The organism is Arthrobacter sp. Y3221160, assembly GCF_059092585.1.
Window position 1 is genome coordinate 1592988 of the sequence record NZ_JBNHHU010000001.1, and the last position, 56396, is coordinate 1649383.

General features: G+C 68.9%; 53 protein-coding genes. 16 read left to right on the forward strand and 37 right to left on the reverse strand.

Annotation, left to right across the window (positions count from 1 at the left end; genetic code table 11):
- Nucleotides 1–15 precede the first annotated feature (15 nt).
- On the forward strand, nt 16–897 hold the full coding sequence (locus AC5RWG_RS07385; RefSeq protein WP_494000622.1) for a 1,4-dihydroxy-2-naphthoate polyprenyltransferase: 882 nt from the start codon (nt 16–18) through the stop codon (nt 895–897).
- Between the two features lie 46 nt (nt 898–943).
- On the opposite strand, the gene AC5RWG_RS07390 is transcribed toward AC5RWG_RS07385, so the two are convergent.
- Entirely contained in the window at nt 944–1291 is a 348-nt protein-coding gene (locus tag AC5RWG_RS07390) for a DUF4229 domain-containing protein (protein WP_494128798.1), read from the reverse strand.
- Between the two features lie 86 nt (nt 1292–1377).
- Between AC5RWG_RS07390 and AC5RWG_RS07395 the strand changes: the two genes are divergently transcribed.
- Nucleotides 1378–1794 (forward strand): PLD nuclease N-terminal domain-containing protein, encoded by a 417-nt coding sequence (locus tag AC5RWG_RS07395; protein WP_494012825.1) that lies wholly within the window; start codon nt 1378–1380, stop codon nt 1792–1794.
- Between the two features lie 171 nt (nt 1795–1965).
- Here AC5RWG_RS07395 and ccsB read toward each other — a convergent pair whose 3' ends face one another.
- The 5 genes from ccsB to AC5RWG_RS07420 all read right to left on the reverse strand — a co-directional run bounded on the left by ccsB (nt 1966) and on the right by AC5RWG_RS07420 (nt 6912).
- Nucleotides 1966–3018, reverse strand: a complete 1053-nt coding sequence (gene ccsB, locus AC5RWG_RS07400; protein ID WP_494000625.1) for a c-type cytochrome biogenesis protein CcsB — start codon at nt 3016–3018, stop codon at nt 1966–1968.
- 14 nt (nt 3019–3032) lie between these two features.
- Complete coding sequence (gene resB / locus AC5RWG_RS07405; protein WP_494025766.1) at nt 3033–4616, reverse strand: cytochrome c biogenesis protein ResB; 1584 nt, start codon at nt 4614–4616, stop codon at nt 3033–3035.
- 173 nt (nt 4617–4789) lie between these two features.
- Nucleotides 4790–5578, reverse strand: a complete 789-nt coding sequence (locus tag AC5RWG_RS07410; RefSeq protein ID WP_494000626.1) for a cytochrome c biogenesis CcdA family protein — start codon at nt 5576–5578, stop codon at nt 4790–4792.
- A gap of 2 nt (nt 5579–5580) precedes the next feature.
- Nucleotides 5581–6195: a TlpA family protein disulfide reductase gene (locus AC5RWG_RS07415; RefSeq protein WP_494166691.1), complete on the reverse strand. Its 615-nt coding sequence runs from the start codon at nt 6193–6195 to the stop codon at nt 5581–5583.
- Between the two features lie 54 nt (nt 6196–6249).
- Entirely contained in the window at nt 6250–6912 is a 663-nt protein-coding gene (locus AC5RWG_RS07420; protein ID WP_494012827.1) for a histidine phosphatase family protein, read from the reverse strand.
- 236 nt (nt 6913–7148) lie between these two features.
- Here AC5RWG_RS07420 and AC5RWG_RS07425 point away from each other — a divergent pair, with 236 nt between their 5' ends.
- On the forward strand, nt 7149–7973 hold the full coding sequence (locus AC5RWG_RS07425) for a hypothetical protein (RefSeq protein WP_494025362.1): 825 nt from the start codon (nt 7149–7151) through the stop codon (nt 7971–7973).
- Between the two features lie 55 nt (nt 7974–8028).
- Here AC5RWG_RS07425 and AC5RWG_RS07430 read toward each other — a convergent pair whose 3' ends face one another.
- Nucleotides 8029–8706: a redox-sensing transcriptional repressor Rex gene (locus AC5RWG_RS07430; RefSeq protein ID WP_494025361.1), complete on the reverse strand. Its 678-nt coding sequence runs from the start codon at nt 8704–8706 to the stop codon at nt 8029–8031.
- A 166-nt stretch (nt 8707–8872) separates the two neighbouring features.
- Nucleotides 8873–9133 (reverse strand): glutaredoxin family protein, encoded by a 261-nt coding sequence (locus tag AC5RWG_RS07435; protein ID WP_494012828.1) that lies wholly within the window; start codon nt 9131–9133, stop codon nt 8873–8875.
- A 65-nt stretch (nt 9134–9198) separates the two neighbouring features.
- Here AC5RWG_RS07435 and AC5RWG_RS07440 point away from each other — a divergent pair, with 65 nt between their 5' ends.
- Complete coding sequence (locus AC5RWG_RS07440; protein WP_494000632.1) at nt 9199–10017, forward strand: HAD family hydrolase; 819 nt, start codon at nt 9199–9201, stop codon at nt 10015–10017.
- Nucleotides 10018–10116: 99 nt separating this feature from the next.
- Here the strand turns inward: AC5RWG_RS07440 and AC5RWG_RS07445 are convergent, their stop codons facing one another.
- The 7 genes from AC5RWG_RS07445 to AC5RWG_RS07475 form a co-directional block, all read right to left on the reverse strand.
- On the reverse strand, nt 10117–10215 hold the full coding sequence (locus AC5RWG_RS07445) for a 30S ribosomal protein bS22 (protein ID WP_003792170.1): 99 nt from the start codon (nt 10213–10215) through the stop codon (nt 10117–10119).
- 159 nt (nt 10216–10374) lie between these two features.
- Nucleotides 10375–10587, reverse strand: a complete 213-nt coding sequence (locus AC5RWG_RS07450; protein ID WP_493978048.1) for a helix-turn-helix domain-containing protein — start codon at nt 10585–10587, stop codon at nt 10375–10377.
- A gap of 153 nt (nt 10588–10740) precedes the next feature.
- Nucleotides 10741–11895, reverse strand: a complete 1155-nt coding sequence (locus tag AC5RWG_RS07455) for a 3-deoxy-7-phosphoheptulonate synthase (RefSeq protein ID WP_494074027.1) — start codon at nt 11893–11895, stop codon at nt 10741–10743.
- A 296-nt stretch (nt 11896–12191) separates the two neighbouring features.
- Nucleotides 12192–13073 carry an N-acetylglucosamine kinase gene (locus AC5RWG_RS07460; protein WP_494166692.1) on the reverse strand — a complete coding sequence of 294 codons (882 nt, stop codon included), beginning with the start codon at nt 13071–13073 and terminating at the stop codon, nt 12192–12194.
- A 157-nt stretch (nt 13074–13230) separates the two neighbouring features.
- On the reverse strand, nt 13231–14571 hold the full coding sequence (gdhA, locus tag AC5RWG_RS07465) for an NADP-specific glutamate dehydrogenase (protein ID WP_494000635.1): 1341 nt from the start codon (nt 14569–14571) through the stop codon (nt 13231–13233).
- Between the two features lie 433 nt (nt 14572–15004).
- Nucleotides 15005–15484, reverse strand: a complete 480-nt coding sequence (locus AC5RWG_RS07470; protein ID WP_494012833.1) for an ArsR/SmtB family transcription factor — start codon at nt 15482–15484, stop codon at nt 15005–15007.
- Between the two features lie 169 nt (nt 15485–15653).
- Nucleotides 15654–16856 carry an acetoin utilization protein AcuC gene (locus tag AC5RWG_RS07475; RefSeq protein WP_494025358.1) on the reverse strand — a complete coding sequence of 401 codons (1203 nt, stop codon included), beginning with the start codon at nt 16854–16856 and terminating at the stop codon, nt 15654–15656.
- A 124-nt stretch (nt 16857–16980) separates the two neighbouring features.
- On the opposite strand from AC5RWG_RS07475, the gene AC5RWG_RS07480 reads away from it, so the two are divergent.
- Both AC5RWG_RS07480 and AC5RWG_RS07485 read left to right on the forward strand, forming a co-directional pair.
- Entirely contained in the window at nt 16981–18393 is a 1413-nt protein-coding gene (locus tag AC5RWG_RS07480) for a TrkH family potassium uptake protein (RefSeq protein WP_494000638.1), read from the forward strand.
- 40 nt (nt 18394–18433) lie between these two features.
- A complete protein-coding gene (locus tag AC5RWG_RS07485; RefSeq protein ID WP_494001300.1) occupies nt 18434–19072 on the forward strand; it encodes a potassium channel family protein in 639 nt (212 codons plus the stop codon).
- A 58-nt stretch (nt 19073–19130) separates the two neighbouring features.
- Here the strand turns inward: AC5RWG_RS07485 and proC are convergent, their stop codons facing one another.
- The 5 genes from proC to AC5RWG_RS07510 form a co-directional block, all read right to left on the reverse strand.
- Nucleotides 19131–19991: a pyrroline-5-carboxylate reductase gene (proC, locus tag AC5RWG_RS07490; RefSeq protein WP_494025357.1), complete on the reverse strand. Its 861-nt coding sequence runs from the start codon at nt 19989–19991 to the stop codon at nt 19131–19133.
- Nucleotides 19992–20299: 308 nt separating this feature from the next.
- Nucleotides 20300–21316, reverse strand: a complete 1017-nt coding sequence (locus AC5RWG_RS07495; RefSeq protein ID WP_494166693.1) for a Ppx/GppA phosphatase family protein — start codon at nt 21314–21316, stop codon at nt 20300–20302.
- An 88-nt stretch (nt 21317–21404) separates the two neighbouring features.
- Nucleotides 21405–24125: a type I DNA topoisomerase gene (gene topA / locus AC5RWG_RS07500; protein ID WP_494166694.1), complete on the reverse strand. Its 2721-nt coding sequence runs from the start codon at nt 24123–24125 to the stop codon at nt 21405–21407.
- Nucleotides 24126–24303: 178 nt separating this feature from the next.
- Nucleotides 24304–24957: an ArsR/SmtB family transcription factor gene (locus tag AC5RWG_RS07505; protein WP_494166695.1), complete on the reverse strand. Its 654-nt coding sequence runs from the start codon at nt 24955–24957 to the stop codon at nt 24304–24306.
- Between the two features lie 79 nt (nt 24958–25036).
- Entirely contained in the window at nt 25037–26647 is a 1611-nt protein-coding gene (locus tag AC5RWG_RS07510) for a DUF7059 domain-containing protein (RefSeq protein ID WP_494166696.1), read from the reverse strand.
- 129 nt (nt 26648–26776) lie between these two features.
- On the opposite strand from AC5RWG_RS07510, the gene AC5RWG_RS07515 reads away from it, so the two are divergent.
- A complete protein-coding gene (locus AC5RWG_RS07515; protein ID WP_494000644.1) occupies nt 26777–27355 on the forward strand; it encodes a GNAT family N-acetyltransferase in 579 nt (192 codons plus the stop codon).
- A 141-nt stretch (nt 27356–27496) separates the two neighbouring features.
- Here AC5RWG_RS07515 and trhO read toward each other — a convergent pair whose 3' ends face one another.
- A complete protein-coding gene (gene trhO, locus AC5RWG_RS07520; RefSeq protein ID WP_494166697.1) occupies nt 27497–28402 on the reverse strand; it encodes an oxygen-dependent tRNA uridine(34) hydroxylase TrhO in 906 nt (301 codons plus the stop codon).
- A 97-nt stretch (nt 28403–28499) separates the two neighbouring features.
- On the opposite strand from trhO, the gene AC5RWG_RS07525 reads away from it, so the two are divergent.
- Both AC5RWG_RS07525 and AC5RWG_RS07530 read left to right on the forward strand, forming a co-directional pair.
- Nucleotides 28500–29174 carry a GNAT family N-acetyltransferase gene (locus AC5RWG_RS07525; protein WP_494000646.1) on the forward strand — a complete coding sequence of 225 codons (675 nt, stop codon included), beginning with the start codon at nt 28500–28502 and terminating at the stop codon, nt 29172–29174.
- Between the two features lie 209 nt (nt 29175–29383).
- Nucleotides 29384–31738 carry a DEAD/DEAH box helicase gene (locus AC5RWG_RS07530; RefSeq protein WP_494022386.1) on the forward strand — a complete coding sequence of 785 codons (2355 nt, stop codon included), beginning with the start codon at nt 29384–29386 and terminating at the stop codon, nt 31736–31738.
- Nucleotides 31739–31859: 121 nt separating this feature from the next.
- Here the strand turns inward: AC5RWG_RS07530 and AC5RWG_RS07535 are convergent, their stop codons facing one another.
- From AC5RWG_RS07535 to ssd, 7 genes are all read right to left on the reverse strand, one after another.
- Nucleotides 31860–32360 (reverse strand): Rv3654c family TadE-like protein, encoded by a 501-nt coding sequence (locus AC5RWG_RS07535; protein ID WP_494022385.1) that lies wholly within the window; start codon nt 32358–32360, stop codon nt 31860–31862.
- Nucleotides 32347–32787: a TadE family type IV pilus minor pilin gene (locus AC5RWG_RS07540; protein ID WP_494022384.1), complete on the reverse strand. Its 441-nt coding sequence runs from the start codon at nt 32785–32787 to the stop codon at nt 32347–32349. The genes AC5RWG_RS07535 and AC5RWG_RS07540 overlap by 14 nt, the downstream gene beginning before the upstream one ends.
- Nucleotides 32788–32790: 3 nt before the next feature.
- The gene (locus AC5RWG_RS07545) at nt 32791–33351 is read right to left on the reverse strand and encodes a DUF4244 domain-containing protein (RefSeq protein ID WP_494022383.1); all 561 of its coding nucleotides are present in this window, start codon (nt 33349–33351) and stop codon (nt 32791–32793) included.
- A gap of 126 nt (nt 33352–33477) precedes the next feature.
- A complete protein-coding gene (locus tag AC5RWG_RS07550) occupies nt 33478–34041 on the reverse strand; it encodes a type II secretion system F family protein (RefSeq protein ID WP_494022382.1) in 564 nt (187 codons plus the stop codon).
- A complete protein-coding gene (locus AC5RWG_RS07555; RefSeq protein WP_494166698.1) occupies nt 34038–34388 on the reverse strand; it encodes a hypothetical protein in 351 nt (116 codons plus the stop codon). Before AC5RWG_RS07555 ends, AC5RWG_RS07550 begins: the two co-directional genes overlap by 4 nt.
- Nucleotides 34389–34840: 452 nt before the next feature.
- Nucleotides 34841–36004 (reverse strand): TadA family conjugal transfer-associated ATPase, encoded by a 1164-nt coding sequence (locus AC5RWG_RS07560; RefSeq protein ID WP_494022380.1) that lies wholly within the window; start codon nt 36002–36004, stop codon nt 34841–34843.
- A complete protein-coding gene (gene ssd / locus AC5RWG_RS07565) occupies nt 36001–37119 on the reverse strand; it encodes a septum site-determining protein Ssd (protein ID WP_494022379.1) in 1119 nt (372 codons plus the stop codon). The genes AC5RWG_RS07560 and ssd overlap by 4 nt, the downstream gene beginning before the upstream one ends.
- Nucleotides 37120–37235: 116 nt before the next feature.
- On the opposite strand from ssd, the gene AC5RWG_RS07570 reads away from it, so the two are divergent.
- On the forward strand, nt 37236–38936 hold the full coding sequence (locus AC5RWG_RS07570; RefSeq protein ID WP_494167106.1) for a bifunctional 3'-5' exonuclease/DNA polymerase: 1701 nt from the start codon (nt 37236–37238) through the stop codon (nt 38934–38936).
- A 102-nt stretch (nt 38937–39038) separates the two neighbouring features.
- Here AC5RWG_RS07570 and AC5RWG_RS07575 read toward each other — a convergent pair whose 3' ends face one another.
- The 3 genes from AC5RWG_RS07575 to AC5RWG_RS07585 are packed head-to-tail and all read right to left on the reverse strand — an operon-like array spanning nt 39039 to nt 42200.
- Nucleotides 39039–39743, reverse strand: coding sequence for an NUDIX hydrolase (locus AC5RWG_RS07575; RefSeq protein WP_494025346.1), 705 nt, complete (start codon nt 39741–39743; stop codon nt 39039–39041).
- A 2-nt stretch (nt 39744–39745) separates the two neighbouring features.
- Entirely contained in the window at nt 39746–40561 is an 816-nt protein-coding gene (gene nth / locus AC5RWG_RS07580; protein ID WP_494022377.1) for an endonuclease III, read from the reverse strand.
- A complete protein-coding gene (locus tag AC5RWG_RS07585) occupies nt 40554–42200 on the reverse strand; it encodes a hypothetical protein (RefSeq protein WP_494166699.1) in 1647 nt (548 codons plus the stop codon). The genes nth and AC5RWG_RS07585 overlap by 8 nt, the downstream gene beginning before the upstream one ends.
- A gap of 325 nt (nt 42201–42525) precedes the next feature.
- Between AC5RWG_RS07585 and acs the strand changes: the two genes are divergently transcribed.
- From acs to AC5RWG_RS07600, 3 genes are all read left to right on the forward strand, one after another.
- The gene (gene acs / locus AC5RWG_RS07590) at nt 42526–44517 is read left to right on the forward strand and encodes an acetate--CoA ligase (RefSeq protein WP_494166700.1); all 1992 of its coding nucleotides are present in this window, start codon (nt 42526–42528) and stop codon (nt 44515–44517) included.
- Between the two features lie 135 nt (nt 44518–44652).
- Nucleotides 44653–45105, forward strand: a complete 453-nt coding sequence (aroQ, locus tag AC5RWG_RS07595; RefSeq protein ID WP_494166701.1) for a type II 3-dehydroquinate dehydratase — start codon at nt 44653–44655, stop codon at nt 45103–45105.
- Between the two features lie 19 nt (nt 45106–45124).
- The gene (locus AC5RWG_RS07600) at nt 45125–46270 is read left to right on the forward strand and encodes a DUF2332 domain-containing protein (RefSeq protein WP_494166702.1); all 1146 of its coding nucleotides are present in this window, start codon (nt 45125–45127) and stop codon (nt 46268–46270) included.
- Here AC5RWG_RS07600 and AC5RWG_RS07605 read toward each other — a convergent pair.
- A complete protein-coding gene (locus AC5RWG_RS07605) occupies nt 46267–47451 on the reverse strand; it encodes a MarP family serine protease (protein ID WP_494001302.1) in 1185 nt (394 codons plus the stop codon). The two genes, AC5RWG_RS07600 and AC5RWG_RS07605, sit on opposite strands and share 4 nt — an antisense overlap.
- 248 nt (nt 47452–47699) lie before the next feature.
- Here AC5RWG_RS07605 and AC5RWG_RS07610 point away from each other — a divergent pair, with 248 nt between their 5' ends.
- On the forward strand, nt 47700–48377 hold the full coding sequence (locus AC5RWG_RS07610; protein ID WP_493966729.1) for a Crp/Fnr family transcriptional regulator: 678 nt from the start codon (nt 47700–47702) through the stop codon (nt 48375–48377).
- 133 nt (nt 48378–48510) lie between these two features.
- Here AC5RWG_RS07610 and AC5RWG_RS07615 read toward each other — a convergent pair whose 3' ends face one another.
- From AC5RWG_RS07615 to sp36, 3 genes are read right to left on the reverse strand one after another with little or no spacing between them, the layout of a single operon-like run.
- On the reverse strand, nt 48511–49443 hold the full coding sequence (locus AC5RWG_RS07615; protein ID WP_494166703.1) for an NUDIX hydrolase: 933 nt from the start codon (nt 49441–49443) through the stop codon (nt 48511–48513).
- Nucleotides 49427–49921, reverse strand: a complete 495-nt coding sequence (locus AC5RWG_RS07620; RefSeq protein WP_494000662.1) for a RidA family protein — start codon at nt 49919–49921, stop codon at nt 49427–49429. Before AC5RWG_RS07620 ends, AC5RWG_RS07615 begins: the two co-directional genes overlap by 17 nt.
- A 2-nt stretch (nt 49922–49923) precedes the next feature.
- A complete protein-coding gene (gene sp36 / locus AC5RWG_RS07625) occupies nt 49924–50079 on the reverse strand; it encodes a Sp36 family protein (protein WP_493978079.1) in 156 nt (51 codons plus the stop codon).
- A 37-nt stretch (nt 50080–50116) separates the two neighbouring features.
- Between sp36 and AC5RWG_RS07630 the strand changes: the two genes are divergently transcribed.
- Nucleotides 50117–52414 carry a transglycosylase domain-containing protein gene (locus tag AC5RWG_RS07630; protein WP_494166704.1) on the forward strand — a complete coding sequence of 766 codons (2298 nt, stop codon included), beginning with the start codon at nt 50117–50119 and terminating at the stop codon, nt 52412–52414.
- A gap of 2 nt (nt 52415–52416) precedes the next feature.
- Entirely contained in the window at nt 52417–53415 is a 999-nt protein-coding gene (locus AC5RWG_RS07635) for a metallophosphoesterase (RefSeq protein WP_494000664.1), read from the forward strand.
- 187 nt (nt 53416–53602) lie between these two features.
- On the opposite strand, the gene AC5RWG_RS07640 is transcribed toward AC5RWG_RS07635, so the two are convergent.
- Both AC5RWG_RS07640 and AC5RWG_RS07645 read right to left on the reverse strand, forming a co-directional pair.
- A complete protein-coding gene (locus AC5RWG_RS07640) occupies nt 53603–55456 on the reverse strand; it encodes an HNH endonuclease signature motif containing protein (RefSeq protein ID WP_494166705.1) in 1854 nt (617 codons plus the stop codon).
- A gap of 141 nt (nt 55457–55597) precedes the next feature.
- Entirely contained in the window at nt 55598–56254 is a 657-nt protein-coding gene (locus tag AC5RWG_RS07645) for a hypothetical protein (protein ID WP_494166706.1), read from the reverse strand.
- Between the last annotated feature and the right edge of the window lie 142 nt (nt 56255–56396).

The window sequence follows — 56396 nt, forward strand, 5'->3', positions numbered from 1 at the left end:
TAAGGACTCTCCACAGTGGCTACAGCCGGGCAATGGTTCGAAGGGGCACGGCCCCGCACCCTCCCGATGGCGGTCGCTCCGGTGATCATCGGCAGCGCGGCCGCCTACGACCTGGGTTCCTTCCGGCCGCTGCATGCCCTCCTCGCGGCGCTCATCGCTGTCCTGTTCCAGGTGGGCGTGAACTACGCGAACGACTACTCGGACGGCGTCCGCGGCACCGATGACGTGCGGGTGGGCCCGCTGCGGTTGACCGGGTCCGGGCTGGCCAAGCCGAAAGCGGTGAAGGCCGCCGCGTTCGCCAGCTTTGGGCTGGCCATGGTGGCCGGGCTCGCCCTGATCATCCTGTCGCAGACCTGGCCGCTGCTGCTGGTGGGCGTCGGCTGCGTGATCGCCGCCTGGGGATACACCGGCGGCAACAACCCCTACGGCTACCGGGGGCTCGGCGAAGTGTACGTGTTCCTGTTCTTCGGCATTGTGGCCACCATGGGGACCACCTACACGCAGGCCCTGCAGGTCAGCTGGCCGTCCTTCCTCGGCGCGGTCGGGACCGGCCTGATCGCCACGGCCCTGCTGATGGCCAACAACGTCCGCGACATCCCGACGGACCGCGAGGTGGGGAAACTGACGCTGGCCGTCCGGATGGGCGACGAGGCGGCGCGCGTCAGCTACGTCATGATGCTCGCGGTGGCGCTCCTGCTGCCGCTCATCATGGTCTACGACTTCCCGTGGATCCTGCTGGTGCTGCTGCTGGTGCCGGCGTGCCTGACGCCGAGCTGGCTGATGCTCAAGGGCAAGAAGCGCGAAAGCCTCATCCCGGTACTCAAGCAGACCGGGATGATTAACCTCGGGTTCGCCACCGCCTTCGCGCTCGGCGTGGTGCTGAGCCGGCTGTCGTAGCCGCCTCCCGGCCGGTAGCCGCGGCGGCGGCTCGCCCGAAGCCGGGTCAGCCCCGGTCCACGGGCCGGGTGCCGTCCGGCTTCTGCCCGGAGTCCCGGGTCCTGCGGTAGGAATCCACGTTCAGTTCGCCGTGCTGATCGACGGCGGCGTCCTCGGCCAGCGCGTCCGAAATCTCCGTCGAGGTCCTCGGTGCCTTGGCGCCGGCGGAGAACCGGCGCGCCAGTGCCGCCCCCGCTTCGTCCCTCATCTTGCGGAAGAACAGGTACGTGATGCACCAGCCCATGATCGCTGCGGCGAGGGCCGAGTAGACGACACCCAGCCTCAAAAACAGGCAGATGACAAAGATGACGGCCATGATGCCGAGACGCAGGGCGCTGAATTTCCAAAAAGCCACGCCTCAAGTTTACGCTGCCCGCGAGATCGTCCGGCCGGTCCGAAGATTCATCAGCCCCCGGCTTAACGCTCACCTACAATTGACTCATGGTCCGTCTCTATGTCCTGCTCGCGGTACTGGCCCTCGCGGTGGTGATCTATGCCCTCATCGAGTGCATCCGGTCGCGGCCGCACGAGGTGCGCAGTATCTCAAAACCGGGATGGATCCTCACAATCATCCTGGTGCCCCTGATCGGAGCCCTGATGTGGTTCGTGTGGGGCCGCCCCAGGACGGGCGGCCGGCAGGCCCAGCAGGCTCCCCGCCCGGTGGCCCCGGACGATGACATCGCCTTCCTGCGCACGCTCGATGCGCAGCGCCGCGCCAAACAACGTGAAGAGGAACTGAACCGCAAGGAGCAGGAGCTCAAGAAGCGCGAGGACCCCAAGCACGGCGGCGAGGACAAGCCCGCGGCCCATGACGACCGCCAGTTGAGCGAAGACGACCCGGAGAACGGCCCCCGCTGACCTGACGCCGGCGTCCGGCTCCCCCCGGTCCCCGGACCCGAAGAAGGCCCGCCGCCCCGATGGGGCTGCGGGCCTTCTGTTGATTCGGAGGCGCGGGCCTCCTGTTGATTCGGGGCCGCGGCCTTCGGTCGATTCGGGGCCGCGACCTTCGGCCGATCCCGGCGGCTTGTCCTAGACCCCGGCGTAGCTGTGCAGGCCGGCGAAGAAGACGTTCACGATCGTGAAGTTGAAGACCACGCACAGGTAACCGACGATGGACAGCCAGGCGGCGCGGGTACCGGTCCAGCCGCGGGTGGCGCGGGCGTGCAGGTAACCGGCGTAGACCACCCAGATGACGAAGGTCCACACTTCCTTGGTGTCCCACCCCCAGTAACGGCCCCAGGCCTGTTCGGCCCAGATCGCGCCGAGCACCAGCGTGAAGGTCCAGAACACGAAGCCGACGGCGTTGAGCCGGTAGGCGGCGTTCTCCAGTGTCAGTGCCGAGGGAGCCAGCCGCATGAAGGCCAGCTTGTCCGCCTTGCCGGCGCGGCCGCGGGCCTCGCGTTTCGCCTGCACGAGCTGCAGCACGGACATGGCGAACGTCAACGTGAACAGCGCCGAGGCCAGCACGGCGACCGAGACGTGGATGATCAGCCAGTAGCTCTGCAGGGCGGGCACGAGGTGGGCCACCGGCGTCGGGAAACCGATGGACGCGGCGATCAGCATGACGACCACAAGGCCGATCACGAACGAGCCGAGGAAGCGAAGGTCCTTGCGGGTCAGCGCAATCAGGTAGACCACTGCCACCATCAGCGCACCCGTGGTGCAGAACTCGTACATGTTGCCCCACGGCACGCGGTGGGCGGCCAGGCCGCGGGCCACCACGCCGGCGGCCAGGATGACGGTAGCCAGCACGCTCAGGGCCACGCCGATCCGGGCGGCGGCACGCCGTTCCTTGCCGTAGTTCATCGAGTCCGCGGCCATCTCGACGCCGGCGCCGGCGCCGGCGCCCGCGCCGGCCGCCCTCGCGCCTGCAGCTGTCGACGCCGCACCGGCGGCGCCGACGAGCACGCCCTGCTCGGCCGCGTCGTGCCCGGCGGCCAGCCGGTCTTCCACAGCCTTGATGGTCTTGCTGGATGTCACCAAATCCCAGCAAAAGGCGATAAAGGCGACGGTGAATGCCATCGCACCGAGCAGGATGAACAGCTCGCTGTACTGGGCCATGGTCTGGTCAATCGTGGGCATGGGAAGAGATGTCCTTAGTGGTTGTCAACGCCGGCGGCGCTCTTGCTATTGTGCGCCCCGGGGGCGGCATCCGTCAGCCACTGGGTGCGGAAGAGTTTGCTGAGGGCGACCGCTTCCGGGGCCAGCCGGTGGTCCTCGCCCCGGGCCAGCAGGCCCCATTCGACCATGGTGCGGCCGTCCTCGTGGGTGCCGGCCCGCACCCAGACGCGGCGGCGGCCGATGAACAGGGAGGCACCCAGGCCGGCCAGGGCCAGCGAGGAGAACACAAGGGCACCGACCTTGCCGGGATCGTGGTGGATGTCCAGCGCTGCATAGCGGACGAGGCCGTCGAACGTGACGCTGCCCATCCCGTTGGGCAGTTCCGCCGTTTCGTAGGCGGCGAGTTCGATGCCCCCGTCCTCCTGGTTGCGGTCGTTGAGGACGGTCAGCTCGGTCGTGTCCAGGACGTAGACGTTCTTGGGGTCGCCGTTGTCCAGGCCCAGGTCCCCGTAATAGGAGTTCAGGTATAACCGAGGGTTCATGGGATCGGGGTCGCTGCCGTAGGCCACCCCGTCTTCGCCCTCCATCGCGGTCGGCAGGAAGAACCCCACGAAGCCCAGCTGTTCCGGCTGCGCGTCCGGCGCCTTGATCACCAGCGTGGAGGTGTAGGCGCCGTCGTTCGGGATGGCGATGACGGGGCCCTGGTGGGCGATGTTGCCCTCGCCGTCCCGGATGGTCACGACCGGCGCGTAGCCGTTGCCCATGAGGTACACGTTCGTTCCGCCGAGGGTCAGCGGGTGGTTGATTTTCAGCACCTGCTGCTCCTCGGGCGCCCCCGGCTCGCCGCGCACGGTCAGGGTGGCGGTGAAGTCGAGAGGCTGGCCGTAGTGGGTTTGTGATTCCCGGTCGAAGACCACATCGAACTCGTCGAGGCGCATGGAGAACGGCTCCAGCCGGTCCTCGGTGAACCCGGTTCCCGGATTGAAGGTGTCGTAGCCGATGAGCGAATTCACGAACGTTTCGCCCTCGACCAGGATCCGCTGGCCCGTGTAGCCGAACTGCCCGCCGATGGCGACGGACACCAGCACGCCGATCAGCGAGGTATGGAAGACCAGGTTGCCGATCTCCTTGGCGAAGCCGCGCTCCGCTCCCACGGAGGGCCGCTCGGTGTCCGCGTCGCGCACATCCACCCGGTAACCTCGGCGCTTCAGCAAGCGGGCGGCGTCCTCGACGGCGGAGCGGGCGGAAACGCCGGCGTCCGCGGGGACCGCCATGGAGCCGTACTCGGGCAGCCGGGACAACCGGCGGGGAGTCCGGGGCGGCTGCGACCGCATGGCCTTGTAGTGCTGGATGGCGCGCGGGATGACGCAGCCGATCAGCGACAGGAAGAGCAGCAGGTAGATGGCGGAGAACCACACCGAGGAGTAGACGTCGAAGAGCTGGAAGCGGTCCAGCCACGGCCCGACCGCGGGGTTGTCCGCAATGTACTGGGTCACGACGGCGGGATTGGCGGGGCGCTGCGGGAACAGCGAGCCGGGCACCGCGGCCACGGCCAGCAGCAGCAGCAGGAACAGCGCGGTGCGCATGCTGGTCAGCTGGGTCCAGGCCCAGCGCAGCATGCCGGCGAAACCCAGCGCGGGGATGGCAACGTCGTCCCGGCCGCGGTTGCGTTTCCGGTCGTCGGCGGGCCTGCGGTCCTTCACGGTCCGGCCGCCGCGATCCGTCCCCGGTCCGGCCGCTGCGGGGGCATCGGCTTGGTCGTGGCGTCCAGCGCCTTCGGGTGTCTGACTCATCAGATCGGGAGCCTCACTTCATTTGCAAACCAGTCCTGCAATTGCGTCACCCAGTCTCCCCATAACCCGCTGGCCATCAGCAGGCCCAAAACCACCAGCATGGCGCCGCCGGCCCGCTGCAGGAACAACCGGTGCCGGCGGAAGAACGCCATGGCGCCCATCCCCCGCCGCACGCCGAGCGCGATCAGCAGGAACGGAACCCCCAGTCCCAGGCAGTACACGAAGGCCAGGAACGCACCCTTGGCCGCATCCGCGCCTCCCGAGTAGGCCAGCGCCTGCACGGCCGAGAAGGTGGGGCCGATACAGGGCGCCCAGCCCAGCCCGAACGTCATGCCGAGGACCGGCGCCCCCCACAGCCCGGCCGGCGGCCGCGACTGGATCTTGCGGTCCCGCTGGAAGTAGGACAGCCCGCCCATGAAGATGATGCCCATGGCGACGACGACGACGCCCAGCACCTGGGTGACCCAGCCGGCTTCGCTTCCCTTCAACCAGGCCCCGAGCTGGCCGAAGATCGCCCCGATGATCACGAAGACGATGGAAAAGCCCAACACGAACAAACCGATGCCGGCGAACATCCGGCCGCGGCGCTGGCGTTCAAGATCCACGCCGGTCAGGCCGGTGACGTAGCCCAGGTAGCCGGGCACCAGCGGCAGCACGCACGGGGACAGGAAGGAGACCAGCCCGGCCAGCATGGCCACGGGGATTGCCAGCAGCACGGAGCCGTTGAGCACCGTGTCGCCGAAGGCGCCGCCCACAGTCATCGGCAGCGCGGCCGTCGCCCACCCCATTGCTAGGCGGCCACTGCGTCTTTAATCAGGGCCCGGAGCGTGCCCTTGTCCGCCACGCCCAGAATCCGGGCGGCGACGCGGCCCTCCTTGTCCAGCACCAGCGTGGTGGGGACGGCCTGCGGGGGCACGTAGGCGGTCATCGCCAGCAGGACGTCGCCGTTCTTGTCCATGAAGCTGGGGTACGTCACCCCGAAGTTGCGCTCGAAGGCCTCTGCCGTGGGGCGCTCGTCCCGGATGTTGACGCCGTAAAACCGGGCGCCGTCGGCGAATTCCTCGCTCAGCGCCTGCAGGTCCGGAGCTTCCAACCGGCAGGGCGCGCAGGAGGCGTACCAGAAGTTAAGGACGGTCACCCGGCCGGCCCAGTCGGCCGCATCGACGGTGGTGCCGTCGAAGAGCTTGGCGGTCAGCTGGACGGGTTCGCCGCGCGAGTCGGGCGCATACTCGGTCACCGAGCCGTCGCCGGCGATGTAGTTCTTGTTGTCGCCGGCGTTGGCCTGCTGGGCCAACGGATCCTCGACGGAACAGGCGGCGAGCGACAGGGCGCCCAGCAGCCCCGCACCGACTTTGAACGCGGTACGGCGATTGAACGAACGGGGGTTATCGGCAGTCACAGTCACACTTTTCTTCGTGGGGTTGGGGGTGTCCCACTTCTACAACGCGTAGTAATTCTATTATGCTCCGGGCAGGTTCGCCGCACCGGGCAGGAGGTGGGCGCACGGCTCGGCGTAGCGCACCCCGGCGAGGCGGCCGCCGTCGAACTCCAGGGAAGTCACCGAGGCCAGCGTGCACTGGCGGCGGCGGGGATCATGCCAGAGCCGTTTGCCCTCGGCGGCCAGCCGGGTCACCCAGATGGGGAGCTGGTGGCTGACCAGGACCGCCTCGGCGCCCTCCCCGCCGCGTTCCACGGCTATCCGGCGGGCGTCGTCGATGGCCTCGCGCATCCGGGCGGCCTGCGCCGCGTACGGCTCCCCCCAGGACGGCCGGAAGGGATTGTAGAGGTGCGGCCAGTGCCGGGGCTGGTTCAGGTGCGAGCGGATGTCCGCCAGCCCCTCGAAGTGGTTTTCGGCTTCGATGATCCGCTCGTCGGTGACGATCTCGAGGCCGAGCGCCTTGGCGGTCGGGGCCGCGGTCTCCTGGGCCCGGTCCAACGGCGAGGCCACCAGGTAGCTGATCCTGGCGCCGTCGTCGCGGCGTTCGGAAAAGTAGCCCGCGGCACACTCGGCCATTTCCTGGCCCAGCGCGGACAGCCTGAAGCTCGGCAGCCTGCCGTAAAGCACGCGGTCGGGGTTGTGGACCTCGCCGTGGCGGAGCAGGTGGACGGTAGCTTCGGGCATGGGTACAAGTGTCTCAAACCGCCGGTGTTTGCCCAAAAGCCCCGCTGTCCGCCCGTGGGGGTGTAGTGTCTGGCCCCGCCGGCTGGCCGGGAAGAAAATCATCCTTCCGGCCGACCGTCGCGGCACTGGCCTGCATTGTAGTGTTGCCTTAACAGCTGCCAAGCACCTCTGCGGCCGGCGCGCAGGCCGGCCGCACCGAGGGCGACCCGTGTGGATGAGATGAAAAGGAACCGGCCATGAGCACCCCAGTAAACGAACCGAACCAGCCCGGTGACGGGGAGGGCCGGCCCGGAGGCCAGGAACAGCCCCGGTACGGGCAGAACCTGCCGCAATACGGCCAGAACGCGCCTCAGCAGCCCGGCTCGGATCAGCCTCCCTACGGGCAAAACGCCCCGCAGTACGGACAGTACGGGCAGAACCCGCCGCAGTCCGGACCCCAGTATGGACAACAGTACGGGCAGCAACCGTACGGTCAGGGCCAGCAGGGACAGCCCCCGTACGGCCAGCAGTACGGGCAGTCCCCGTACGGCTACCAGAACGCCGTGCCCGGCCAGTACGGCTACCCCGGCGGGCAGGCGCAGACCGCCGCCAAGCCCACGGCGCCGCGCGAGGTCGTCATTGCCTTCTGGTTAATCATTGCTGCCGCCGTGCTGACCGCCATTGAAATGCTGACGGAACTGGCGAACCTGGACGGCACCATGGCGATGGTGCTCAACGACCCGTCGGTCCGCGAAGCTTTGGGCGAGCAGGGCGGCCAGTTCTCCGACGCCGAACTGGCGGAAATGATGAGCGGTACGGCAGGAGTGTTCATCGTCATCACCGCGGTGATCGCCGTCGGGCTGTACCTGATGGTGGCCTTCGGCGTGAAGGCGGGCAAGAACTGGGCCCGCATCACCGGGGCGGTGTTCGCCGCGCTGTCGCTGTTCGGACTCTTCAACATCTGGTTCGGCACCTTGTCCGTGCTGCTGGGCATCGCGGCGATCGTGCTGCTGTTCCTGCCGGCGTCGAACAGGTTCTTCCAGGCCACCAAGGCGCACAAGTTCGGCGTCTACGGCCGCTGACCGGGAGTGGGTTCCGGCCGCCTGACGGCCGGAACCCGGCGGGGCGCAGCAATGTTCAGCTGTGCTCCGTCGCCTGCGCCCGTTGCGCGTGGTACGCCAGGATCTGCAGTTCGGTGGCCATGTCCACCTTGCGCAGCTGCACGGATGGCGGAACCTGCAGCACCGCCGGCGCGAAGCTGAGAATGCTCGTGACGCCGGCTTCGACGAGCCGGTCGCAGAGCCCCTGGGCCGCGCCGGCGGGCACGGCCAGGACCGCCATGTTGGTGCCGGTCTGCCGCAGGATAAGTTCCAAGTCACCGATCGGGCTGACGCGCATCCCCGAGACCTCCGACCCGACGACCTGCGGATCCGCGTCGAAGAGCGCCACGACTCCGAAGCCCTTGGTGGTGAATCCGGAGTAACCGGCCAAGGCCCGGCCCAGGTTGCCGATGCCGACAATCGCGACTTTCCAGTCCTGGGTGAGCCCCAGGGCCGCGGCAATCTCCTGGCCGACCAGCCGCACGTCGTAGCCCACGCCGCGGGTACCGAACGACCCGAGGTAGGAAAGGTCCTTGCGCAGGGTGGGCGGGCTCACGCCGGCGGCCTCGGCCAGTTGCTCGGACGATATGCGTTCCGTGCCCTCGGACACCAGCGAATTCAGGGCCCGGAGGTAGATGGTCAGGCGTGCGAGCGCGGCCGGCGGGATCTCGTGGCCGGATGGCTTGGCAGCCTCGGTATCCGGGAGGTGGGTCACTGTTGTCGCTCCGATGCCTGCTGCGGGGCTCCGGCCGTGCCGTTTCCAGCCGTTCCGGGTCCTGGGTGCCGCCGGCGGCTGTCCAACCGCAGGCTTGTGTCCCCCCAAGATTAAGCTCCCCCGCGCCGCTCTCCAACTCCTGTGACGCCGGCCGGGCCGCCCCGGGCTACTGTGTGAGCAGCCGTCGCAGCCGGTCCGGATCGATGTGCCAGAAGTCCCGCTGGACGCCGTCGATCATGACCACGGGGATCTCCTCGGCAAAGCGCCGTTCGAGCTCGGGGTCCTCGAGGATGTTCTTCTCTTCCCAGGCGAGACCGAGCTCCCCCGCAACGCCCCCGACGGTCTCCCGTGCCGCCTGGCACAGATGGCAACCGGGTTTGGTCAGCAGCACCAGTTCGTGCCCGGGGCGCGTGTCGGATCCACTCATGCCTTCCACGGTAGCGGCCGGTGGCGCTGAACGGACAATCTCCGGCGCCTCGTTAGACTCGAAGCATGCCCAAGACCGCCGCCGGCCATGCACAGCGCGCCTCGGTCTCCACGGACCCGGGGACGGAAGCGGCATTTTTCGACGTCGACAACACCCTGATGCGCGGCGCCAGCCTGTTCCACGTGGCCCGCAAGATGTACCAGAGCGGCGCCTTCCGGATGCGCGACGCAGCCGGCTTCGGCTTCAAACAGGCCCGCTTCCTGATGCGGGGAGAGAACCTCAAGGACATCCAGTCGATCCGCGACACGGCACTGGCCCTTGCCACCGGCCTGCTGAGCGACGACGTCAAACAACTGGGCGACGAGGTTTACGACGAAGTCATCGCCTCCAAGATCTGGCCCGGGACCAGGGCCCTGGCGGACCAACACCTGCGGGTGGGCCGCAAGGTCTGGCTGGTCACGGCCACGCCGGTTGAAGTGGCCGCCGTCATCGCCGACCGGCTGGGCCTGACGGGCGCCCTGGGCACGGTGGGTGAAACCGAAGACGGCGCCTACACCGGACGACTCATCGGGGACATCCTGCACGGGCCGGCCAAGGCTATCGCGGTCGAGGAGTTGGCCATCCGCCAAGGCTTGGACCTGGCGCGCTGCTGGGCCTATAGCGACTCCTACAACGACGTCCCGCTGCTGACCCTGGTGGGCAACCCGGTGGCGATCAACCCGGACGCCAGGCTGCGCCGGCACGCCCGGGAGAACAACTGGCCGGTCTACGACTACAGGAGCGGCCGGCGGGCGGCCACCTTGGGCCTCAAGGCCGCCACCGGTGCCGGCGCGGTCTACGGTCTCTGGCGCGGGGTCAACAGATTCCGGCGACCGGCGGCGTAACGGCCGGACCCACGCCGGCGGGGATGAAAACCGGTTAACGGCACAAGGCCCGCCAGTTTCCTGGCGGGCCTTGGAAGAAAAGGGAACCGGTTGTCGGTCCTACTTCTTGTTGCGGCGCTGGTGACGGGTCTTGCGAAGCAGCTTACGGTGCTTCTTCTTGGCCATACGCTTGCGGCGCTTCTTGATAACTGAACCCACGAGTCCCTCATTCACTGATAGTTTCGTCAGCTGCCGGTGCCCGGCGGGGCACACGTCAACTCACGGTTTTCGACGATGACGTAAAACGTTCCTTAACAGGGTACCGCCTCCGCGCCCCCCGCTTTGACCGCCGGACGGCAGCCGGCCCACTCCGGAGCGTCAGGCCGTCCCAGTCTCCCGGTCGATCACGGCGCCACGCAGGTACTCCTCCACGGCCGATTCGGGCACCCGATAGGAACGTCCAAAGCGCACGGCGGGCATCTCGCCCGAATGCACCAAGCGGTAAACGGTCATCTTGGACACGCGCATGACCGCGGCCACTTCCGACACCGTCAAGAAGCGCACACTCGAGAAATTGTTCTCGTCAGCCATTACGCACTGTTCCTTTACTGTAAGCAACACCGGCGGCGTGCCGCCTTGCCCCGCCCCAACAACCGTCTTCCTAGATACTTTAGAGGCTGTTGTGGCAAAAGTGAAAGTGCACACTGTAGCTTAAGCATTTTAACCAAGCACGGCCTTTTACCCTCAGGCCGCTTTCGTGGCGCGATTCCCCGCGGCCGAGGCCAGCTGGGCCAGCACATCCGCCGTGACGTCCCACTCCATGCAGGCATCCGTGACACTCTGCCCGTAAACCAACGCCGCTCCCCCGCCGTCCTGGGACACCTCCAGTTTCTGTGCCCCGCCCACCAGGAAGCTCTCCAGCATCAGGCCGGCGATGGCGCTGCCGCCAGCTTCGACCTGCGCGGCGATCTCCAGCGCCACCTCGGCTTGGCGGTGGTGGCTCTTGCCACTGTTGGCGTGGCTGGCGTCCACGATCAACCGCGGATTCAGGCCGGCTTCCGCCAGCGCCGCGGACGCCGCCGCCACCTCTTGGGCTCCGTAGTTCGGGCCGCTTGCGCCGCCGCGCAGGATCACGTGGGCGTCGGGGTTGCCGTTGGTGGAGACCAGCGCCGCCCGTCCCTCGCCGTCGATCCCCAGGAACACCTGTGCCGCGGCCGCTGCGTGGCAGGCGTCGAGCGCAACCTGCAGCCCGCCGTCCGTACCGTTCTTGAACCCCACCGGCATGGAGAGCCCCGAGACCAACTGGCGGTGGATCTGGCTTTCGGTGGTGCGCGCACCGATCGCTCCCCAGCTGACCAGGTCCGCCAGGTACTGCGGGCTGATCGGTTCCAGGAACTCCGTGGCCACCGGCAGGCCGAGCTCCGCCACCTCCAGCAGGAACGTCCGCGCCAGCCGCAGGCCGGCGGCGATGTCATGGGAGCCGTCCAGCCGCGGGTCGTTGATCAGCCCCTTCCAGCCCACCGTGGTCCGCGGCTTCTCGAAGTACGTGCGCATCACGATCAGCAGCTCTTCGCGGTGCTCACGTGCCACCTGCGCCAGGCGGCGCGCGTAGTCCAGGCCCGCCGCGGTGTCGTGGATCGAGCACGGTCCCACGATCACCAGGAGCCGGTCGTCCACCCCGTCCATGACCGCCCGGACGTCCTCCCGGCCGCGGGCGACGACGGCAGCCGCCTCGGCGGTCAAGGGCTGTTCCTGCAGCACCTCGCCCGGTGACGGCAGCGGGCTGAAGCCGCCCACCCGCAGGTTGTTCGTGCTGCGCGGCGAGGCCGGGTCGGCGGCCTCGACGCCGGCCGGCGTCGGCGCTTCGGTTTCCAAAAGCTGGTTGGCTGCTGAATTCATGGTCGGTGTCCCGTCTGTTGGCGGCGGGACTTCGCTACAGAACCCGCCGGAGAAATGGCGAAGGGCAGAGAATCATCTCTGCCCTGTTGGCTCTGAAGGTTGGTATGCGTAGGCGCTAAGCGGTTACGTCAGGCCCCTCCAGAGCCAACGCAAAATACGCATACCAACGAGTCGTCATACCCGGAACTGTACGCCCGATCCGCGGGGGAAGAAAACGCGGGCCCGGGACATGACAGATTATGACGACGGCGGGGCGCCCGGTCCCTACAGCCGCAGGTGTGGGGCGCCGGCCGCGCTCAGGCCAGGCCGGCCAGCACATCGATGCCGAAGACCGGCTCCCGGTCCAGCGGGCGGAGGTCTGCGATCCCGTGCGATTCCAGTGCGGCGGCGAGCGAGCGTTGGAACCGCGGGACGTTCATGCCCAGCCCGCCGCCGAGCACCACCGGGCCGCCCATGCCCAGCCGCCGGGCGACCAGGGCAATCTGGCCGGCCAGGTCGGCGGCCGCGCGGTCGACGATCGCCTCCGCCGCCGGATCGGCGCCTTCGGCGGCGGCCACCACCAGGCGGGACTTGCCCGCCCAAAACCGCCGGTCGGTTTTCGCCGAGTGGAACAGCGCTATCAGCTCGGCCGGCTCCTGAAGCCCGCAGTCGTCCAGCAGCAGGTCCGTGAGCCGGTCCCGCCGCAGGCCCGCATCCAGGCGGGAGAGTGCGTGCCGGACGGCTTCCCGCCCCAGCCAGTAGCCGCTGCCCTCATCGCCCAACAGGTGCCCCCAGCCGCCGGCGCGGACCTCAAGCCCGGCCTCGTTGATGCCCCACACCGACGATCCGGTTCCTGCGACCACGCCGATCCCGGTGCGGAGGCGTCCGGCGGCGAGCACCAGGCGGGTGTCGTGGACAACATGGACGACCGCCCCGGGGGCCAGCAAGGCGATCAGGGCGCGCAGCGCCGCCGCGTCGCCCTCGGTGTCGATCCCGCCTGCCCCTGCATACACCGCCGTGATCCCGGGCGCGCCGAGCCGGCCGAAGACCTCGGCCAGGGCCGCGGCGGCCTGGGCGGGGCTGGCGTTCTGCACGTTGGCGCTGCCCGCCGTGGCTTCGGCGACCGGCAAGCCGTCGTCCAGCCGGATGCCGTGTGTCTTGCTGCCGCCGATGTCCAGCCCGATGAGTCTTTGCACCATGGGGTGAGCTTACTCGGGGCGTCCCGCCGCCGCGGAGGCCGGGCCGGTCCGTCAAGCCTGGCCGGACCCGCGGGATGACCCGTGCGCACCAGAACGAAACGGTGCCCGCCGTGGCGGGCACCGTCGTCGTCATCAGTGCTTGGCTGTGTGGGCTGCCTTAGATGAGGCCCAGGGCGAGCATGGCGTCGGCTACCTTCTTGAAGCCGGAGATGTTCGCGCCCGCCACGTAGTTGCCGGGCATGCCATATTCCTCGGCGGTCTCGGCGCAGCGGTCGTGGATGCCGACCATGATGTCCGCCAGGCGCTGCTCCGTGTACTCGAAGGTCCAGGCGTCGCGGCTGGCGTTCTGCTGCATCTCCAGGGCCGAGGTGGCCACGCCGCCGGCATTCGCGGCCTTGCCCGGGCCGAACAGCAGGCCCGCGTCCTGGAAGATGGAGGCCGCTTCGCTCGTGCACGGCATGTTGGCGCCCTCGGCGACGGCGACCAGCCCGGACTCCACCAGGCGCCGGGCGGATTTCTCGTCCAGCTCGTTCTGGGTGGCGCACGGCAGCGCCACGGTGCAGTCGACGTCCCAGATGTTGCCGTCGGCCACGTAGTGCACGGCCGAGCCGCGGCGCTCGGCGTACTCCGAAATGCGGCCCCGCTCGACTTCCTTGATCTGGCGCAGGAGTTCGACGTCGATGCCGGCCTCGTCGACGATGTAGCCGCCGGAGTCGGAGGCGGTGACGACCGTGGCGCCGAGTTCCTGCGCCTTTTCGACGGCGTTGATGGCCACGTTGCCGGAGCCCGAGATGGCCACGCGCTGCCCGTCCAGGCTCTGCCCGCGGGTTTTGAGCATTTCCTGCGCGAACAGCACCGCGCCGTACCCGGTGGCTTCCGGGCGGACCAGCGAGCCGCCCCAGCCGATGCCCTTGCCGGTGAGGACGCCTGACTCGTAGCGGTTGGTGATGCGCTTGTACTGGCCGAACAGGTAGCCGATTTCGCGGGTGCCCACGCCCATGTCCCCGGCCGGAACGTCAGTGTATTCGCCGATGTGGCGGTACAGCTCCGTCATGAAGGACTGGCAGAAGCGCATGACCTCGCCGTCGGACCGGCCGCGCGGATCGAAGTCGGACCCGCCCTTGCCGCCGCCGATGGGCATGCCGGTCAAGGCATTCTTGAAGATCTGCTCGAAGCCCAGGAACTTGATGATGCCCAGGTAGACCGAGGGGTGGAAGCGCAGGCCGCCCTTGTAGGGGCCAAGCGCGGAGTTGAACTCCACGCGGAAGCCGCGGTTGATCTGGACGTTGCCGGCGTCGTCCACCCAGGGCACGCGGAAGATGATCTGGCGTTCCGGCTCGCAGATGCGCTGCAGGATGGCGGCGTCGGAATATTCGGGGTGCCGGGCGGCCAGCGGCTCGAGGGTTTCGAAGACTTCGGTGACGGCCTGGTGGAATTCCGTTTCGCCTGGGTTGCGCCGGAAGACTTCGTCGCGGACTTCAAGCAGGTGGGCATCCATGGGTGCGTCCCTTCACTAGCTGACGTGTGGGGGCACTCAGGTTGCTGCGGGCCCTCACACAGAAAACCATAAGAAGCGGCATCTAAGAAACACACCTGACACATCGCCGAACCACCTCGTAACGCGCCGGACGGCGGTACAGTCGGCCGGTTTGTCGCACTGAACGGGGCAGTTCCGGCACCGCTGGGCGGGGTGGCAGGGCGGAAAGTGCCGGCCGTCACGGGCGAACGCGCCCGCCCGTCGGGGCCCGAATGTGCGGCTCATCACGGCCCGGGGCCCTCCGCGTCCCCGCACGGGTGGCCCCTCTGGTACTCCGCCGGGCTGCCGCCTCGTGCGCCGCCGGGCTGTCTCCGGGCGCCATCTGCAACGAGGCCGGGCTGCCGCGCGCACCGGCACCCGGGGCCGCCGCTCACATCGGCACCGTGGCCGCCGCTCAGCCGCGGCGGCGGCGCGGCAGTTTGGGCAGATGCGCGAAGATGTCCGCGGCCTTGGTCGTTGCCTTGTTGGCCGCCTGGCCGAGCGAGCGGCTGAGGTTGGCGGGAACCGGAACCTCGAGGCTCCGCCCCGTCACCGCATGCGCGGGTTCCTGCGGGGCGACGACGGCGGCTGCCACCGCGGGCGACACCGGCCCCGCCTCGGCGGCGGGCAGGACATCGACCCCGAACCCGATGATCCAGTCGGCCACATGCTGCAGCGGCCCGGTCTGCAGCGAGTAGTAGCGCTTCTGGCCCTGGGCGCGCATGGACACGAGTCCGGCTTCGCGCAGCACCTTCAGGTGCTTGGAAACGGTCGGCTGGCTCACCTCCAGCTCTTCGACCAGTTCGCCAACCGCCTTGTCGCCGTCACGGAGCGAGCCGAGTATGTCCCGGCGGGTACCTTCGGCAATCACTGCAAAGACATCATCGATGGCCATTGCATTACCCTAACCGCATATATGCTCCGGGGCACACCCCCGGCGTTGGTCCCGGCGCCGGGCAGGGCAGAATCTCTATACCGGGTTCGGTAGACGGCTGCGTCTGGCGCGGCCGACCGGCCAGGGTCTGCCGCCCCACCCGCTGGGGGCCTGGCGAACCCAGTAACGCCTAATCGAACCAGGGATCGAGCCCGTGGTAGGGGAAAATTTCCTTGCGAGTGGCCATCACGGTGCGGTCCACGCCGTCGTTGGGGTCATAGCCGACCTCCCACGAGCGCCACCACAGGTCGGCGTCGTCGCCCATGTACAGCGGTGCCTGCTGGCCGTACCGCACCTCGACGTAGTCATGCCAGGACTGCGGCACCTCGCTGTGCAACGGAATGGCCCTGCCGGAAACAATGGCGAGCATGTGCGTCCAGGACCGGGGCACCACATTGAAGACGTCGTAGCCGCCGCCGCCCGTGGCGATCCAGCGGTCGCCGCAGACCTCGCGCGCCAGGTCGGCCGTGTCCAGCATCATTTGCCGCTGGGCGTCCACGCTCAGCCGGAGGCTGCTCAGCAGGTCGCGGGCATGGTTGTCGCAGCCGTGTTGGCTGACGATCACTTCGGGGGCAAAGGCCCTGACCAGCTGCGGGACCACGGCATGGAAGGCCCGCAGGAAGGCCGCGTCGCCGGAGCGGGGCGGCATGGCGACGTTGACGGAACTGCCCGGCGCCTCAGGGCCCCCGCTCTCGTTCGCGAAGCCCGTCCCCGGGAACAGGTGGGTGCCGGTTTCATGCAGGGAGATGGTCAGCACCCGCGGGTCGTTGTAGAAGATCGACTGGACGCCGTCGCCGTGGTGCGCGTCGACATCCACGTACGCCACCCTCTGCACGCCGTTATCCAGCAGGTGCTGGATGGCCAGGGCGCAATCGTTGTAGATGCAGAACCCGCTGGCCTTGCCGCGCGCGGCGTGGTGCATGCCGCCGGCGAAGTTCACCGCATGCAGCGCAGAGCCGTCCAGGATCGCGGCCGCGGACTGCAGCGAGGCCCCGGCGATTCGGGCGCTGGCGGTGTGCATGCCCGGAAACACCGGATCGTCTTCCGTGCCCAGGCCCCGCTCGTCGTCGATGGCGTCCGGGTCTTCGCTGACCGCCTTCACGGCGGCCACGTAGGCCGGGTCGTGCACGGTCTGCAGCGCCGCGTCGCCGGCGATTTCGGCTGCGGCCAGCGTGACGTTCGGGCGGTGGAAGATGGCGAATTCGTCAGCCAGCCTGGCCGTCAGGTCCAACCGGATCGGGGACATGGGATGATGCGCGCCGAAATTGTAGGCCAAGACGGATTCACTCCACACCGCCAGAGTGGGAACCGCGGGAACTGGGGTCGCTGACATCACAGACAGGCTACGCGAAAGCACCGGTGCGCGCGCATTCTTCCCGCGCCCCGTGCGATCAATTGATGATTTACTACTGCAAGGAGCAAGTCAGCGATTTCGGAGCCGGACAGAAGCGATCGGGATGACCAGACAGCAGCCGTCATGGCTAGCCGGGCGGGAACACGAACGATTCTCGCTTTTGCGCACGCTCCGCGACTTCGTGGACAGCGTTGCCAACAGTTCCCCGGCACGGCTGGCGCTGATCGTCTACGTGGCGGTGATCCTGGTCTTCACCGGGCTGCTGTCCTTGCCCGCCGCGGCCCGCGACGGGGTCATCACGCCGCTGCACGACGCCTTCTTCACGGCAGTCTCGGCCGTCTGCGTCACGGGCTTGACCGTGGTGTCCACCGCCGGCCACTGGACCTTCCTCGGCCAGGCCGTGATCCTGCTGGGCATCTTCATCGGCGGCCTGGGCACGCTGACGCTGGCCTCGCTGCTGGCGCTCATGGTGAGCAAGCGGCTGGGCGTGCGCGGCAAGCTGATCGCCCAGTCCGCCATGAGCAACGCGGGCCGCCTGGGCGAGGTCGGCGCGCTGCTGCGGATCGTGATCACCACCTCGGTGATCATCGAGGTGGTGCTCGCCCTGGTGCTGATCCCCCGTTTCCTGATGCTCGGCGAATCCTTTCCCCAGGCCGCCTGGCACGGCATCTTCTATGCCATCTCGGCGTTCAACAATGCGGGGTTCACCCCGCACTCCGATGGCCTGGTCCCCTACGAGACCGATGAGTGGATCCTGCTGCCGCTGATGGTCGGCGGTTTCCTGGGCAGCCTCGGGTTCCCGGTGGTCATGGTGCTTCTGGAGCGCGGTTGGCGCTTCAGCAAATGGAACCTGCACACCAAGCTCACGGTCGAGGTGTCCCTGATCCTGCTGGTGGTAGGCGCCCTGGTCTGGGGCGCCATGGAGTGGAGCAACCCGGAGACCCTGGGCGGCATGAGCACCTGGGACAAGGTCCTGCACGCAACGTTCGCGTCCGTGATGACCCGCTCGCTCGGCTTCAACCTGGTGGACATGAACGACATCGAGCCGTCCACCATGCTCTTTTCCGATGCCCTGATGTTCGCCGGCGGCGGTTCCGCCTCGACCGCGGGCGGCATCAAGGTCACGACCATCGCGATCGTGTTCCTGGCCATCGCAGCCGAGGCCCGCGGCGACCGGGACGTGAAGGTCCATGGCCGGACCATCCCCGAAGGCGCCATGCGGGTGGCCATCTCGGTGATCGTCATGGGTGCCACGTTGGTGGCCTTCGCCGCCGGCCTGCTGCTGGCCCTCACCGGCGAAAGCCTGGACCGAGTGCTGTTCGAGGTCATTTCCGCGTTCGCCACCGTCGGGCTGAGCACCAACCTGAGCGCCGAGCTGCCGCCCGAGGGCAAATATGTGCTCTGCGCCCTGATGTTCGCCGGCCGCGTCGGCACCATTACGTTGGCCGCCGCCCTGGCGCTGCGCGAGCGCCGCCAGCTGTTCCACTACCCCGAAGAGAGGCCCATCATTGGCTGACAAGTCCGCATCGAACAGACGTCCCGCCCACAACGCCCCCGTGCTGGTGGTCGGTCTGGGCCGCTTCGGTTCCTCGACCGCGGAACAACTGGTCAAGCAGGGCCGCGAGGTGCTGGCGATCGAACGTGATCCGGCCCTGGTGCAGAAGTGGTCGGGGCAGTTGACCCACGTGGTGGAGGCCGACGCCACGAACATCGACGCGCTGCGCCAACTGGGCGCCCAGGAGTTCAGCTCCGCCGTCGTCGGTGTCGGCACCTCGATCGAGTCCTCGGTGCTGATCACCGTGAACCTGGTGGACCTGGGCATCGAGCACCTCTGGGTCAAGGCCATCACACCGTCGCACGGCAAGATCCTCTCGCGCATCGGCGCCAACCATGTCATCTACCCGGAGGCCGACGCCGGCCGCCGCGCCGCGCACCTGGTGGGCGGCCGGATGCTGGACTTCATCGAGTTCGACGACGGTTTCGCCATCGTCAAGATGTACCCGCCGAAGGAGACCCAGGGCTTCACGCTGGGTGAGTCGCAGGTGCGCTCCAGGTACGGCGTCACGGTGGTGGGCGTGAAGTCGCCCGGCGAAGACTTCACCTATGCGCGGCCCGAAACCAAGGTCTCCAGCCGGGACATGCTGATCGTCTCCGGGCACGTGGACCTGCTGGAGCGTTTCGCGGCCCGCCCGTAGGGGGGCCGCCCGTAGCGGGGCCGCCCGCAAGTCCAGCGGACCCAGGCCCCCTTACGGCTCAGGCCAGCTCGCGCGACAGTTCGGCCGCCCGTTCGGCAGCGGCCGCGGCACCGCGCGCGATCACCTGCGGCAGCCCGTCGTCGTCGAAGGAGGCGATGGCGCGCTCCGTGGTGCCGTTCGGGCTGGTGACGGCACGGCGCATGACCGCCGGGTCGGCATCCGGCGCAGCGAGCATGATGCCCGCGCCGGCCACGGTCTCACGGGCCAGCGTCATCGACAGCTCCGGCTCCAGGCCCAGCTCCACGCCGGCGGCGGCCATCGCTTCGGCCAGGTAGAAAGCATAGGCGGGGCCGGAACCGCTGACCGCGGACACCGCGTCCAGCTGGTGTTCCGGAACCACGACGACCGTGCCGGCGCCGGCGAATACTTCGCGGGCGGCCTCCAGCTGGGCATCGCTCACGTGGCTGCCGGCGGAGACGCCGACCGCCCCGCGGCGCACCTTGAGCGGCGTGTTGGGCATGCTGCGCACCAGCGGCTGGCCTTCCGGCAGGGCAGCTTCCATGGCGGCAACGGTGACTGCCGCGGCCACGGAAACCACCACGGTCCGCTTATCCAGAGCCGGCGCGATGGTCCGGCACAGGTCCGCGATGCCCGCCGGCTTCACCCCCAGCACGGCTACGTCGGCGCCCTGCACCGCATAGGCGTTGGCCGCCGGGTCGTCTTGTTCCGCCAGCACCGTCAGGCCGGGATAACGCCCGCGCAGTTCCGCGGCGCGTTCGCTGCGGCGCACCGTCGCCGTCACGTTTTCTGCCGGTGTTCCGGAGGCCAGCAGCCCGGCCAGGATGGCCTCGTTCATGGACCCACAGCCCAGGAAAGCGATGCGGCGAGCGGTTGGTGTTTCCGTGGCGTCAGCAGTCATGTCTGCCATTGAATCATGGTGCCGTCATCCGGCGCGTGCTGCCGTTCGGGCCCCCACGCACACCCGCGGGGAAGAACTCACAGGTGCCGTTCAGGTGTTTAACGGCGTTGTCCCAAGGTCCCCGTCTAGTGTCATAAACACCTCATCAAGGTGCGAGTGATGATGGACCGGATCTGCTGGTTCCGGTCCAGGCGCCGGCGAACAGCGGTTGACTCCCCCAACCGACCGCAACGTTCGCCGGCGTCGCCATTTAAGCCCTCCACCGCAGCCCTGCCGCGTGACGTGTCCGCGGTTTTGCGCCGCTGCTGCTAACTGCCCACCTTCTCGACGGCGGGGGCCGGCTCCAGCGCCTGCCGCACCAGCATGGTGCCCACGGGACTGACCGGGGCGTCGCTGTCGTAGAGCAGGTGATCGAAGCGTTTGAGGATCAGCCCCTCGCGCAGCGCCCACGGGCAGATCTGCAGCGTCTCGGTCTCGAACATCTCCATCGCCGCCTCGGCGACCATCGCCCCGGCGAGCAGTTGCGGCGCCCGCACCATCGAGACACCCGGAAGATTGACACGGTCGCTGACCGGCATGGCGGCCAGCCGCCGCGTCCACAGGGACAGGTCCGTGCGGTGCAGTTCCCGCCGCACGTACGGGCCGGCGGCCGAGGGTGCGGCCCCGGCGATCCGTGCCAGCGAGCGGAAGGTCTTGGAGGTTCCGACCACCATGTCCGGCCGGCCGTGGGCAGAAATTTCTTCGACCGCGGGAGCCAGCGTCTCGCGGATATACCCGTACAGGTCCTTGATGCTCTTCACGCTCGGGGGGTCCTCGGGCAGCCACTCCCGGGTCAGCCGGCCCGCTCCCAGCGGCACCGACACGGCGTGTTCGGGCAGTTCGTCATGGCCGATGGCCATCTCGAAGGAGCCGCCGCCGATGTCCAGGTCCAGGATTGTGCCCGACCCCCAGCCGTACCAGCGGCGGACGGCCACCAGGGTCATGCCGGCCTCCTCGGGGCCGGTCAGCTCCTGCAGCGTGACATTGGCTTCCGCCTTGACCCGGTCCAATACTGCCCTGCCGTTGGTCGCTTCGCGGATGGCGGAGGTGCAGAAGGCCAGCATGTCTTCGGCTCCGTGCAGCCCGGCGAACCGCCAGGCCTCTCGGATAAAGCCGATGAGTTCCTGCTGGCCCTCTTCGCTGATACTGCCGTCGGCATCCAGATACGCCACCAGCGACAGCGGCCGCTTGTGCGAGGCGAATGGCACCGGCCGGGCACTCGGGCGGGCATCCACCAACAACAAATGCACCGTGTTGGAACCGATGTCGAGAACGCCCAGACGCATGTTCATATTATGCAGGCCTGCGGCACGGGCACCGCAAACGGGCACCGGGTCCGGCCCCCACCGCGGCGGGCGGCGGCCGGGGCGGCCGCTACTTCTTGGCGGCGGCCTTGCGCCGTACCGGCTTCTTCGCCGCCGGTTTCGCCGGTCCCTTCGCGCGCTTCTCCGCCAGCAGTTCGATGGCCTGCTCGCGTGTCAGCTCTTCGATGCTGGTGGCGCGCGGCACCGTGATGTTCGTGACGCCGTCGGTGATGTAGGGGCCGAACCGGCCGTCCTTGACCACGATGTTCTTCTCCGACACCGGGTCCACGCCAAACTCGGCCAGCGGTGCGGCAGCGGTGCGGCCGCCCCGGGTCTTCGGCTGCGCGTAGATCTCCAGCGCCTGTTCCAGCGTGATGGTGAAGATTTCCTCCTCGGAGCCGATCGACCGTGAATCGCTGCCCTTCTTCAGGTACGGGCCGAAGCGTCCGTTCTGCACGGTGATTTCGGTGCCCTCGGCATCGGTGCCAAGCACCCGCGGCAGGCTCAGCAGCTTCAGCGCGTCCTCGAGGGTGACGGTGTCCACGCTCATCGACTTGAACAGGGAACCGGTGCGAGGCCTGACCTTGGTGGGCTTCTTCGGCGGCTTGGGCTTGCCGTTCTTGTAATACTCCACCGGCTGCGCGGCCAGTTCCTCGGCCGTCGGCTCATGGATCACTTCGGTGACGTAGGCGCCGTAACGGCCTTCCTTGGCCACGATCGTCCGGCCGGTCTCCGGGTCCTTTCCAAGCTCGCGCTCGCCAGGCCCCTGGGTTTCCATCAGCTCGAGGGCTTTCTCCGGGGTCAGCTCGTCCGGAGCCAGGTCGTCGGGGACGTTGGCCCGCTCCGGCTCCTCGCCGTCGCCCTCGCCGTTGCGTTCCAAATACGGGCCGAACTTGCCCACCCGCAGGGTGATTCCCTCGGCAATCTCGATCGAATTAATCCGGCGCGGGTCGATTTCGCCCAGGTCGTTCACCACGGTGTTCAGGCCGGTTTCCTTGCGGTCCCCGTAGTAGAAGCCGGAGAGCCACTCGGTCCGGCTGGCCTCGCCGCGGGCAATGCGGTCCAGGTCCTCTTCGAGTTCCGCCGTGAAGTCATAGTCGACGTAGTCGCTGAAGTACTCCTCCAGCAGCCGCACCACGGAGAACGCGATCCAGCTCGGAACCAGCGCTGAGCCGCGGGTGCGGACGTAGCCGCGGTCCATGATGGTGGAGATGGTGGCGGCGTAGGTGGACGGACGGCCGATGCCGCGGTCTTCCAGCGTCTTGATCAGCGATGCTTCGGTGTAGCGCGGCGGTGCCGATGTCTCGTGCCCGACGGCGTCGACCGCCTGCGCGTCCAGCGCGTCGCCCTTGGCGAGGTTCGGCAGGCGCCCGCCGGTGGCATCGTCCTCGTCCTCGCGTCCGGCGTCCTTGCCCTCCTCATAGGCGGCCAGGAAACCGGGGAACGTGATGACGGTGCCGGATGCGGTGAACTCCGCGTCCCGCCCGTCCCCGGCCGTGGCGCCGAGCCGCACGGTCGACGTCGATCCCTTGGCGTCGGCCATCTGCGAGGCCACCGTGCGTTTCCAGACCAGCTCGTACAGCCGGTACTCGTCGCCGGAAAGCTGGCTGCGCACCTGGCCGGGCGTGCGGAAAGAATCACCGGCGGGCCGGATGGCTTCGTGGGCTTCCTGGGCGTTCTTGTCCTTGCCCTTGTAAACGCGGCGGGCATCCGGGACATACTCGGGCCCGTACAGCTCGGAGGCCTGGCGCCGCGCGGCGTTCACGGCCTGATCGCTTAGCGCCGGCGAGTCGGTACGCATATAGGTGATGTAGCCGTTTTCGTACAGCTTCTGCGCCACCTGCATGGTCGAGCGCGCGGAGAACCGAAGCTTGCGGGCCGCCTCCTGCTGCAGGGTGGAGGTGGTGAACGGCGCCGCAGGCCGGCGGGTGTAGGGCTTGTTCTCTACCGCGCGGACGGAGAAGCTGGCGCTGCGCAGGGAGTCTGCCAGCGCGGTGGCGGCCGCCTCGTCCAAATGGACGGCGGAGCGGGCCTTGAGTTGGCCCAGATCGTTGAAGTCCTTGCCGGCGGCGACCCGGCTGCCGTCGACCGAGACCAGCTTCGCCTTGAACACCCCGCCCTTGACCGCGTCCTCCGGCGCCACGGTTGCCACCAGGTCCCAGTAGGAGGCCGCCCGGAACGCCATCCGCTCGCGCTCGCGCTCGACGACCAGCCGGGTAGCCACGGACTGCACGCGTCCGGCGGAGAGCCCCGCCTTGACCTTGCGCCAGAGCACCGGCGAGAGTTCGTAGCCGAAGAGCCGGTCCACGATCCGGCGGGTCTCCTGGGCGTCGACCAGGTCGGTGTCCACCTCGCGGACCTCGGTCAGGGCGCGCTGCAGGGCTTCGCGGGTAATCTCGCTGAACGTCATGCGGTGCACGGGCACCTTGGGCTGCAGCACCTGCAGCAGATGCCACGCGATGGCTTCGCCCTCGCGGTCACCGTCAGTTGCCAGATAGAGTTCGTCGGCGTCCTTGAGCATCGACTTGAGCTCGGACACCTTTTTCTTCTTGTCCGGAGACACCACGTAATACGGCTCGAAATCGTTCTCGATATCCACCGCGAACTTGCCGACCGACGTCTTTTTCAGCTCGGCCGGCAGGTCGGAGGGCTGGGGCAGGTCACGGATGTGCCCCATGGAAGCCGTGACCTCAAAGCCCTCGCCGAGGTACCCGGCGATGGTTTTGCCCTTGGCCGGGGACTCGACGATGACGAGTTTCTTACCGGTTTTTTCGCGGGCCTTGGCTGGCACTGTGCTCCTACGTAAAGAAAGGGTGTTGATGCGCTTGTAAATACGTCCCCCAACCCGGCGGGGTGGAGGACCGTCAGCACTAGGTTAGCCGCAACAGTACCGCGAAACAGAAAACGCCAGCGCGTGCAGCCGGCTGCCTCCGCGGCAACGGACCGCTGCCGATGCCCGCGGCAAGGCCCTAATCGTTGTCGATGTCGCCGGGCAGGAAGGAGAAGACGTAGTACAGCTTTTCCGCCCCTTCTCCCCGGTTTTCGGGATTGGTCGTCGGGCTGTATTCCAGCAGGATCTCGCCGATCCGCCGGCCGAGGTCCTTCCGTTGTTCCTCGGTCAGGTAGAACCGCCCCGTGCTGAGCGCAGCCAGGTGCCCCTCCTGCCGCCAGGTGTCCGGGTTCGGCAATTGCTTGTCCCGTTTGACGTACTTGGACAGGCGTTCGCGCAGGTCGTTCAGTTCCACATCCACCACGCCCATGGTGGCGGCACGGCTGTCCGCCACGCTGGTCACGTCCAGGCGTCCGGCGGCGGCCTGCCAGTGCCGTTCCCGGCCGTCGCCCTGGTTCACGCACCGTTTGACGAATCCCCACTTTTCCAGCGCCCGCAGGTGGTAGCTCATGGCGCTGGGTGTCAGCCCGTGCCGCTGCGCCAACTCCGTGGCGGTGGCCGGCTGCTGCGTATCAAAGAGCTCTTCGATGACCTTCAGCCGCACGTTATGGGCCAGCGCACGGATGGCGCGGGCATCGGAGATATTGACCCTGTCTCCGGTCGCCGGCTCGGCCGGAGTGGCCGCCGCTGCCGTGGCCGCCCGGCCGGTCGTCGTGCTTGAAGCCTTAGTCATGATCAGTAAGTGTAATGCCGGTCACCGCTCCCGGGCGGGGCTGCCGGCCAATCCCGGACTGCAATCCGGCAACAATTTCCTATTCGCCGGCAGGCACCAGGAAGCCGTCTGCCACCAGGTTCCGCACTTCGGCGGAGAGTTGCCCGGCGAAGTCCGGCTCCTCGCGGCCCAACAGCGCCGCCAGCGCACCGATGATCTGGTCCACGCCCAGCTCGCCGTCGCACGCGGAAACGAACCCGGCCAACTCGGTGCTCATCAGGTTGGTCCGGCGCAGCCCCGCGCCCTGGCGCAGCAAGATGACGCCGGGATGTTCGGCGCCCGGCCGCTGGTGCCGCTCTTCGGTCACGTCCTCGGCCGCCCGCAGGTGCTGGCGGCCAAAGTCCGCGGCGTGCTCGGCCAGCCAATCGGCCCGCTCGACCGCCGCGGCCAGGTGCGGGCCGATGGGCTGTTCGATCGGATAGGTGATCTCCTCGAACCTCCGCAGCAATCCTGCGCCTGCAGCGGCGGCCGCGGCGTCGGGCAGGGAGCGGCGCAGCCACACGAGCCCGAAGCCGAGGGCCTCCACGTCCCGGGACGCGAAATCGTCCAGGTAGGCGGCGTACGCGGATTCGAACAGCTCGGGGTCGCGGTTCACCGAGGCGTCCCGCAGCCACGTCTGCGCATACTGCGCCGGGCTGAGCTGCTCGCGCTGGATGACCCAGGCGTCGGTGTCCGGCGCCAGCCACTGCTCCAACCGGGCGTGCCAGCTGCCCGCGCCCGCCGGAATTTCCCAGTTGCCCAGCATCTGTGCGACGCCGCCGTCGGCCAGCACCGAGGGCAGGGAGCGGAAGAGGGTGGCCACGATGTCGTCGCCGGGCAGTCCGCCGTCGCGGTAGGTGAACTGCTCGTCGGCGCGTTCGGCCGGGCGACGCGGCGTGATCACGAACGGCGGGTTGGATACCACGAGGTCGAACCGTTCCCCCGCCACCGGCTCCAACAGGCTGCCCAGCCGCAGGCTGACCCGCTCCTCCAGGTGGTCCGGGTCCAGCCCGAGGGCGCCGGCGTTGAGGGCGAGGTTGAACCGGGTGAAGGCCAGCGCCCGCTCCGAGATGTCCGTCGCGGTGGCGTGGCGGGCGTGGCCCAGCAGGTGGAAGAGCTGGATCCCGCACCCGGTGCCAAGGTCCAGGGCCCGTTCCACCTCGGTGCGGACGGTCAGCTGGGCCAGCGTCAGCGAGGCCTGGCCGATGCCCAGGACGTGATCGTGCCGGAGGACGCCGGGCCGCTGGTGCGCCCCGAGGTCGCTGGCCACCCACAGCTCGGTCTCGCCGAAGGCGTACGGGCGGAGGTCTACGGCGGCCCGCCACTCACCGCCGTCGCGCTCGGCCAGCCCGAGGGCGGCGAGCCCGTCCACCCCGGTGCGCGGGAACGCCCGCGCCAGCAGCCCGGGCGGCACGCTCCGACCCAACAGCCAGAGGCGCACGACGGCGGCCAGGCGGCCCTGTGCCGGATCCTCCAGCAGGCGGGCGGTAGCCAGCACGGCCGGAACCAGCTGGTCGCGGTCCAAGGCCTCCCACGCCTCGGTTCCGAGCAGCGCCGCAACGCCGTCCACGCTGTAATCCAGGGTGGTCAGGTCGGCGGCCAGGTCCGCCAGCAGCCGCCGGTCGCTGCTGGCGGGCGCATGGGGGACGTCGGAGAAATCTGCACTATCCACGGCCCAAGTCTAGTAACCCGGACAGACACGCCCCGGACCTGCCGGGCCCAGGTGCCCGCGGCCCTTCAGCGCTCACAGATCACTGCTGCCCGTGCCTCCGCGGCGGTTCCCTGATGGTTAAATGACCTCATGCTCGTCACCACCACCTACCTTGAACAGACCGATCCGGCGCAGCTGGTGCCGGGCTCGCGCCCGCTGCCGGATGATGCCGCCGTGGTGCGGGTGCGGCAGATCAGCCCCGAGTTCAGCAAGTTCCTCTACCGCAGTGTGGGCAGCAGCTGGAACTGGGCCGACCGGCTGGTGCTCACGCGCAGCGAATGGGAACAGGCAGTGCGTGCCCCCGGGGCGGAAACCTGGGTGCTGTACACCGGCAACGCTCCGGCCGGCTACGTGGAACTGTTGGGCCGGCCCGGCGAGACCGGCACCGACGTCGAAATCATGTACTTCGGCCTGTTCCCCGAGGCGATCGGCCGCGGCTTCGGCGGTGCCCTGCTAACCGAAGGCATCCGGCAGGCCTGGCAGTTGCATGGCCGCTGGGACGGGTTTCCGCCGGTGCGGCGCGTCTGGGTGCATACCTGTTCGCTGGACGGGCCGGCGGCCGTGGCCAACTACCAGGCGCGGGGCATGAGCGTGTTCAAGACCGAGGTCGAGGACACCGAACCGCAGGATGCCACCGCGGGCCTGTGGCCCGAGACCGCGAACGCCTGACCCGCCGCGGAACCTGATGCCGTTGGGTAGCCCGCGACGTCCACAAAACAGCTCCGGGACGCTCCCCTGCCCGGGGACGGACGGCCCGGATGCCGCCGGGCCACACAACGGGAGCCGGCCGGCGGCGGTCAGCAGCGGCAGTCAGGCGGCGGCAGGCTCCGGGCAGCCGTCCGGGCAGCGCAGGGTCTGCGGCTCCGCTGCGCACGCGGAACAGTACAACGTCAGCTGGCGGCAGTCCGGATTGGAACAGTTCTCGAACTTGTTGGTCGGCGCCTGGCAGCGGACACATTCCCCGATGGTCTTGGCGTCCGGCGTGAACTCCAGGTGCATGCGCTGATCGAAGACGTAGAGCGAACCTTCCCACAGCCCGGCGTCGCCGAAGGTTTCGCCGTAACGGACGATTCCGCCGTCGAGCTGGTAGACCTCCTGAAAGCCACGGTTGACCATCAGGGACGACAGCACCTCGCAGCGGATGCCGCCGGTGCAGTACGTCACCACGGGCTTGTCCTTAAGATCGTCGTACTTGCCGGAGTCCAGTTCCTTGATGAAGTCGTGGGTGGTGGCCACGTCCGGCACGATGGCGTCTTTGAACTTGCCGATCTGCGCTTCGAAGGCGTTGCGGCCGTCGAAGAAAACCACGTCTTCGCCCGCCGCCTTTTTGGCGTCGATGAGCTGGTGCAGTTCCTCCGGGCGCAGGTGCGTCCCGCCGCCGACCACGCCGCCCCGGTCCACCCTGAGCTCCCCCGGGGCGCCGAAGGATACGATCTCGTCCCGGACCTTGACGCTCAGCCGCGGGAAGTCTTCCGCCCCGCCCTCGGACCACTTCACGTCGAGGCCGCGGAAGGCGGGGTATTCGCGCGTGGTTTTCACGTACTGCTTCACCGCGTTCAGCTCTCCGCCGACGGTGCCGTTGATGCCGTCCTTGGAGATCAGGATCCGGCCGCGCAGGCCGAGTTTCTCGCACAGCGCGCGTTGCCAGAGCCGGACGGCGTCCGGGTCCGGCAACGGGGTGAAAGCGTAATAAAGCACAATCCGGTTCAAAGCCACGCATCAAGGTTACGCGGTGGCCGGTAATCAGGGATTGTGACAGGGTTGTCATCGATTAGGCATGCCGCCCGCGCCCGCTGTTCGGTACAGTCCTGCTATGGGTCACGAATATACGACTGACGTCCCCGACGACGTCCTTGCCGCCTGGGTCGCCGGCTGGTCGGCCTGCCGCGGCTACTCCGCCGAAGAGGTCGACGGACACCCGGCCGTGTTGCTGGCGGACAAGACCGGGGACTGGGAGTACTTCGCGTTCGAACCCGGCGACGAGGAATTCGCCGCCGTGGCCCGCGACACCACCAAGTCACCGGGACGGATCTTCACCGTGCTGACGCGCGACGCGCAGCGGATCCATCAGCTGGCGCCGCAGCATGGGCTGCGGGTGCACCACAACGCCCAGTCGCTGATGGTCACCGACATGTCCGGCCAGGACGCCGAGGACCCGTGGTACCGCGACCCCGATTACAAGACCGAGGTCGAGAAGCACGGGAACGTCCACAAGGTCCGGGTGGTGCATGAAGGAAACGAGGCCGCCCACGGCGTCGCCGCCGCCGTCGACAATTTCGCGGTCTTCGACCACATCGAAACGGACCTTAACTACCGTAGGCGCGGGCTGGCCACGCACGTGATGCGCGCGCTGATCGCCTCCGTGCTGGAGCACATGGTGGACACCGGGCTGCTGATCGCCTCGCACGACGGCCAGATGCTGTACCGGCACCTGGGCTGGGACACGGTCTGCGATGTGATGATCCTCAAGCCCGTGGCGGAGGGCTGACCGCCTGCTGCCTGGCACACCGGTGCTGCGTGCCCACCCATGCAGGCCGGCCCACCCGTGCTGCTTGGCCCACCCATGCAGCCCGGCCCACCCGTGCTGCTTAGCCGATAGGTGCGGCCGGCTCACCCGTGCAGCCGGCCCGCACGGCCCGCAGCTGCCCTGCTGCGGGTGCTGCCCGCCGCGCCCCGGTGTGGTGACACAATGTTCGGGTGGCCCTGCACGATTCCCTGATTCCGCTGCTCGGCTCCGGTCCGGAGCCTGAGCAACTAGTGCATGTCCGCGAGCTTCCGGCCCGGGAGGCGGTGGTCGAGCCGTGGCCGGAGTGGGTCCACGGTGATATCCGTGCCGCCTATGCCGCGCTCGGTGTGCACGAGCCGTGGCGCCATCAGGTGCGCGCCGCCGAGGGCGCCCATCAGGGCCGCCATACGATCATTGCCACGGGAACCGCCTCCGGAAAGTCGCTGGCCTACCAGGTGCCGGCCCTGGATGCCATCCACCGCACGGCCCTGGCAGACACCGTCAGCCTCGAGCCGAGCGGCGCCGTCGCCCTGTACCTGGCCCCGACGAAGGCGCTGGCGGCCGACCAGCTGGCGGCCATCAAGGCGCTAAAGCTGCCCACCGTGCGGGCGGAAACCTACGACGGCGACACCGATCCGGGTGCCCGCCGCTGGATTCGGGACCATGCCAACTTCGTGCTGGCCAATCCGGACATGCTGCACTTCGGGATCCTGCCCAACCACGCCTGGTGGGCACGGTTCTTCCGCCGGCTGCGGTTCGTGATCATTGACGAGGCGCACAGTTACCGCGGTGTCTTCGGCTCGAATGTTGCCAATCTCGTGCGGCGGTTGCGCCGCGTCTGCGCCAGTTACGGGGCGGACCCCGTGTTCATCGGCGCTTCCGCCACCTCCGCGGACCCCGCAACCTCCTTCGGTCGGCTGATCGGCGCGGAAGCAGAGGCGGTGACCGAAGACTGCTCGCCGCACGGCTCCACGACCGTAGCGTTCTGGGAGCCCCAGCTCACCGAGCTCAAAGGCGAGAACGGCGCCAAGGAACGGCGCACGGTGGTTGCCGAGACCTCCGATCTGCTGGCCAATCTCGTCGCGGCGCAGGTGCGTACCATCGCCTTCATCAAGTCCCGCCGGGGTGCCGAGACGATTTCGTCCATCACCAAACGGCTGTTGGACGACGTCCACCCCTCGCTGCCCGGGCGGGTGGCTGCCTACCGCTCCGGCTACCTGCCGGAGGAACGCCGCGAGCTGGAAGCCAAGCTCAGGTCGGGGCAGCTGCTGGGCGTCTCGAGCACCTCGGCGCTTGAGCTGGGCATCGACATCTCCGGACTGGACGCCGTCCTGGTCGCGGGGTGGCCGGGCACCCGCGCCTCCTTGTTCCAGCAGATCGGCCGCGCCGGCCGGTCCGGGCAGGACGCGCTGGCTGCCTTTGTGGCCAGCGACGATCCGTTGGACACGTATTTGGTCCACCACCCCGAGGCCGTCTTCGACGTCTCCGTGGAGGCGACCGTTTTCGACCCGTCGAACCCCTATGTCCTGGGGCCACACCTGTGCGCCGCCGCCCAGGAGCTTCCGTTGACGCCCGCAGACCTCGGGCTGTTCGGCGCCGCGGCTCCCGGCCTGCTCGACCAGTTGACCGCCGACGGCTATCTCCGGCGCCGGCCGGCCGGCTGGTACTGGACCCATCCGGAAAGCGCGGCGGCCATGGTGAACCTGCGGGCCGACGGCGGCGGGCCCATCAGCATTGTCGAAACGGAATCCGGGACACTGCTCGGGACCATGGACTCCCCGCAGTCGCACTATCAGGCACACAACGGCGCCGTGTACGTGCACCAGGGCACGACGTACGTCGTGGATGAACTCAACGAGCAGGACCACTGCGCAATGGTGACCCGGGCCAATCCGGACTACTACACGCAGGCCCGCGACGTCACGCAGATCGAAGTGCTCGGCGCGCAGCGAACCGAGCAGTGGGGCGAAGTCCAGGCCTGTTTCGGCGACGTTAAGGTCACCACCAAAGTCGTCTCCTTCCAGCGCAAGGCCTTCATTTCCAACGAAATCCTGGGCGAAGAGCCGCTGGATCTTGGTGCCAGGGAACTGTTCACCAAGGCCGTCTGGTTCACTATCGGCGAGCAGCAACTGACGTCCGCGGGATTGGTCGCGGCCCGTGTGCCCGGTGCCCTGCATGCAGCCGAACATGCCGGCATCGGGCTGCTCCCGCTGGTGGCCTCCAGCGACCGGTGGGACATCGGCGGGGTATCGACGGCACTGCATGCCGATACGGGCAAGCCGACCATCTTCGTCTACGACGGGCATCCCGGCGGTGCGGGCTTCGCCGAGCGGGGCTTCGAGGCAGCCAGGATCTGGCTGGCGGCCACCCGGGACGCCATCCGGTCCTGCGAGTGCGAAACGGGCTGCCCCTCCTGTGTGCAGTCCCCCAAATGCGGCAACAAGAACAATCCCTTGGACAAGTCGGGGGCGGTCACGCTGATCGAGGCTCTGCTTTCCCAAGCTGGCCCTGCCCCTGCCGACAGGCACCAGGCGGCCGTCGCCTAACCGAGGGGCACCGCCGCCCGCCTGACTCGGCAAACACTGCACGCGCCAGGTGGGAAACAGCGCTTCGTCCGCGCTGCCGATGGTTATCGCCTTGGGGCTGCCCACCCCAGCTGTTGATGGCTTACCCGCCCGGTGGTGGCCCCGCACGTGCCCGGCCCTCGGCATGTGTCCACTGTCCGTCAAGCCACCCCAGCACGTCGGGCAGCCGGGTTCGGGTCCGGACGTCGACCACCACACCGCCGGGTCCGGAACGGCGGCACGCCAGCAGCTCGGCCTCCTGCTTGCGTGCCACGTCTGCGGCCAGGGTACATGGTTCGCCGGCCAGCAGGCCGCGGGCAGCATCGGCGCCGGCCAAGGCAGCCAGGTCGGCCGCCTTCCCCGCCCGCGCCGATGCCAAGCCCGCCTGCATCACCGTGACGAGCACCGCGAGCATCAGGCACAGCATGAGCACCAGCCCCACCGACAGCACCGTTCCGGCGCCGTGGTCCGTGCCGTGCGGTCCGGTGACGCCAGCGCCGGCGCCGTCGCCGTGGTCAGTGCTGTCCGGTCCGGCTGTTCCGGAACCGGCACCCGCACCGGGTGGTGCGGCACGGGGCGCCGGCCGTCGCTTAGCCGGCTCCATGTCCTGCGCCTGGCGGAATCACCGGCCCGCCGGTCGGCTCGGCAGGCGCGGTTGCCCGGGCCTCCAGCGTCCAGCGGCCAACCCCGGGCCATGGACCGGATACCTGAGCAGTGACATGGACTGTAACCCAGCCGCCGCCGCTGCCGGACGCCAACGTAGCGCCGTCCCCGGCGATGGTGCGGACCGTGTGGGCGGCTGCTGTCTCCGGCTCGCCGCGGCCGAGCTGCCGGACCGCCGCCTGTGCGGCCTTCTCCACATTCAGCTGTGCTGCTCCGGCGGCCGCACCGGCCAGCAGGAAAGCCAGCACGACGACGACGGAGGGCAGGACAACGGCGAACTCCGCCGTGACGCTGCCGCGCTCGCCGGCGCGCTGGGCGGCCGGGGCACACCGGCCGCTGCTGGAGCGGGCGGGGCGCCACACAGACATCGGTCAGACCGCCCTCAGCGCCAGCTCCACCAAATCCGTGAGCATGCCGCGGACTTCGCCGCTTCGCAGGATCAGGACCAAGAGCCCGGCGAACGCCACCGCGGCAAGCGTCGCGATGGCATACTCGGCGGTAGCCATTCCGGCTTCGGAGCCGGTCAGGTGCCGCCAGTTTCTCCGGGCGAGCCTGTTCAGACCGTCTGCCGGGAAGTCAATGACATCCGCCAGACTGTCGGGGCCGTCTGGCGCCGCGGGCAGTAGTGCCGCCGCAGGCCGTTGTGCCGCGGCGTTCCCGGTCGGTTCCGCTGGTGGGGATGATTGCCCTGCCGTGGCCCCGGGTGGTTGCGCCGTCGCGGTCGGCTGAGCGGGCGCGGGTGGTTGCGCCGCGGACGGTTGCCTCGCCGTGGCCCCGGGTGGTTGCGCCGCCGCGGACGGTTGCCTCGCCGTGGCCCCGGGTGGTTGCGCCGTCGCGATCTGTCGCGCCGTCTTGTCCTCGGGTAGTTGCACTGCAGGGTTCGGCGGCAGCGAACGTGGTGTGCGGTCCCGGATTTCGGCCAGTGACAACATGTTTTCCTCCTGGATGAGACCGCCGGATTGCGGTTATTCGAGCTTCCCCGACCGCGCCAGGAGCCGGCACTGCCGGCTTGGTCCCGGTGCACACTCCGGGATGAAGCCTGCGCTGTGGAGGAGTGCTTACAGCTTGGGCACGAGGGCGACGAGCACCGGCAGGACGCCCAGCGCGATGAAGGCGGGAAGGGCGCACAGCCCCAGCGGAAGTACAAGCCGGGTGCCGAGCGCGGCCGCACGCTGCTGGTCTTCCTGATGCCCGCGCCGGCGCAGCTGGTCGGCTTGGGCAAAGAGCACCGCCGCCGAGGGCGCACCCGTTGCGGCACCGAAGCGCAGGGAGTCACGCAACACGTGCAGTCCGGAACCGCCCTCTGCGAGCGCCCAGGCCTCCTGCCATTCCACGCCGAGCAACAACGCAGAGGCGACCTGGTTTAAAGCCGTCTTCGTCGTTCCCCGGCTGGTGGCAGCGAGGGCAGCCACTGCGTGAGGCAAGGGAAGTCCCGCTGCCAGCATCGCGCCCAACAAGTCCAGGTGCAGGGCAGGATCGGCCGCTTCGTCCCTGCCGCCACCCTTCCGGGTTCCGCCTGAAACGAGCGGCCGCTTCGCGGGGATGGGGCGGGCACCGACCAGTCCCGGATACAACAGCCAGGCAGCTGCAAAGAGCAGTACACCGCTCAGCACCGGAATCACAGGCCCTCCCTTCCGGCAGCATGGCGCACGAGTTGCTGGGACCAGAAGCGTGCGCCGACCATGAGCGCCGCCCCGGTGACCAGGACCGGCCACCCCGTCGGTGACAGCAGCAGCGTGGCGACGGGGTCGGCACCCATCGCGGCGCCGAGCCCAAGTCCCAGCAGCGGCAGCCACCCGAGCAGGGCCGCGGTGGCCTTGGGTCCCGCCAGCGCGATTCTGCGCGCAGCCCTGGCATCAAGCCGATGCTGCAGGTGCCGCGCATAATTCTCCAGCAGCAGGGACAGTGGTGCCCCGGTCCTCTCGGAAACCTCCCAGCAGGAAGCCAGATCATGCCACATCCGTTGCACGGCGGCGGCCTCGGGTCGTACCCGCCGGCCGTCGCCCGGCCCCTGCCTCCGCAGAACCGGTCCTATTCCCAGCCCCAAATCCGCGGCCTGTGCTGCCGCCTCAAGGGTCGGGAGCAACAGCCCCACTTCCCGCGCTGCCGCACCCGACGCCGGCCCTGTTCCATCCCGCCGTCTTGAGCCGGGCGCGGACCGGTCTGGCAGTCCCGTTGCGGCGTAGAACGAGAGCATATCCGGCCAGAGCTGGGCCGGCGTGCGCCCGGAACTCAACAGCGCGGCCAGCTGCCGCACGAAGAGGGGCAGCAGGTCCAATTCGGCGCCGGCGGACCGGCGCCGCGTCCCGCTGCCGGCCAGGGTACGTCTGGGGCCGCGGCGCACCTCCGCCGACCGGGATCCGCGACCCGGCATCAGCAACAGACAGGCGGCCGCACTCAACAGGAATACCGCGAGGCCGGTCACGGGAACAACCGTTCGCTGAGTTCGTCTGATCCAGGCGAGTGCCTGATGCCGGCTCCGTCAGCGACCAGCGCCGGAATGGTCTGCAAGCCACCCGAAGGATCGCGCCGCAGCAGGCAAATCTCCCGCACGCAGCGCCCTTCCCCGGTCCGGTGCATCGAGATCACCAGGTCCAGTGCGCTCGCCGCCTGAAGTACGACCGCTTCGGCGCTCATCCCGGCGAGCGCGCCCATGGCTGCCAGCCTGGCCGGGACCGCCGCGGCGGAGTTTGCGTGGATGGTGCCGCCGGCTCCGGCGTGGCCGGTGTTCATCGCCGCAAGGAACTCGCGAACCTCGGCGCCCCGGCACTCTCCGACCACCAGCCGGTCAGGCCGCATCCGCAGGGCCTGCCGAACCAGTTCCGCCATGCCGATCGACCCGGTGCCCTCGACGTTGCTGGTCCGGCTCTGCAGGCCCACCACATGCGGATGGTCCGGGTCCAGTTCGGCGGCATCCTCGACCAAGACCATCCGTTCCTGCGGGCCGGCGACCCCCAACATCGCCGAAAGCAAGGTCGTCTTGCCTGACCCGGTGGCTCCGCAGATCAGGAAGTTCAGGCGCTGCCCGACGACGGCTTCGAGATAGGGCTGCCACTGCGGCGCGGCGGTGAGCAGTTCCGCGAGCGTGAAGCGGCGCGGACGATGGAGCCGGATCGAGAGCAGCGTCCCGCCGGTCGAAACCGGTGGCAGCACGGCATGGACCCGGTAACCCGCAAGGCGCACATCCGCGCACGGGTTCCCGTCGTCGAGCCTGCGCCCGCCGGCTGCTACCAGGCGTACGGCCAGAGCCCGTACCTCGGCGTCGCCGGCGAAAGCGACGGGGGCACGGAGCAGACCGCGTTCGCCGTCGGCCCAGACGTCCTGCGGGCCATTTACCAGGATGTCCGTGGCTCCCGCGTCCGCCAGCGGTTGCAGCGGCCCCAGCCCGCGCAAGTCTGCGGCCAGCGAGTCCACCGCCTGCAGCGTACCGGCCGTTCCCAGCAAACGGCCGCTCGACTGAACGGCTGCTGCCAGTCGGACCCCCGTCACCGGCGATGGATCGGAGAGCACTGCGCGGCGGAAGGGCTCCAATCCGATGGCGGAGACCGCTGTCGGGGCAGCCCGCCTGCGTCCCGCCCCGTTCATGACCCGCTGCCCTGCCCCGGTGCGGGGTTCAGGCGCGCCAGCAGGCCGGCGCACAACGCGCGGATCCGCCTGTTCGAGGCCAGATCCAGCAGGCGCCCTCCCCGCTGTGCCGCCGGGACCGCGCGCAGGTGCGGCACATAGCCGGCCAACGGCACCCCCAGCTCGTCGGCGATCAGCTGTTCGTCGGCTCCGGCCGGCAACGGTCCCCGCACCACCAAGTGCAGGTTCGTTCCGGCTTCGGCCGCTGCCGCCGCGGCCGCCGCGGCCCGCAGGGAGCGGCTGTCCGTCCGGGCCAGCAGCACAGTATCGTTGGCCGGAGGCCCGGCCTGGGGCGGTCTCCTCAGCCGTCCGGTGTCGACAACCACCAAGCCGAAAGCGCCTGACGCGGCCGCCATGATCTCCGCCGCCGCCCCGTCCTGCGGGGTGCCGTGCAGGACGGGGTCCCCTGTCCCCGGCCAAGACAGCAGGGAGAATCCGCCGGTCGCCGGCAAGGACGCCGCCAGTTGGACCGGGTTCACCGTTCCCTGCACCGCCGCCAGATCCGGCCAGGTTAGGCCCGGGACGTCGGCGGCACCCAGGGCAGCCGAGAGCCCTCCGCCGAGCGGGTCGTCGTCCACCAAGACCGTGGCCGTTCCCGAGCGGGCAGCCTCCGCGGCCAGCCAGGCGGCCAGGGCAGAGGCCCCTACTCCACCGCTGGCCCCGTGCACGGCAACCACCTTCCCGGCCGTTTCACGCCGCCAGGTCCGGCTCAGGTATTCCGCCAGCCACACCGCACCCTCGGGCAGCACCGCCACCCGCCCGGCCCCCGTGGAGGCCGCCAGGTCCCAGAGGGCCGGTGCCTCGTCGATGAATCCGACCACGATGATGTCCCCGTTGGTCCGCTGCACCCGGTGATGCCCGGCGGTGCCCAGCAGCATCGGGGCGGCCCCACGAGCGGCATCCGGGGCCCCCTGCAATCCGTCGGGGCGTCCGTCGGGGCGCAGTGCCAGCCCGGCCGCCGCCGCGATCCTGGCCACTTCATCACGCAGCCGGTCGGTGCCGCCGACGAGGACGACGTCCGTCGCTTCCGCTGGTTTCCAGCGGGACCGCTCGGCGGCGGTGTGGTGTCCTGGCATGCCCCGATCTTCTCTGCACTCCCGGCCCGCGCCCGCCACGCCAACTCCGGATGTGGGCCGCCAGGGACGGCTTGGGGCGTGTGGAGGACCGGTCGGTGCAGAATTGAGGTGTGTACATGGTCCTGGCCTCCGCCGCGCGGAACATTTCCGTGCCGGAGGGCACAGAACCCGTCGCTTACCTGCAGCGCACCGACGCGCACGGCACCCCCTCCGGGCCGCCCGTCGTCGTGCCCCAGGGACGACTCGCCTCGACGGTCCGAAGCCTGGACGGCGAGGGACCCCGCTGGGTCTTCGAAGCCACGCGCGCCGCGTATCAGCCGCTGCTGGCCGCCGGCACCCGCGTGGACCGCAGCCACGATCTCACGCTCGCCCGCAACATCCTGGCGCTGTCGGTCCACGCCCCGGACACCGGGTATGTCCGCGCGCTGCGGGAGGCGCCGGCCGCTCATCAGGACGAAGAGCTGCCCCGTCAGCTGCCGCCGCCGCAGCAGTCCCCAAACCAGTTCACCCTCTTTGACGAACCACAGCCCGGCGGCACCGAGCTGGAGGACCTCGTGGCCGAGCTGCAGGACCAGTTGGCGGCCGTGGCCGCGTCCGTCCACCGCGGCCGGCTGCAGCTGCTGCTGGCGGCCGAATCGGCAGGCGCCCTGATCGCCACCGAGATGGAGCACGCCGGCGTGCCGTGGCGCGAGGACGTGCACCTGGGCATCCTTGAGGACCAACTGGGGGCACGCCCGCGGGAAGGCCAGCGGCCGGACAAGCTGGAGGAGCTCGCCGTCAGGCTCGGACAGGAGCTGGCCAATCCCACGTTCAACCCCGACTCCCAGCAGCAGCTCATCCGCGCCCTGCACCGGGCCGGCATCGAGGTCAAAACCACCAGCTCCTGGGAATTGAAGCAGCACACCCATCCGGCGATCGAGCCGCTGCTGCAATACCGCAAGCTCGCCCGCCTGTTCACTGCCAATGGCTGGGCGTGGTTGGACGCCTGGGTCCGGGACGGCCGCTTCCGGCCCGAGTACGTGGTGGGCGGCGTGGTCACCGGGCGATGGGCCTCGCGCGGCGGCGGGGCCCTGCAGATACCCGGCCAAATCCGGGATGCCGTCCGCCCTGATCCCGGCCACAAGCTCATCGTCGCGGACGCAGCGCAGCTGGAACCCCGGGTGCTGGCGGTGCTGGCGCAGGACGAGGCCCTGGCAGCGGCCGGCCGTGGCAAGGATCTCTATCAGGGCATTGCCGACGCCGGATTCGGCGGCGACCGTGCCAAGGCGAAGATCGCGATGCTCGGGGCCATGTACGGTGCGACCACCGGCGAGTCCGGCCGGCTGATGCCCCAGCTCACCCGGACGTATCCGCAGGCCATCGCGGTGGTCGAGCGCGCGGCCCGGGCCGGCGAGGCGGGGCAGGTGGTCAGCAGCTACCTGGGCCGCAGCTGCCCTCCGCCGTCGGAACGCTGGCTGGCCTCCCAACGGACCGCCACGGCCGAAGAGCAGCGACGGGCCGATACCTTGGCCCGCAGCCGCGGCCGCTTCACCCGCAACTTCGTGGTGCAGTCCACGGCCGCTGAATGGGCGCTGTGCTGGCTGGCGGAATTACGACGGCGGCTGCGCGCCTTCGCGGCGGAAGGAACCTTCGTGGGGGAAATGGTGTTCTTCCTTCACGACGAGGTCATGCTGCACGTCCGCGAGGACCGTACCCAACTGGCCTGCCGGCTGGTGGAGGAGTCCGCAGCTGCCGCCACCCGCCTGGTCTTCGGCGCCATCCCTGTGGCCTTCCCGGTCAGTGTGGCAGTGGTCGATTCCTACGCCGACGCCAAGTAAGGCAGCGCGCCTCCCCCAGCTGGCCACCGGTCCATGACCGTCAGCCCGGCCGGAGGGGCGCCGGGCAGCCGTCTGCCGGTTACAGGGCGGGCGGGGCAGCCGTCAGCCGGCCGCAGGGCGCGGGGCGATCGGTGCCGGGATTTCGCGCGACCTGTCCCAGTCCAACGACCATCCCAGGTCGTCAAACAGGTGACTGAGCAGTATGGCGGTGAAGCCCCAGACCACCACTCCGTGGACCAGGAACGCGGGGCTGCGGAAGACCTGGCCGCCGCGGCGGAGCACCGACATCCGCCGGTTGGCAGGATCCAGCAGGTCGGCGACCGGCACACGGAAGACCTGCGCCGACTCGGCAAAGTCGACCACGTCGACCGGCGAGGGAGCGGCCCACCAGGCCAAGACCGGCGTCACCAAAAAGTTGCTGACCGACAGCGGGATGTCCGGCAGGACACCCAGGACTTCGACGCCGGCCGCGTCCAGGCCTGTCTCCTCGACCGCTTCGCGGACCGCCGCGGCGGCGGGTCCGTCGTCGTCGGGGTCGATGCGGCCGCCCGGAAACGCCACTTGCCCGGGATGCGAGGAGAGGCCCGCGGCGCGTTCCACGAAGAGCAGGTCAAGGTCATCCGGGACGGCCGAATCGTGGAAGTGGGCCGGTGCGTCGTCCAGGGCGCCGAAGAGCAGGAGCACCGCGGCCGGGCGCGCCGTCCCCTGGTCAAGCGCGACGTCGTACCAGCGCTCCCGTTCGCGGACGGAGAGCCGCTGGTCCATCGGCAGCTCCACCAGCCGCTGCAGGTCCTGCTTGGCGCTCATCGTCAGGCTCCCAGCGGAAAGCCCGCTGCGCGAAGCTCCCGCCTCGTCTCCCCGGCCATCATCCGCGCCAGCAGTTCTTCGCGTCCCGGCGCGAGTTCGTACTTCAGCAGTTTCCGCGCCTTTTCCGGGTCCACCTCTCCCTCGCCGTAGGACGGGCACCATTGGGCGACGGGACAGGCGCCGCACGCCGGCTTCCGGGCGTGGCACACCCGGCGGCCGTGAAAAACAACACGGTGCGAGAGCATGGTCCAGTCCTTGGGCTCGAACAGCTCCGCAACATCAAATTCCACCTTGACCGCGTCGGTCGACCCGGTCCACCCGAAGCGGCGGGACAACCTGAGGAAATGCGTGTCCACGGTGATCCCCGGGATCCCAAACGCATTGCCCAGCACCACATTCGCCGTCTTTCGGCCGACGCCGGCGAGCTTGACCAGGTCGTCCAGGTTTCCCGGGACCTCGCCGTCGAATTCGTCGACGATCTGGTTGGCCATCTTCAGCAGGCTCTGGGATTTGGCCCGGAAAAAGCCCGTGGGCTTGATCAGCTCCTGCAGTTCGGCCTCATCGGCTGCTGCGAGGGCGCGGGCGTCCGGGTAGCGCTGGAAGAGCACCGGAGTGGTCATGTTGACCCGGACGTCGGTGGTCTGCGCGGAGAGGATGGTCGCCACGAGCAGCTCGAAGGGGTTGGAGAAATCCAGTTCCGCCACCGCATACGGGTAGTGTTCGGCGAGCTCCTTGTTGATCCGCCGGGCGCGGCGTTTGCGCGCCAGCAGGGACTCTTCGGTCTTGCGCCGGCGGGTGGCCGGCGCCCGATCAGGCACGCTCAATGTTCGTCAGGTCCCTCAACACGCCCACCCGGCCGTCCGTGTGCTGCACCAGGAATTCGTCGCCGCGGTCCTGCAGCGCCAGGATCCACGACCCGGGCTCCACCGTGAACATGACCTGGCCGGTGTTCTCGTCCAGCACCGGGCGGGTGCGCCCGACGGCGAACCAAAAGGCCTCGTATTCCCCTTCGGCTTCCTCGTCCTCGTAGTGTTCCCTGGTGGCGCTGATGGGAGCAGACGCCGAGGCAGCGTCGGCGCCGGCGCGGGCGGTTACCTTCTCCCCGACCGACGGCATGGCCGTGGTGGCTGCTGTCGTCGTCTGGTCGCCGGCGGCGGGTGTGGCGGCACTGGCTCCGGCCCCGGTGGGCTTGGCGGCTGCACCGCCGACGGCCGCACCGGCGGTCGGCTCGGCGGCTGCACCACCGACGGGCCCGCCGGCGGGAACGGCCGACTGGTCCTGCCGTTCGGCTGCGCCATGCTCGCCTGTGCCGCCGGTAAGATCCGCGGCCCCGGTGCGGCCCGTTGTGGCGGGCTCCCGGGATTGCCGGCCGCCGGCGGACGCGGCAGATCCGCCCACCACAGTTCCGGCGGAGTAGCCGACGTCCGTGGCCACGCCGCTCGCGGAGGACGCGGCGGCGCGCGCAGTTGCGGATCCGCTCGCATCGGCGGTCACGGGGATGCCGACGGCCTCACCGTCTGCCGCCCCCGGCGACAGGGAATCGTCCGGTTCAAGGTCCTCGGCCCGCTGCGTGCTGATCGGGCTGGCGTCGGTGTCCCGTCCCGACGCGATCGTCGCGGTGCCGGTGCCGGTGCCGTGTTCCGGCGAGTTCATGGCGTGGGCGGCCGCGGCGGTGCTTGCCACTCCGGCCGCTCCCTTACCCGAGGGTGCAGCGAACTGCCCGGTGGAAGGTTGTTGCGCTCCGGCGTAGTGTGCGGCGGACGGAGCAGGTGCTGCGGAACCGGCGGGGACACCTGCGCCGCGTGCTTCCGGCGCCTCGTCAATCCGGACGGCACCTGACCTGGCCGTTCCCTGGCGGGCGGCTCCGCTGTGGCCGGCCGGTTGTCCGACCCCCGTCTGGTTCGCGCCGGGCTGGTTCGCGCCGGGCTGCCCGGTGGCGGGCTTGGGTTGCTTCGGCCGGGGTGCAGCCGGAACAGCGTCGCGCGCCACGGGGTGGGCGGCGGCCTCGGGACGGCCGGCGAAATCGACGGCAAGCTGCGGAATCCAGCGCGCGCAAACGGTTCCCGCAAAGAGCACCACCGCGCCGATGAATCCGATGACTCCGCTAACGCTGAAGACGGTAACGATCGTCAGGAAGTAGAACGCCAGCGCCAGCGAAGCGACCACCGAGGCGAATTGGTCGACCGACAAAGAGCCCACCCGCAGCGGCGTCTGCGGGGCCAGCCGCCGCACGACAAACAGGACCAAGACCACCGCCGGAAGCAGGATGCCCAGCCCCAGTTGGAACAGGCCGCCCGAATTCCATAGGTTCACGCCGATGCCCTGGAGAACTTGCAGGGGCATCACGGACGAGAGGAAGAGCAGGACGATGCCGGCGCCCACCACCATGTCTCGCACGGTGAACGGGCCGGCCACCGCAGTTCCTGCCGTGCCGTGGGTCTGGGAGCTCTGGGACATCTTCGATCCTCCGGTCGTTTACGGTTGCAGCGCGGGCCGGGCCCGCCGTGGGTCGTTGCGGGTTGCACCGCGGGCTTGGGCCGCCGCGCAACCTTCTGGCGCTGGTCTCAGCGTAGTCAAGGAACCCACCCTTCACTAGCCGGATTCCCGCGGGCGACGGCGCCACCGGGTGCCGTTCACCGCAGATTCACCTCCATTTACATCGTGCAGTGTGACGCTCAACACCGCCGACGGCGCACAAAGGATTAGGCTGGCAAGCAGCAGGTGCGCCCGGCTGACAAGCCGGGGGCACGCCAATGACCCAGCACGACGAAGGGGCCCCCACATGTCTGAAGCCAACGGAACGCAGTCGACCGCCGCCACCGGCGACGCCCTGGAAAACCTGCTCCACGAGAAGCGTAGATTTGCGCCCAGCGCTGAATTCGCCGCCGCAGCCGTAGCCAAACAGGACGTTTACGCGGACGCAGAGGCGGACCGCCCGGCTTTTTGGGCCAAGCAGGCCCGCGAGGTCCTCTCGTGGGACACGGACTTCAGCCAGGCGCTGGACTGGTCGGACGCCCCGTTTGCCAAGTGGTTCGTCGGCGGCGAGCTGAACGCGGCCTACAACGCTTTGGACCGGCATGTGGAGAACGGGCTGGGCGACCGGGTGGCGATCCACTTCGAAGGCGAGCCCGGCGACACCCGCACGTACACCTACGCGCAGTTGACCGAAGAGGTGAAGAAGGCCGCCAACGCGTTCGAGTCCCTCGGCGTGGCCAAGGGCGACCGGGTCGCCGTCTACCTGCCGATGATCCCGGAGGCCGTGATCACCATGCTGGCCTGCGCCCGGATCGGGGCGGTGCACTCGGTGGTGTTCGGCGGTTTCTCCGCCGACGCGCTGCGCTCCCGCGTCGATGACGCCGAGGCCAAGCTGGTGGTCACCGCCGACGGCACCTGGCGCCGCGGCAAGCCGTCGCCGCTGAAGCCCGCCGTGGACGAGGCCCTCTCCGCCCGCGGCCACACGGTGACCAACGTGGTGGTGGTCAAGCGCAACGGCGAACCGGTGGACTGGCAGCAGGGCCGCGATGTGTGGTGGGCGGACACGGTGGAGGCCGCGACGGCGGAGCACACGCCGGTGCCGCACGACGCCGAGCACCCGCTGTTCATCCTCTACACCTCCGGCACGACCGGGAAGCCCAAGGGCATCCTGCACACCACCGGCGGCTACCTGACGCAGTGCGCCTACACCCACAAGGTGGTGTTCGACCTGAAGCCGGAGACGGACGTGTTCTGGTGCACCGCGGACATCGGCTGGGTCACGGGCCACTCCTACGTCACCTACGCTCCGCTGATCAACGGCGCCACCCAGGTGATGTACGAGGGCACCCCCGATTCCCCGCACCAGGGCCGTTGGTGGGAGATCGTGGAAAAGTACAAGGTCTCCATCCTCTACACCGCCCCGACGGCGATCCGCACCATGATGAAGTGGGGCGAGGAGATCCCGGCCAAGTACGACCTGTCCTCCATCCGGGTGCTCGGTTCGGTCGGCGAACCCATCAACCCGGAGGCCTGGATGTGGTACCGCCGGGTCATCGGCGGCGACAAGGCACCGATTGTGGACACTTGGTGGCAGACCGAAACCGGTGCGCACATGATCGCCCCGCTGCCCGGAATCACCGCCGCCAAGCCCGGTTCCGCGCAGGTGGCGATCCCCGGCATCGCCGTCGACGTCGTGGACGAACTTGGCGACTCCGTCCCGGACGGCCACGGCGGCTACCTGGTGATCCGCGAGCCCTGGCCGGCCATGCTGCGCGGCATCTGGGGCGACCCGGAACGGTTCAAGGAAACCTACTGGTCCCGCTTCGAGAACATGTACTTCGCCGGCGACGGCGCCAAGAAGGACGAGGACGGCGACATCTGGCTGCTCGGCCGGGTCGACGACGTCATGAACGTCTCCGGCCACCGCCTCTCCACCACCGAAATCGAGTCGGCGCTGGTCTCCCACCCCGCCGTCGCCGAGGCCGCCGTCGTCGGCGCCAAGGACGAAACAACCGGCGAAGCAGTGGTCGCGTTCGTCATCCTGCGCGGCGAAGCAGCCGTGCAGCACGGGTCAAACGAGGACATCGTCGCCACGCTCCGCGCCCACGTCGGCAAGGAAATCGGGCCCATCGCCAAGCCGCGCACCATCCTGGTGGTGCCGGAACTGCCCAAGACCCGCTCCGGCAAGATCATGCGCCGCCTGCTCAAGGACGTGGCCGAAGGTCGCGAGGTCGGCGACGCCACCACCCTGGCCGACAACACCGTCATGCAGCAGATCGCGAGCTCGCTGAAGGCCTGACGCCCGGAAAGCCGGCTGCATGCCGGGCCCTCCCGCCCCTGGCGGCGGGCGGGCCCGGCATCACACCGCGAGGCCAGGGCGCCCCGCTGGAACAGTTCGGCTCCCCCGGGACGCGATTGAGGCATAGTAAAGGGCATGACTGCAGATATCCCCGGCACCCGCCGCGTCCTGATCCTCAACGGCCCCAACCTGAACCTGCTGGGCACGCGCGAGCCGGACGTCTACGGCACCGCCACGCTGGCCGACGTCGAGCGGCTCGCCACCGACGCCGCGGCCGCCCGCGGCTGGACCGCCGAATGCGTGCAGTCCAATCATGAAGGGGAGCTGATCGACGCGGTCCACGCCGCCCGCGGCACGGCCGATGCGATCGTCATCAATCCCGGCGGCTACAGCCACACGTCCGTGGCACTGCGCGACGCCCTCTCCGGCGTAGCCCTCCCGGTGGTCGAAGTGCACATCACCAACATCCACCGGCGTGAAGAGTTCCGCCACCACTCCTACATCTCCGGCATCGCGGACGCCGTCCTCGCCGGTGCGGGCATCACCGGCTACCGGCTGGCGGTCGAATACCTCGCCGAGGCCCTGTAGAGGAACGGCCGCGGCGACGATGGGTGGACAGCGAGGAGACACCGCCGGCTGGTACCGGAACTTCGGCCTGCACGAGGCCGCCGGCCAGTCCCCGGTGTACGTCGAATGGGCCCTGGGCATCAGCGACGATCCCGAGGTCCTGGCGCTGATCGACGCCCTGCCCGCGTCGAAGCGCCAGCCCAACCTGATCCTGGCGGCCGCGCGCTCCCTTGGTGCCGGCGCGACGGAGTACGCGGCCTTCCGAGACTTCCTGCTGTCGCGGTGGGACTCGGTCCGGGACGTGGCACTGGCGCGCACCACGCAGACGAATGAACCCGGCCGCTGCGCCGTGTTCCTGCCGTCCCTGGCTGCCATTGCCGCCTCCGAAGCCAAGCCGCTGGCGCTGATCGAGGTGGGCGCCTCGGCGGGGCTGTTGCTCTACCCCGACCTGTACCGCTACCAGTACGACGGCGGTGCGGTCCTCGAGCCGCGGTCCTGGCCTGCCGCCGGGGCCGGGGCGGAAACGGCGCCCGCCGGGGCCGGGGCGGAAACGCCCTCCGGGGCTGCGGCGCAATCGGCGTCCGCGGGGGCCGGGGCGGAAGCCACGCCCGCCAGCGGTGAAGCGCAGCCGCCGCTGCTGGAATGCTCCACCTCCGGCCGGCCGCCGCTGCCCGAGTCGTTGCCCGAAGTCTGCTGGCGCGCCGGAATCGACCTGAATCCGCTGGACATTGGCGATGCCGACGACGTCGCCTGGCTCGAGGCCCTGATCTGGCCGGGGCAGGAGTTCCGCGTCCGTCGGCTGCACCAGGCCATCGAGGTTGCCCGCCGCACACCGGCCCGGCTGGTGGCCGGCGACCTGACCGAGCAGCTGCCGGCACTGGTGGCCCGGGCGCCCGGGGATGCCGCCGTCGTCGTCTTCCATTCGGCAGTGCTGGCCTACCTGCCCGAGCCGGACCGTCGGCGGTTCCGCACCCTGGTGGAGGGGCTCATCCGTGAGCGGGGCGTGCACTGGCTCGCGCACGAAGGTCCCGGCGTGATGCCGCTGCCGGATGGTGACTCCGGCATTCCCGGGCTGGACGACCGGACCCGCCGGGGCCGTTTCCTGCTTTCGCACAACGGGCGGCCCGTGGCGGTCAGCGGCCCGCACGGCCAGTTTCTGGACTGGCTACCGCAGGAGAGCCGCTAGCGGGTCACGCATTGGCCGGCGGAGATCGTCTCCTGATAGCCGAGGGCTGCGTCGACGACCGGCTGGACCTCCGCCAGGGTCAGGGCGTAGCCCACCGGCACGTCCTCCGTGGACTTGGCGAAGACCACGCCGGCCACGTTTCCGTCCGCATCAAGCAAAGGTCCGCCGGAATTGCCCTGCTGCACGTTCGCCGCCAGTGTGTAGACCTCGAGCGATGACGGGTCCGCACCGTATATGTTCTGAACCAGCACCTGCGAACGGCCTTGCACGGTGGCCGGCTTGCTCTGGAAGGGACCGCCGGCCGGGTAGCCCTGGAACGCCGCCAGGTCGCCTTCGGACAGTTCGCCCGCCAGCGGCAGCGGCCGCACGTCCAACCCGTCCACGGCCAGGACGGCCAGGTCGCGCACCGGGTCGAAGAACACGACCCGTCCGGGCAGCACCCGGCCGTCGGGGATCTCCACCACCGGTTCGTTGACGCCGGCCACCACGTGGGCGTTGGTCAGCACGCGGTCCGGGGCCACCGCAAAGCCGGACCCGGTCTGGTTCTGCCCGCATTGGAAGGCCGTCCCCGCGATCCGCAGCACGGAGGCCGCCGCCTCGTTCAGGGCCGCGGTATCGGTGCTGGCATCGGGAACCGGAGCCGACTCCTGCGGCACCTGCGGGTCGAGGACCAGCGGGATGCCGTCCGCAACAACGATCGAGCGCACCTGCGCCGCCCACGCCTTCACCGGATCCGGGGTGAGGTTTTCGATCGACGCGATCACCTTGGACGCGGCTATCTGCTGCGAGATGAACGGCACGCCCATGGTGCCCAGGCTGAACGCCAGCATGGAGATCACCAGCGCGGTCACGGCGAGATTCATCAAGCCGCCCAGCAGCCGGTCCAGCGGCCGCAGCGGCGGGAAGTCCATCCGGCGCCGGATGGCCGCGCCGATACCCGTTCCCAGGGCGTGCCCGAGCACCACGAGCAACATGGCCACGGCAATGGCTGCGGTCAGCCGCCAGGCGCTGTCGGGGACCCATTCACTGACCAGGGGGATGGCGAAGAAGGCTGCCACCGCTCCCAGGGCGATGCCGGCGATGCCGCCGAGGGTGAGCAGGAACCCCTTGCGCAGACCTGAGACCAGGTACGCCAAGAGGATCAGCAGCAGGACAACGTCCAGGATGGTCAGGCCGAAAATCACTCATTCTCCGTTGCGGTGGGATGTGCATCAGTCTAGGCGGTCCGCCCGCGGGAATTATTAACCGCCGTTACGGGTTGTCACCTCCGGCAGCCCGTGCCGGTGCTCGATGCCGCGCTTTCCTCCTCTGGGAGCGAAAAGCCTTGTGGAAGATGTCACACGGGCTTTACATACGGCAAAATGGAGAACAGTGCCCCCACGGGAGAGCAGCTTGAACCCCAGCCGAACAGTACTAACTTGGAGAATTCATGGACGTAGAGATCCTTCGCCGCGCACCTCTTTTTGCCACTCTTGACGACGACGTTTTCGCCGCGCTGACCGACGAGCTGACCGAGGTCGACTTGTCCCGCGGCGCATCGGTGTTCCGCGAAGGTGACCAGGGCGACCAGCTCTACTTCATCGTCTCCGGCAAGATCAAGCTGGGCCGCACCGCTGCCGACGGCCGCGAGAACCTGGTGGCCATCCTCGGCCCGGGCGAACTCTTCGGTGAGATGGCCCTCTTCGACCCGAGCCCGCGCAGCACCTCCGCGACCGCCGTCTCCGAGACCCGCCTCGCCGGGCTCAAGAACGAGAACCTGCGCGGCCTGCTGGAGACCCGCCCCGAGGTGTCGGCGCAGCTGCTGCAGGCTTTGGCCCGCCGCCTCCGCCGCACCAATGACTCGCTGGCCGACCTGGTCTTCTCCGACGTTCCGGGCCGCGTGGCCAAGGCCCTGCTCGACCTGGCCGACCGCTTCGGCCGCCCCGCCACGGACGGCATCCTGGTGGCACACGAACTGACGCAGGAAGAGCTGGCCCAGCTGGTCGGCGCCTCCCGCGAAACCGTCAACAAGGCGCTGGCCGAGTTCGTTCAGCGCGGCTGGCTGCGCCTGGAAGCGCGCGCGGTAGTCATTTTGGACATCCAGCGGCTGCGCCAGCGTTCGCGCTGATTTTCGCCACAAAAGTACGACGGCGGGGGCTCACCGATGGTGGGCCCCCGCCGTCGTTGTGGCTTGAGATGGTGGGTGCCGTCGGCCGTCCGGCACGGGCCGTCAAAGCTGGGTCCGTGTTGGCCGGAGCGGCTCAGCGTCCCCGCGGGGCGGCACCGCCTTCGGCGGCCGCGTTGGCCGCGACCTGCAGCATGGGCACACCGTCGATCTGGATCAGTTCCGGGTGGTAGAGCCGCTGCGGGCGCTTGTGCGAGAGGTAGGCGATGCAGCCGCGGGCGCCGGCGATCTTCTCCACGATGATTTCCACCGCGGGCGAGGTCACCTCGCTGAACGTCAACCCGCGGGTGTCGGGCTGGTCCACCAGATCGCCCAGTGTCGTGGTCGTCCGCCCCGCCACCAGCTCCTGCGCCGGCAGCCAGGAGGCCCACACGCCCTTGCTTTCCAGCAGGGACGGCCGTTGATTGGCCGGCTGGGCCGCAGCGAAGTAGCGCGTGTCGAAGCGGCGATGGGCAAAATCGGGGCTGAGCCAGTGGGCCACGGGTTTGAGCAAGTCGGTACGGACGCCGAGTCCGCGCTTGCCGAGCGCTTCGCCGAAGGACACCTCCTGGGCGGCGACGGCCTCGCGGGTCCGCATCCAGTCGGCGCCGGAGGTGGACTCCGGCAGGGTGGATTCATCCGGACCGGCCAGCAACACGCCTGTTTCCTCGAACAGCTCGCGGATGGCCCCCACGACGTGGGCGTGGGCCAGGCGGTGGTCGTCCAGCCCGAGCATCTCGGCCCATTTGCTCGGCGAGGGGCCGTACCAGGTCACCGGGTCGCCGTCGCTCTCCTCCACGCTGCCGCCGGGAAAGGCCACCGTGCCCAGCGGAGAGGAGCCCGACCGGTAGCCGAGGTACGTTTCCGTGCCGGCCGCGCCGTCCCGAACGAGGACGACCGAGGAGGCCATCCGGGGCTTGCGCGGCGTACGTTCCCCGTGGTGGAACCAGCTGTGGGCCGCGCCCAGCTGGTCCGGTACCACGGGGAAGAGCCGCTGCTCCTCGCGCAGCGGACTAGCTGAATTCGGCAATCAGTTCTACCTCGACCGGCGAATCCAGCGGCAGCACGGCCACGCCGACGGCGGACCGGGCATGCGCGCCGGCCTCGCCGAGGACCTGCCCCAGCAGCTCGGAGGCGCCGTTGATCACACCCGGCTGGCCGGTGAATGCCGGATCGGAGGCCACGAAACCGACGACCTTGACCACCCGGGTGATCCGGTCCAGGTCACCGATGACGCTCTTGACCGCTGCCAGGGCATTCACGGCGGCCGTCGCGGCGAGGTTTTTCGCCTCGTCGGCACTGACTAGGCCGGCACCGTCGCCCACCTTGCCGGCGGCCGGAAGTTCGCCGTTGACGAACGGCAGTTGCCCGGAGGTGTACACATAATTCCCGGAGACGACCGCCGGGACGTAGGCGGCCACCGGAGCTGCCACGTCCGGCAGGGACAGTCCCAAGCCGGCCAGCCGCGCTTCGACGGTGGACTTCCGGGCTTCAGTGGTTTCCGTCATGGCTACTGCTTCTCCCGCTTCAAATAGGCAACCGGATTGGTTCCGTTCGGGCCGGGGAACACCTGGACGAGCTCCCAGCCGTCCTCCCCCCACTGGTCAAGAATCTGCTTGGTCGCGTGGATAATGAGCGGAATTGTCGCGTATTCCCATTTGGTCATAACTCAAAGGGTAGCGCTTGCTTGTAAACTGAACCCCATGGCCGCTCGCAAATCCCCCTTCTTCGACACTGCGACCACCCTAGGCAAAGTTGTTGGCTTCCTGGGTATCAGTGCGCTCTGCGGCGTGCTCGCAGCCGGTCTGCTGGTTCCGGCCGCAGCCGTGGCCGGTGTCGGGGCAACCTCATCGATCGAATACTTCGACCAATTGCCGGACGAACTGCAGACGCAGCCGCTGTCCCAGCCGTCGCGGATCCTCTCCGCCGACGGCAAGCTGATTGCCACGTTCTACGCCGAAAACCGCGTCCCGGTGACCCTGGACAAGGTCTCCCAGCACATGCAGGACGCCATCATCTCCATCGAGGACGTTCGTTTCTACGAACATAACGGTGTGGACCCCCAAGGCATCATGCGCGCCGCGGTGACGAACATGGCCGGCGGGGACCTGCAGGGCGCGTCGACGCTGACCATGCAGTATGTGAACAACGTGCTGATCGACGCCGGCGCTTCCGCGGGCAAGGGGGCCGAAGAGCTGACCATCAGCGGCACCAAGGACATCGGCGACAAGCTGCGCGAGGCGAAGCTGGCCATCGCCGTCGAAAAGGAATTCAGCAAGGAAGAAATTCTGCAGGGCTACCTGAACATCGTGTTGTTTAGCGGCCAGGTCTACGGCATTGAAGCCGCTGCGAAGACCTTTTTCGGCGTTCCGGCGTCCAAGCTGAACATCCAGCAGTCGGCCATGCTGGCCGGCATGGTGCAGTCGCCCAACTACTTCAATCCGGTGAACAACCCGGAAGCCACGCTGGAGCGCCGCAATACGGTCCTGGCCGCCATGCGCAACGCGGGCAAGATTACCCAGGCGGAGTACGACGAAGCCGTTGCCAGCGACCTGGGCTTGAATCTCAAGCCGGTACGGTCCGGCTGTGTCGCGGCAAACTTCGCCGACTACTTCTGCAGCTACGTGCAGCACGCCATCATGCAGTCCGACGCGTTCGGTGCGGACTCCACCGAACGGGCGAAGCTTTTGGCCCGTGGCGGCCTCACCATCAAGACGACGCTCGACTCCCGCCTCCAGAAGGAAGGCCAGAAGCAGATCGAGCAGGAAGTCCCGGTGGGCGACGAGTCCGGCGTCGGCTCGTCCATGGTCTCGATTGAACCGGGCACCGGCAACATCCTGATGATGGCCCAGAACACCAACTACAGCCCCGAAGACGGCGCGGCCAATACGGAGCTGAACTACAACGTCGACGCCGATATGGGCGGCGGCAACGGCTGGCAGCCCGGCTCCACGATGAAGCCCTACACCATGGTCGCCTGGCTCGAAGCGGGCAAGGCGCTCAACGCGTCGGTCGACGCGCGCCGGACGGAGTACCCGGCGCAGTACAACTGGAACGCGAGCTGCCTGCCCCCGGACGCGTGGTTCAGTGAGTGGGACTTCCAGAATGCGCTGCCAGGTTTCGAGCGGACCATGACCGCCAGCCAGGGCCTGACGTGGTCGATCAACTCCGCTACCGCAGCCATGGCCGCGCAGCTGGACCTCTGCGACATCCGGGATGCGGCAACGCGCCTCGGCGTCCGGACGGCGACGGACAAGGAACCGATCAGCATTGAGCACCCGTCCTTCATCATCGGCACGACCAACGTGTCCCCGATGACGATGGCGGCTTCGTTCGCGGCGTTCGCCAGCGGCGGCGTGTACTGCAAGCCGATCGCGCTGACCTCCGTGACGGATGCCCAGGGCAACGAGTACGAGGTGCCGAAGAAGTCCTGCGAACGGGCGATCTCGGAGGAAGTAGCTGCTGCCGTCAGCGTCCCGCTGGAGAACCTGGTCAACCTGCAGCTGGGAGGAATCCATCCGATTGGCGTTCCCGCCGCTGTCAAGACCGGCACGACCGACAAGTCTGAGTACACCTGGACGGTGGGTTACACCAAGGGCATCTCCACTGCTTCCTGGGTGGGCAACCCTCATGCCTACAAATCGATCAACAACATCCCCATCAACGGCGTGACGCGCGACTACGTGGACGGTGCGACCATTGCCGGCGGGCAGTGGACCGATTACATGGAGAAGGTCGCCGGCCTGTACAAGACGGGCGAGTTCGGCTCCGCGCCGAGCAGCATGATGTATCCGCCCCGACCGGTCCAGACCCCGGCACCCGCCGAGTCGAACAACAACTCGAATTCCAGCAACAGCAGCGACGACGGGGATTCGGGCGGCGGCTCCGGTGACTCCGGCGGTTCCGGTGACTCCGGCGATTCCGGCGATTCCGGCAACGGAAACGGCGGAGGCAACGGCAACGGCGGGGGTAACGGAAACGGCGGAGGAGGCAACGACTAACCGTGGACACTGACTTGTTGCGGGCACGGCTCCGGACCGCAGGCACGCTGGCCCTGGGGGCCACGGCTGCGGGCGGGGCCGCGCTCGTCTACGGCTCCGTTATCGAGCGGAACCTCTTCAAGGTCCGCGAAGAAACGCTGCCCATCCTGCCCGCCGGACGAGGCCCCCTGAAGATCCTGCACCTGTCCGACATCCACATGACTCCCGGGCAGACGCTGAAGCAGAGGTGGCTGCGGCAGCTGGCGTCGCTGGAACCGGACCTGGTGGTCAACACCGGCGATAACCTCAGCCATCACCAGGCCGTGCAGCCCCTGCTGGACTCGCTGGCACCGCTCATGGACGTTCCGGGCGTGTTCGTCCCGGGCTCCAACGATTACTACTCCCCAGTGATGAAGAACCCGTTCTCCTACCTCACCGGCCCCTCCTCTCAGCCCAAGGACTACGCGGAGCGTGAACTGCCGTGGCGCGAGATGCATGCGGCTTTCGGCACCGCAGGCTGGATCGACTTGACCAACCGGCACCAGTCCGTGGTGGTGGACCGGGTTCGGCTGGACTTCACGGGGGTTGACGATCCGCACCTGCAGCGCGACCGTTATTCGGGTTTCCCCAACGGTTCGACATCCGCCGATGAGGCCGCATTCCTGCGGATCGCGGTGGCCCACGCCCCGTACCAGCGGGTGCTGGACCGGTTCACTGCCGACGACGCCGACCTGATGCTGGCCGGGCATACCCATGGTGGCCAGGTCCGCTTACCCGGCTACGGGGCCTTGACCAGCAACTGCGATCTGCCCACGTGGCGCGCCCGGGGGCTGACGTACTGGGAGCACGAGGGGCGTAGCGTCCCGTTGAACGTGTCGGCCGGGTTGGGAACGTCGCGTCTGGCTCCGGTGCGCTTCGCCTGCCGCCCGGAGGCTGTGCTGCTGACACTGACACCGGCTAATCCGGCCGGCGAAGTCCCTGCCGAAGGCCGCCCCACCGGGCCCGGCCCCGGGCTCAGCTGAGCACAGAAGCACGCTGTGCGGCTGGTCTCACACCAGCTCTGACCTTCTTCTCTGCAGCCCACTAATGCATCATTAAATGCGCCCTGCGCGCCCGCCCGCTAAGACTTCCTCAGCAGCGCCCTGCGCGCCCGCCCGCTGAGACTTCCTCAGATGTGCCCTGTGCGCCCGCCCGCGCCGAATCGCTAGGTCAGGCTAGGAGTGGTTGGGGTGGGACGTGGGTGTGCCAGTAGGAGTTGCGCAGCGGTTTGCGGCGCGGGTCGATGTAGTCCGGCGGGGTGAACCAGGGGATGCCGTCGACGACGTTGATCTCCCAGTTGCCTTGCTCGATCAGGTCGTGGTGGAGCAGGCAGAGGCACACCCCGTTGTTGACGTCGGTGCGGCCGCCGGCCCACCACGGGATGATGTGATGGGCCTCGGTCCAGAACGCGGGCATGCTGCACCCCGGGAAGGCGCAGCCCTTGTCCCGGGCGACCAGTGCCCGGCGGATGGCGCGGTTGAAGAACCGTTGCGACCGACCCAGGTCCAGGACCTCGCCCTCGGAACCTAGGACGGCCGGGATGATTTCGGCATCGCAGGCCATCCGGCGGACCGTGGTGGCCGAGACGGGGCCGGTGAAGACCGCGTTGCCGCCGCCAGAGAGCTGCCCGGCCAGCTGGTCGTATCCGGTGGTGACGATCACCTGGGTGCGGTGCCCGCCCGAGTCCGGAAGCCTGCCGGTGTTCAACGCGATCCGGCACGCCCCGACCAGTCCCGCGAGCAGCTTCTGCGCCCGGGTGCAGTCATCCATCGCCTCCACCACGGTCGGATCCACACCGGCGGAACTATCGCTGCTGGCTTCGGCCCCGGAGGACAGATCGCCCCTCGCGCCGGTTATGTAGCCGCGGTCACCCTCAGCGGCACCGGCTCCGCCCCTGCCTGCCTCCGTGGCACCGGCGCTGGGACCGGTGCCGGGAACATCGTGGTTACCGCCGCTGCTGGCCGTGCCGGCGACCGTGGTTCCGTCACTTTCGGTGTGGGACTCCCCAGAACCGGCCGGACCCGCCTTTGCGGTGTTGGCGTTGCCGGTTGCGTCTGCTTCGCCTGTGTCTGTAGGGGTGCTGCCGGTGGCGGTAGTTTCGATGGCGTCGGGGCGGATCCGTGGGTTCGCGGCGCTGTTCATCACGGTGGCGAGGGCTTCGTACTGGGCGTCGGTGGTGTTGATGACGAACTGGTGCAGCCCGCGGCGCCGGCCCCGATAGAACATGCCCTGCCGGGCCCGCAGTTCCTCCTCGGACGGTTCGGCACCGTCCTGGTCGACAGCCGTTTCCCACGTCCTGGCCACCATCACCAGGGTGTCCGCATCGGCGTCCACGGCCTGCCGGACCAGCGACGCTTCCATCGCCTGCAACGCCTCCGGGCTACCGGCGTGGCGGGCCCGGTCCAGGGAATCGACCACCAGGGCCGCGGACTGGCCGCTGACCTCACCGCCGGCCATGGCCTCGGCCAAGACCGGCAGCGCCGGCGCACCCGGTTCCCCGTTCAACCGCACCGGCGCGGTGATCGCCTTGCCGACCCGCAGCCGGCGCCGCGCCTCGACAATCCCGATTCCCAGCCGGGAGCGCAGATACTCCGCCGTGTTCGCGAACTCCGTCTTGCGGCGGCGCCGCACCCGCTTGGACCCGGACCCCTCCGGGGCCGCTGCGTCCACGCCGCCGGTGCTGATCGCCGCCGCCGGGTCCGCCCACTCCCCCGCCCCCGCGGTGCCCGACGCGGCGGCACCGGGCTCTGCGCCGGCCCCGGCGCTTGCTCCGAGTCCTGACACCGTTGCATGTTCCCCGGTGGCGGCGATGTCCGCCCGCTCCACCGCGTGGGCGCCGACCGCCTGCAGGAACTCCACGAGCTTCGAAACACCCTCGACCGCCGCCACCGTGTTGGCCAGGTCCCGGGTAGACAGGGACGACAACTCAACGGGGAAGCGGTCGGCGACATCCTGCAGCAGGACACACGCCTGGTCCAGAGATGCTTCCATCTCCCCGGTGCGTTCCAACGGTGCAAGAGCCATACCACAATTTTATTCGTACACAGATTCGATAGCCATCAAAAGGGCCCAGTGTGTAGGAGTAGTGCCCGAGGGCCGCGGTCCAAGCCGAAGCACAATGCTGGGGCGAAGCACGGCGCCAAGCCGAAGGACGGCGCCGCGATGCTACGTCGAAGCGGCCGTCTCCGCGTGCGCCTCGCGCCATTTGGACCAGCCGTACAGACTCAAAATTCCCAGCAGGACGGTGAACACGATGGCGTCAAGTGCAAAGAGGACCTGCGGGTTTGCGTTCGCTGCCAGTCTGGTCAGCCCCATCAGCGAGAGGGCGACGCCGATCCACCACGCTTCGATAACGCCGCGCGCGAGACCGAGGTACAGCAGCGGAGTCAGGAGGCTAACGACCGCCGCTTCAACAATCGCCCATGGGTCCGCCATGTGCATCAGCATCATGGGCAGCACGTCGATGCCGAAGAAAAACAGGACGAGCACGATCAGCCCGGCCGCGGCCAGCCAGTCGGTCCGCTCTACCGGGTGGACCGGAACCCCGCCGGTCGCCGGCTGCCGGCGCGACCGCCGGCCCCATCGCCACCGCCACCGCCACCATCCGTAGGCGGCCACCGCAGGCAACACCAGGACGGCCAGGCTAAATGCGCCAGCCACGCCCATCAACACCATGGACAGGACCGGTTCCGCCAGCAGCACCAGCCAGCCGGCCGGTTTCCGCAGCACCAAGAGCAGGACGCCGGCCACCCGCAGCAGCGGAAAGAGCATTGACATCCACAGGAACACCCCGAAGCCGTTCGCGACGTCCGTCAGATCCATGCCCGCCCCCGTTGGTGAATGGTTCCGCATAGCCTAGCAAGCATCGGTTTCCCATCGCCTCGGCTCGGCCCGGGCCAACAGTGACCAGCGCCTCAATGCGGTCGCTAGGATAGTTGCTGCAGTACACGAAGCCCTCCGAACC

What these genes read in the sequence shown, in the direction of transcription:
- AC5RWG_RS07395 (WP_494012825.1), top strand. Translation starts at nt 1,378, where the DNA reads ATGGTCCGTCTCTATGTCCTGCTCGCGGTACTGGCCCTCGCGGTGGTG.
- ccsB (WP_494000625.1), bottom strand. Translation starts at nt 3,018, where the DNA reads ATGCCCACGATTGACCAGACCATGGCCCAGTACAGCGAGCTGTTCATC.
- resB (WP_494025766.1), bottom strand. Translation starts at nt 4,616, where the DNA reads ATGCTGCGCTGGGCCTGGACCCAGCTGACCAGCATGCGCACCGCGCTG.
- AC5RWG_RS07410 (WP_494000626.1), bottom strand. Translation starts at nt 5,578, where the DNA reads ATGGGGTGGGCGACGGCCGCGCTGCCGATGACTGTGGGCGGCGCCTTC.
- AC5RWG_RS07420 (WP_494012827.1), bottom strand. Translation starts at nt 6,912, where the DNA reads ATGCCCGAAGCTACCGTCCACCTGCTCCGCCACGGCGAGGTCCACAAC.
- AC5RWG_RS07425 (WP_494025362.1), top strand. Translation starts at nt 7,149, where the DNA reads ATGAGCACCCCAGTAAACGAACCGAACCAGCCCGGTGACGGGGAGGGC.
- AC5RWG_RS07435 (WP_494012828.1), bottom strand. Translation starts at nt 9,133, where the DNA reads ATGAGTGGATCCGACACGCGCCCCGGGCACGAACTGGTGCTGCTGACC.
- AC5RWG_RS07440 (WP_494000632.1), top strand. Translation starts at nt 9,199, where the DNA reads ATGCCCAAGACCGCCGCCGGCCATGCACAGCGCGCCTCGGTCTCCACG.
- AC5RWG_RS07450 (WP_493978048.1), bottom strand. Translation starts at nt 10,587, where the DNA reads ATGGCTGACGAGAACAATTTCTCGAGTGTGCGCTTCTTGACGGTGTCG.
- AC5RWG_RS07455 (WP_494074027.1), bottom strand. Translation starts at nt 11,895, where the DNA reads ATGAATTCAGCAGCCAACCAGCTTTTGGAAACCGAAGCGCCGACGCCG.
- AC5RWG_RS07460 (WP_494166692.1), bottom strand. Translation starts at nt 13,073, where the DNA reads ATGGTGCAAAGACTCATCGGGCTGGACATCGGCGGCAGCAAGACACAC.
- gdhA (WP_494000635.1), bottom strand. Translation starts at nt 14,571, where the DNA reads ATGGATGCCCACCTGCTTGAAGTCCGCGACGAAGTCTTCCGGCGCAAC.
- AC5RWG_RS07470 (WP_494012833.1), bottom strand. Translation starts at nt 15,484, where the DNA reads ATGGCCATCGATGATGTCTTTGCAGTGATTGCCGAAGGTACCCGCCGG.
- AC5RWG_RS07475 (WP_494025358.1), bottom strand. Translation starts at nt 16,856, where the DNA reads ATGTCAGCGACCCCAGTTCCCGCGGTTCCCACTCTGGCGGTGTGGAGT.
- AC5RWG_RS07480 (WP_494000638.1), top strand. Translation starts at nt 16,981, where the DNA reads ATGACCAGACAGCAGCCGTCATGGCTAGCCGGGCGGGAACACGAACGA.
- proC (WP_494025357.1), bottom strand. Translation starts at nt 19,991, where the DNA reads ATGACTGCTGACGCCACGGAAACACCAACCGCTCGCCGCATCGCTTTC.
- AC5RWG_RS07495 (WP_494166693.1), bottom strand. Translation starts at nt 21,316, where the DNA reads ATGCGTCTGGGCGTTCTCGACATCGGTTCCAACACGGTGCATTTGTTG.
- AC5RWG_RS07505 (WP_494166695.1), bottom strand. Translation starts at nt 24,957, where the DNA reads ATGACTAAGGCTTCAAGCACGACGACCGGCCGGGCGGCCACGGCAGCG.
- AC5RWG_RS07515 (WP_494000644.1), top strand. Translation starts at nt 26,777, where the DNA reads ATGCTCGTCACCACCACCTACCTTGAACAGACCGATCCGGCGCAGCTG.
- AC5RWG_RS07525 (WP_494000646.1), top strand. Translation starts at nt 28,500, where the DNA reads ATGGGTCACGAATATACGACTGACGTCCCCGACGACGTCCTTGCCGCC.
- AC5RWG_RS07535 (WP_494022385.1), bottom strand. Translation starts at nt 32,360, where the DNA reads ATGGAGCCGGCTAAGCGACGGCCGGCGCCCCGTGCCGCACCACCCGGT.
- AC5RWG_RS07540 (WP_494022384.1), bottom strand. Translation starts at nt 32,787, where the DNA reads ATGTCTGTGTGGCGCCCCGCCCGCTCCAGCAGCGGCCGGTGTGCCCCG.
- AC5RWG_RS07545 (WP_494022383.1), bottom strand. Translation starts at nt 33,351, where the DNA reads ATGTTGTCACTGGCCGAAATCCGGGACCGCACACCACGTTCGCTGCCG.
- AC5RWG_RS07560 (WP_494022380.1), bottom strand. Translation starts at nt 36,004, where the DNA reads ATGAACGGGGCGGGACGCAGGCGGGCTGCCCCGACAGCGGTCTCCGCC.
- ssd (WP_494022379.1), bottom strand. Translation starts at nt 37,119, where the DNA reads ATGCCAGGACACCACACCGCCGCCGAGCGGTCCCGCTGGAAACCAGCG.
- AC5RWG_RS07570 (WP_494167106.1), top strand. Translation starts at nt 37,236, where the DNA reads ATGGTCCTGGCCTCCGCCGCGCGGAACATTTCCGTGCCGGAGGGCACA.
- AC5RWG_RS07575 (WP_494025346.1), bottom strand. Translation starts at nt 39,743, where the DNA reads ATGAGCGCCAAGCAGGACCTGCAGCGGCTGGTGGAGCTGCCGATGGAC.
- AC5RWG_RS07585 (WP_494166699.1), bottom strand. Translation starts at nt 42,200, where the DNA reads ATGTCCCAGAGCTCCCAGACCCACGGCACGGCAGGAACTGCGGTGGCC.
- acs (WP_494166700.1), top strand. Translation starts at nt 42,526, where the DNA reads ATGTCTGAAGCCAACGGAACGCAGTCGACCGCCGCCACCGGCGACGCC.
- aroQ (WP_494166701.1), top strand. Translation starts at nt 44,653, where the DNA reads ATGACTGCAGATATCCCCGGCACCCGCCGCGTCCTGATCCTCAACGGC.
- AC5RWG_RS07600 (WP_494166702.1), top strand. Translation starts at nt 45,125, where the DNA reads ATGGGTGGACAGCGAGGAGACACCGCCGGCTGGTACCGGAACTTCGGC.
- AC5RWG_RS07610 (WP_493966729.1), top strand. Translation starts at nt 47,700, where the DNA reads ATGGACGTAGAGATCCTTCGCCGCGCACCTCTTTTTGCCACTCTTGAC.
- AC5RWG_RS07620 (WP_494000662.1), bottom strand. Translation starts at nt 49,921, where the DNA reads ATGACGGAAACCACTGAAGCCCGGAAGTCCACCGTCGAAGCGCGGCTG.
- sp36 (WP_493978079.1), bottom strand. Translation starts at nt 50,079, where the DNA reads ATGACCAAATGGGAATACGCGACAATTCCGCTCATTATCCACGCGACC.
- AC5RWG_RS07630 (WP_494166704.1), top strand. Translation starts at nt 50,117, where the DNA reads ATGGCCGCTCGCAAATCCCCCTTCTTCGACACTGCGACCACCCTAGGC.
- AC5RWG_RS07640 (WP_494166705.1), bottom strand. Translation starts at nt 55,456, where the DNA reads ATGGCTCTTGCACCGTTGGAACGCACCGGGGAGATGGAAGCATCTCTG.
- AC5RWG_RS07645 (WP_494166706.1), bottom strand. Translation starts at nt 56,254, where the DNA reads ATGGATCTGACGGACGTCGCGAACGGCTTCGGGGTGTTCCTGTGGATG.